The sequence below is a fragment of the Paenibacillus sp. FSL R10-2748 genome, assembly GCF_038005565.1.
Taxonomy (GTDB): Bacteria; Bacillota; Bacilli; order Paenibacillales; family Paenibacillaceae; genus Paenibacillus; species Paenibacillus polymyxa_B.
The window spans coordinates 519,043-576,713 of sequence record NZ_JBBOTK010000004.1 but is presented as its reverse complement, the minus strand read 5'-3'; the positions used below and the strand labels follow the sequence as shown (position 1 = coordinate 576,713).

At 47.5% G+C, this 57,671-nt stretch carries 52 protein-coding genes and 1 other RNA gene (2 of these 53 only partly in view); 4 read left to right on the top strand and 49 right to left on the bottom strand.

The annotated features are described in order from the left end of the window. The 5 genes from NSS66_RS15605 to NSS66_RS15585 all read right to left on the bottom strand — a co-directional run. Positions 1-246 carry the 5' end (the start) of a cysteine desulfurase family protein gene (locus NSS66_RS15605; RefSeq protein WP_028540469.1) on the bottom strand. 903 nt of this gene lie to the left of the window's left edge, so 246 of the gene's 1,149 nt are visible here — the first part of the coding sequence; the start codon lies at positions 244-246; its stop codon lies beyond the left edge, outside the window. 157 nt (positions 247-403) lie between these two features. Beyond that, positions 404-1,096: a lytic transglycosylase domain-containing protein gene (locus NSS66_RS15600; RefSeq protein ID WP_023989469.1), complete on the bottom strand. Its 693-nt coding sequence runs from the start codon at positions 1,094-1,096 to the stop codon at positions 404-406. A gap of 222 nt (positions 1,097-1,318) precedes the next feature. Beyond that, on the bottom strand, positions 1,319-1,711 hold the full coding sequence (locus NSS66_RS15595) for a hypothetical protein (protein ID WP_023989470.1): 393 nt from the start codon (positions 1,709-1,711) through the stop codon (positions 1,319-1,321). 44 nt (positions 1,712-1,755) lie between these two features. Next, positions 1,756-1,983: a DUF1540 domain-containing protein gene (locus NSS66_RS15590; RefSeq protein ID WP_013311120.1), complete on the bottom strand. Its 228-nt coding sequence runs from the start codon at positions 1,981-1,983 to the stop codon at positions 1,756-1,758. Between the two features lie 187 nt (positions 1,984-2,170). Then, a complete protein-coding gene (locus NSS66_RS15585) occupies positions 2,171-2,677 on the bottom strand; it encodes a YpuI family protein (protein ID WP_023989471.1) in 507 nt (168 codons plus the stop codon). 186 nt (positions 2,678-2,863) lie between these two features. Here NSS66_RS15585 and NSS66_RS15580 point away from each other — a divergent pair, with 186 nt between their 5' ends. Then, the gene (locus NSS66_RS15580) at positions 2,864-4,744 is read left to right on the top strand and encodes a S8 family peptidase (protein WP_209942897.1); all 1,881 of its coding nucleotides are present in this window, start codon (positions 2,864-2,866) and stop codon (positions 4,742-4,744) included. 57 nt (positions 4,745-4,801) lie between these two features. Here the strand turns inward: NSS66_RS15580 and NSS66_RS15575 are convergent, their stop codons facing one another. Continuing rightward, complete coding sequence (locus NSS66_RS15575) at positions 4,802-5,032, bottom strand: hypothetical protein (RefSeq protein WP_071558470.1); 231 nt, start codon at positions 5,030-5,032, stop codon at positions 4,802-4,804. An 88-nt stretch (positions 5,033-5,120) separates the two neighbouring features. Beyond that, positions 5,121-6,596, bottom strand: a complete 1,476-nt coding sequence (gene pdxR, locus NSS66_RS15570; protein ID WP_340959317.1) for a MocR-like pyridoxine biosynthesis transcription factor PdxR — start codon at positions 6,594-6,596, stop codon at positions 5,121-5,123. A gap of 116 nt (positions 6,597-6,712) precedes the next feature. Here pdxR and NSS66_RS15565 point away from each other — a divergent pair, with 116 nt between their 5' ends. Next, positions 6,713-7,930: an aminotransferase-like domain-containing protein gene (locus tag NSS66_RS15565; protein ID WP_023989474.1), complete on the top strand. Its 1,218-nt coding sequence runs from the start codon at positions 6,713-6,715 to the stop codon at positions 7,928-7,930. A gap of 419 nt (positions 7,931-8,349) precedes the next feature. Here the strand turns inward: NSS66_RS15565 and rnpB are convergent. From rnpB to NSS66_RS15395, 34 genes are all read right to left on the bottom strand, one after another. Then, an RNA gene (gene rnpB, locus NSS66_RS15560) (RNase P RNA component class A) lies at positions 8,350-8,748 on the bottom strand. 79 nt (positions 8,749-8,827) lie between these two features. Continuing rightward, positions 8,828-9,394 carry a flavin reductase family protein gene (locus NSS66_RS15555; protein WP_340959316.1) on the bottom strand — a complete coding sequence of 189 codons (567 nt, stop codon included), beginning with the start codon at positions 9,392-9,394 and terminating at the stop codon, positions 8,828-8,830. Between the two features lie 62 nt (positions 9,395-9,456). Next, complete coding sequence (locus tag NSS66_RS15550) at positions 9,457-10,572, bottom strand: Nif3-like dinuclear metal center hexameric protein (RefSeq protein WP_068942365.1); 1,116 nt, start codon at positions 10,570-10,572, stop codon at positions 9,457-9,459. Next, on the bottom strand, positions 10,548-11,309 hold the full coding sequence (locus NSS66_RS15545) for a tRNA (adenine(22)-N(1))-methyltransferase (protein ID WP_340959313.1): 762 nt from the start codon (positions 11,307-11,309) through the stop codon (positions 10,548-10,550). The genes NSS66_RS15550 and NSS66_RS15545 overlap by 25 nt, the downstream gene beginning before the upstream one ends. Next, entirely contained in the window at positions 11,306-12,145 is an 840-nt protein-coding gene (locus tag NSS66_RS15540) for a hypothetical protein (protein ID WP_023989477.1), read from the bottom strand. Before NSS66_RS15540 ends, NSS66_RS15545 begins: the two co-directional genes overlap by 4 nt. 87 nt (positions 12,146-12,232) lie before the next feature. Continuing rightward, positions 12,233-13,366 (bottom strand): RNA polymerase sigma factor RpoD, encoded by a 1,134-nt coding sequence (gene rpoD, locus NSS66_RS15535; protein WP_007431230.1) that lies wholly within the window; start codon positions 13,364-13,366, stop codon positions 12,233-12,235. A gap of 43 nt (positions 13,367-13,409) precedes the next feature. After that, on the bottom strand, positions 13,410-15,284 hold the full coding sequence (gene dnaG, locus NSS66_RS15530; RefSeq protein WP_025722118.1) for a DNA primase: 1,875 nt from the start codon (positions 15,282-15,284) through the stop codon (positions 13,410-13,412). Beyond that, the gene (locus NSS66_RS15525) at positions 15,277-15,753 is read right to left on the bottom strand and encodes a YaiI/YqxD family protein (RefSeq protein WP_013311130.1); all 477 of its coding nucleotides are present in this window, start codon (positions 15,751-15,753) and stop codon (positions 15,277-15,279) included. Before NSS66_RS15525 ends, dnaG begins: the two co-directional genes overlap by 8 nt. Positions 15,754-15,874: 121 nt before the next feature. Next, positions 15,875-17,950, bottom strand: coding sequence for a glycine--tRNA ligase subunit beta (gene glyS, locus NSS66_RS15520; protein WP_071558468.1), 2,076 nt, complete (start codon positions 17,948-17,950; stop codon positions 15,875-15,877). Next, positions 17,943-18,830 (bottom strand): glycine--tRNA ligase subunit alpha, encoded by an 888-nt coding sequence (gene glyQ, locus NSS66_RS15515; protein WP_023989480.1) that lies wholly within the window; start codon positions 18,828-18,830, stop codon positions 17,943-17,945. The genes glyS and glyQ overlap by 8 nt, the downstream gene beginning before the upstream one ends. Positions 18,831-18,948: 118 nt before the next feature. Next, on the bottom strand, positions 18,949-19,095 hold the full coding sequence (locus NSS66_RS15510; protein ID WP_155613687.1) for a hypothetical protein: 147 nt from the start codon (positions 19,093-19,095) through the stop codon (positions 18,949-18,951). Positions 19,096-19,233: 138 nt separating this feature from the next. Beyond that, positions 19,234-19,986, bottom strand: a complete 753-nt coding sequence (gene recO, locus NSS66_RS15505; RefSeq protein ID WP_023989481.1) for a DNA repair protein RecO — start codon at positions 19,984-19,986, stop codon at positions 19,234-19,236. 42 nt (positions 19,987-20,028) lie between these two features. Then, the gene (locus NSS66_RS15500) at positions 20,029-20,166 is read right to left on the bottom strand and encodes a YqzL family protein (RefSeq protein WP_013372137.1); all 138 of its coding nucleotides are present in this window, start codon (positions 20,164-20,166) and stop codon (positions 20,029-20,031) included. A gap of 447 nt (positions 20,167-20,613) precedes the next feature. After that, positions 20,614-21,516, bottom strand: a complete 903-nt coding sequence (gene era / locus NSS66_RS15495; RefSeq protein ID WP_013311134.1) for a GTPase Era — start codon at positions 21,514-21,516, stop codon at positions 20,614-20,616. A gap of 49 nt (positions 21,517-21,565) precedes the next feature. Then, positions 21,566-21,940, bottom strand: coding sequence for a diacylglycerol kinase family protein (locus NSS66_RS15490; protein WP_053325783.1), 375 nt, complete (start codon positions 21,938-21,940; stop codon positions 21,566-21,568). Further along, complete coding sequence (gene ybeY, locus NSS66_RS15485; RefSeq protein WP_023989485.1) at positions 21,940-22,437, bottom strand: rRNA maturation RNase YbeY; 498 nt, start codon at positions 22,435-22,437, stop codon at positions 21,940-21,942. Before ybeY ends, NSS66_RS15490 begins: the two co-directional genes overlap by 1 nt. Before the next feature lie 55 nt (positions 22,438-22,492). Next, on the bottom strand, positions 22,493-24,739 hold the full coding sequence (locus NSS66_RS15480; RefSeq protein ID WP_028540460.1) for an HD family phosphohydrolase: 2,247 nt from the start codon (positions 24,737-24,739) through the stop codon (positions 22,493-22,495). Positions 24,740-24,834: 95 nt separating this feature from the next. Continuing rightward, entirely contained in the window at positions 24,835-25,806 is a 972-nt protein-coding gene (locus NSS66_RS15475) for a PhoH family protein (RefSeq protein WP_068942375.1), read from the bottom strand. Positions 25,807-25,812: 6 nt separating this feature from the next. Continuing rightward, positions 25,813-27,006 (bottom strand): sporulation protein YqfD, encoded by a 1,194-nt coding sequence (yqfD, locus tag NSS66_RS15470; RefSeq protein WP_028540459.1) that lies wholly within the window; start codon positions 27,004-27,006, stop codon positions 25,813-25,815. Continuing rightward, positions 27,003-27,296, bottom strand: a complete 294-nt coding sequence (yqfC, locus tag NSS66_RS15465) for a sporulation protein YqfC (RefSeq protein ID WP_023989488.1) — start codon at positions 27,294-27,296, stop codon at positions 27,003-27,005. The genes yqfD and yqfC overlap by 4 nt, the downstream gene beginning before the upstream one ends. 380 nt (positions 27,297-27,676) lie before the next feature. Next, positions 27,677-29,086, bottom strand: coding sequence for an amino acid permease (locus tag NSS66_RS15460; protein ID WP_340959358.1), 1,410 nt, complete (start codon positions 29,084-29,086; stop codon positions 27,677-27,679). Positions 29,087-29,505: 419 nt separating this feature from the next. Further along, positions 29,506-30,084, bottom strand: a complete 579-nt coding sequence (locus NSS66_RS15455) for a hypothetical protein (protein ID WP_340959310.1) — start codon at positions 30,082-30,084, stop codon at positions 29,506-29,508. A gap of 44 nt (positions 30,085-30,128) precedes the next feature. Beyond that, entirely contained in the window at positions 30,129-31,136 is a 1,008-nt protein-coding gene (floA, locus tag NSS66_RS15450; protein WP_043922497.1) for a flotillin-like protein FloA, read from the bottom strand. A 37-nt stretch (positions 31,137-31,173) separates the two neighbouring features. Further along, on the bottom strand, positions 31,174-32,541 hold the full coding sequence (locus tag NSS66_RS15445) for an NfeD family protein (RefSeq protein ID WP_071558467.1): 1,368 nt from the start codon (positions 32,539-32,541) through the stop codon (positions 31,174-31,176). A gap of 279 nt (positions 32,542-32,820) precedes the next feature. Next, positions 32,821-33,264 (bottom strand): GatB/YqeY domain-containing protein, encoded by a 444-nt coding sequence (locus NSS66_RS15440; RefSeq protein WP_013311146.1) that lies wholly within the window; start codon positions 33,262-33,264, stop codon positions 32,821-32,823. A 16-nt stretch (positions 33,265-33,280) separates the two neighbouring features. Further along, the gene (gene rpsU / locus NSS66_RS15435) at positions 33,281-33,454 is read right to left on the bottom strand and encodes a 30S ribosomal protein S21 (RefSeq protein WP_005547957.1); all 174 of its coding nucleotides are present in this window, start codon (positions 33,452-33,454) and stop codon (positions 33,281-33,283) included. 171 nt (positions 33,455-33,625) lie between these two features. Next, the gene (locus NSS66_RS15430; RefSeq protein ID WP_025722131.1) at positions 33,626-33,985 is read right to left on the bottom strand and encodes a histidine triad nucleotide-binding protein; all 360 of its coding nucleotides are present in this window, start codon (positions 33,983-33,985) and stop codon (positions 33,626-33,628) included. Positions 33,986-34,147: 162 nt separating this feature from the next. After that, positions 34,148-35,491 (bottom strand): aminotransferase-like domain-containing protein, encoded by a 1,344-nt coding sequence (locus tag NSS66_RS15425; RefSeq protein WP_053325788.1) that lies wholly within the window; start codon positions 35,489-35,491, stop codon positions 34,148-34,150. A 328-nt stretch (positions 35,492-35,819) separates the two neighbouring features. After that, positions 35,820-36,230, bottom strand: a complete 411-nt coding sequence (locus tag NSS66_RS15420; protein WP_068942383.1) for a hypothetical protein — start codon at positions 36,228-36,230, stop codon at positions 35,820-35,822. A 262-nt stretch (positions 36,231-36,492) separates the two neighbouring features. Next, the gene (locus NSS66_RS15415; RefSeq protein ID WP_340959306.1) at positions 36,493-39,888 is read right to left on the bottom strand and encodes an SMC family ATPase; all 3,396 of its coding nucleotides are present in this window, start codon (positions 39,886-39,888) and stop codon (positions 36,493-36,495) included. Next, positions 39,885-41,069, bottom strand: a complete 1,185-nt coding sequence (locus tag NSS66_RS15410) for an exonuclease SbcCD subunit D (RefSeq protein WP_053325790.1) — start codon at positions 41,067-41,069, stop codon at positions 39,885-39,887. The genes NSS66_RS15415 and NSS66_RS15410 overlap by 4 nt, the downstream gene beginning before the upstream one ends. Before the next feature lie 28 nt (positions 41,070-41,097). Then, on the bottom strand, positions 41,098-45,117 hold the full coding sequence (gene addA / locus NSS66_RS15405) for a helicase-exonuclease AddAB subunit AddA (RefSeq protein ID WP_340959304.1): 4,020 nt from the start codon (positions 45,115-45,117) through the stop codon (positions 41,098-41,100). Next, positions 45,114-48,680 carry a helicase-exonuclease AddAB subunit AddB gene (addB, locus tag NSS66_RS15400; protein WP_340959302.1) on the bottom strand — a complete coding sequence of 1,189 codons (3,567 nt, stop codon included), beginning with the start codon at positions 48,678-48,680 and terminating at the stop codon, positions 45,114-45,116. Before addB ends, addA begins: the two co-directional genes overlap by 4 nt. Positions 48,681-48,917: 237 nt before the next feature. After that, positions 48,918-50,297: a class I SAM-dependent rRNA methyltransferase gene (locus NSS66_RS15395; RefSeq protein ID WP_028540449.1), complete on the bottom strand. Its 1,380-nt coding sequence runs from the start codon at positions 50,295-50,297 to the stop codon at positions 48,918-48,920. A 143-nt stretch (positions 50,298-50,440) separates the two neighbouring features. On the opposite strand from NSS66_RS15395, the gene NSS66_RS15390 reads away from it, so the two are divergent. Continuing rightward, complete coding sequence (locus NSS66_RS15390) at positions 50,441-51,463, top strand: Na/Pi symporter (RefSeq protein WP_160789763.1); 1,023 nt, start codon at positions 50,441-50,443, stop codon at positions 51,461-51,463. On the opposite strand, the gene NSS66_RS15385 is transcribed toward NSS66_RS15390, so the two are convergent. The 5 genes from NSS66_RS15385 to prmA all read right to left on the bottom strand — a co-directional run bounded on the left by NSS66_RS15385 (position 51,453) and on the right by prmA (position 55,950). Beyond that, a complete protein-coding gene (locus tag NSS66_RS15385; RefSeq protein WP_023989501.1) occupies positions 51,453-51,887 on the bottom strand; it encodes an NUDIX hydrolase in 435 nt (144 codons plus the stop codon). The two genes, NSS66_RS15390 and NSS66_RS15385, sit on opposite strands and share 11 nt — an antisense overlap. 104 nt (positions 51,888-51,991) lie before the next feature. Beyond that, a complete protein-coding gene (gene mtaB / locus NSS66_RS15380) occupies positions 51,992-53,335 on the bottom strand; it encodes a tRNA (N(6)-L-threonylcarbamoyladenosine(37)-C(2))-methylthiotransferase MtaB (protein ID WP_103049601.1) in 1,344 nt (447 codons plus the stop codon). A 1-nt stretch (position 53,336) separates the two neighbouring features. After that, complete coding sequence (locus tag NSS66_RS15375; protein ID WP_023989503.1) at positions 53,337-54,101, bottom strand: 16S rRNA (uracil(1498)-N(3))-methyltransferase; 765 nt, start codon at positions 54,099-54,101, stop codon at positions 53,337-53,339. A gap of 188 nt (positions 54,102-54,289) precedes the next feature. Next, positions 54,290-54,982 (bottom strand): site-2 protease family protein, encoded by a 693-nt coding sequence (locus NSS66_RS15370; protein ID WP_023989504.1) that lies wholly within the window; start codon positions 54,980-54,982, stop codon positions 54,290-54,292. A 2-nt stretch (positions 54,983-54,984) separates the two neighbouring features. Beyond that, positions 54,985-55,950, bottom strand: coding sequence for a 50S ribosomal protein L11 methyltransferase (prmA, locus tag NSS66_RS15365; RefSeq protein WP_023989505.1), 966 nt, complete (start codon positions 55,948-55,950; stop codon positions 54,985-54,987). Positions 55,951-56,145: 195 nt separating this feature from the next. Between prmA and NSS66_RS15360 the strand changes: the two genes are divergently transcribed. Then, positions 56,146-56,565 (top strand): hypothetical protein, encoded by a 420-nt coding sequence (locus NSS66_RS15360; RefSeq protein ID WP_023989506.1) that lies wholly within the window; start codon positions 56,146-56,148, stop codon positions 56,563-56,565. Between the two features lie 85 nt (positions 56,566-56,650). On the opposite strand, the gene NSS66_RS15355 is transcribed toward NSS66_RS15360, so the two are convergent. The 3 genes from NSS66_RS15355 to NSS66_RS15345 all read right to left on the bottom strand — a co-directional run. Continuing rightward, positions 56,651-56,836, bottom strand: coding sequence for a YfhD family protein (locus NSS66_RS15355; RefSeq protein WP_023989507.1), 186 nt, complete (start codon positions 56,834-56,836; stop codon positions 56,651-56,653). A 24-nt stretch (positions 56,837-56,860) separates the two neighbouring features. Next, positions 56,861-57,235, bottom strand: a complete 375-nt coding sequence (locus NSS66_RS15350) for a hypothetical protein (RefSeq protein WP_013311164.1) — start codon at positions 57,233-57,235, stop codon at positions 56,861-56,863. A 179-nt stretch (positions 57,236-57,414) separates the two neighbouring features. Continuing rightward, positions 57,415-57,671, bottom strand: the 3' end of a protein-coding gene (locus NSS66_RS15345) for an NAD(P)-dependent malic enzyme (protein WP_025723348.1). Its footprint extends 940 nt past the window's final position; 257 of the gene's 1,197 nt are visible here — the last part of the coding sequence; its start codon lies beyond the right edge, outside the window; it ends in the stop codon at positions 57,415-57,417.

Genomic DNA, 57,671 nt, shown 5'->3' with positions numbered 1-57,671 from the left:
CAAAGCTGCTCCCTTAATAGCAAGATTGTTGCTTTCCGTTGCTCCGGATGTGAAGACAATCTCTGATGGATACACTCCCAAAGCCGCAGCACATACTTCGCGCGAACGCTTAAGCAACTTATCCGCGTCCTCTCCATACCGATGCATTGAAGATGGATTCCCATAGTGGCGTCTCATGACCTCGGCAACTGTTGTAATCACCTCTTCAAAAGGTGGAGTTGTCGCGGCATAATCAAAATATTTCATTGCACTCCCCTTTTCCGCCCTATAACTACTGCAACAAAAAAGACCAAAACAGGGAAAGGCTGCTACATTATAGCGACACGCTTTCCCCATATTGATCCTGTCTGCGGACCTAATCTAATTGAAATTACGCACTTTTTTTCGTTATAAGCTATAGGGCTTAGATCGTATATTTTTCACGTGCATTTTGAATTTTGGTAATATATCTTTGCGTTTCCAGCGGAAGCTTGTCCAGTACAGCCATTAACTGTTCATCACTATTTACACCAAGCCGCTGCACCCGTCCGGGGCCTGCATTATATGCAGCCAGCGCCATATTTTCTTGTCCGTTAAACCGTTTAATCTGGTAAGACAAATAACGAACACCTGCATCAATATTTTGAACAGGATCATATGGGTCACTGACTCCCAGACCTTGAGCCGTAGCATCCATAAGCTGCATAAGCCCTTTGGCTCCGGCCGAAGAAGTGACCGACGGATTGAATGAAGATTCCGTATCAATAACTGCTTTAATCAACGCTACTGGAATGCCGTATTTCTGACTAGCCTCGTTAATCAAATCATCATATGCTGTAGGTGTTGTGGGTCCGTCTGTTGCTGTACTGGAAGGAGCGGGATACAGTGACGAAGCCGTTCCCCTGGAAGGTCCCAATTGAAGCCATAGTAAACCGTTTTCGTCTCTGGTAACATCACTTGAATTTTCTCGAGTCACAGCACCATCTGTTTCCAACTGACCTACTTGTTCCAGTAATCCGGAAAAAGCGTCCGTTGTACCCGTCTGGGTTGTAGCACTCATATTATTTAACAGCTGCATGTCTAACATGGACTTGGACACGCGCGGATCAATTTGCATGTGGTGTTCCCAACTTTCTATAGTTGTTGTATCCCAAATAGCTTGTCATTACTGCTATGATACAACTTTTTACTATGTACTTCCATACCTTTTAATGAAAAAAAGCTCCGTTTCTGTCGAAAAGACAGCGGAGCTTTATAGATCAGCTTTAATGTAATTATATCACTAAGATGATTTTTCTCGGATATACAAAAGAAAACTGAGCTTTTTCCTCCAGTAGGCTCAACGAACGAACGGGATAAAAGCAAAATAACTCAATGTTGCCAGCGCCCCAAGACCAATCGACCAAATGCCGGTCGTTTTGCTGCCATTCACATAAGCAAAAAAACCTAAAACTGCAGCAATAGGCCCCAGCACAATTGACCACATAAACAATGAGGCAATTCCTGCAGCCAGACCAATATAGCCAGAAATACGACCACTATTGTTTATAACCTGCTCTTCACCCTTGACCTCATGTCGAGTCACAACTGAGCCGGGAGCAACCTCTGCTGCATATTCTTCACGATCATTACGGCGCTTGGCAGATCGTTCATGAATGTGACGGGGGTAATCTACACGTTTGCGGCTAACATGCTCTTCATTCTGATGCTTGTCGTTTTCATGATCTTCCATAATAAACTGCACCTCCAAATGCGAAATGAATCGCGTAATAAAATTCACACGGACTTCGGCTTAAAAGTGTGGCAACAGGTTGCGGCTGACGTGGCAGCCTTATCACGTTCTTCTGAACTGAAGCTTTCTCCCGCATATTCTTCTTTAAATTTCTTTCCAGCATGACCATCAACTTCAATCATGATCAAATCTGCCTTGCACAAGTTGTTTTCTCCCCAATAATGGCAATTGGCTACGCTACACTTAACGATTGGCTTGGCCTCTTGGCTCATGATCATCACCTCGGATTCATTGTCCCCCCGCTACCCTGCACCTATGCGTTCATGGTATATGGCAGTTGGTGACATACGAAAAAAGCCGCTTCCTTCACCTCCTCCAAAATGGCAGGAAGCAAGTAGAAAACGGCTTGCTTGTCTTGTTTTAGTTTTTGATTAGAAATGATCTTCCCCGTTGAATGCTTTAGGCATGAGTACGTCGAGTCTGCATCCGGCGCTGAGTCAAATAGTCACTTTCATAATAAGTCAGATCATCACGCAATTCTTCAAAATTTTTCGTAATGTCCATGATCACTTCGCGAGCGGCTGGCACTGGCGTTTTACGGAAGCGGATAGCATCTTGTCCCGTATACGCATAGCGTCCATCCTCTGCGTAAGATTCATTTTTGGGATAAAAAAAGCTGTTCACGCAGTCATGGTAAACGTTATACAATGCCTTTTCCGCAAAATCGACGTCAAAATTGGCACGGCGTAAAGCCACACCCAGCTTTTCATAAGATACTTCGGAAAAAACAAGGACATGACGGAGATCCGACAAAAAGCCTTTGTAAAAAAGTACGGACTCCTCATTGCCATCTGTAGCCAGTTGCGGCAGAGCATGCTCATTGAGGAATGTTTCCACCCGTTTCACGGCAGTTTTCAGTCTCTCCTGCGCCGACTCACATAATTTTTGTACGTTGACTGCTGACATCAAGGCAGCTCCCCCTTATTTGTTGCTTGTTCATCAATTTGGTTACCCGAAAATAGTCCCTTCTAACCGAAAGAGCTGTAATTTTCAGTATTTATCCTACCACAAATGAGCATTGAAAGGTATAAAAACATGCCAACCTCCTCACGCTAAACCATAAATTTATGAATACTCAAGGAGGACGGTCCCATGTCTCGGCGAAAATGGTTAAAACCCCTGCTAGGAGCAGCTGCCGGGGTGCTTCTCATCACACTGATGCTGCCTTCCCGTGATCATCGCCCTACACCGCAACCCGAATATACGGCCAAGATGGTGCCACAGCAAGAGAAGCAGCTCAAAAAAGGAATGTTGGCTTTGGACCTGTCCGCTACGGATACCCTCACACGCATGGATGCAAGGCAGGATATTCAATACGTGATGCGGGAGCTTGATGGTAAAACTGCTGATCAGAAAAGACAGTTTACTCGCACGCTACAGCAATCGCACAGTCATCTTCATACGTTACTGTGGATTCACACACGCGACGGGAACACGAGCACCTACACGGGCAGCAAAGCACAAACTCGTCTGCTCAGTCATCCTCAAATCAACAGCAGCTTGGCTGCGGCTCGCCGTTCCGTCATGCAAAATAAATCCTACGAATCTGCTGCATTTCAGGCTGAAGGCGGTAAATATTTTGTCATGGCAGAACCATCGGCTGACGGAACATGCGGCGTTGCTGCCCTGGTCAGTCAGCAAGTATTGCGTGACGTGGAGAAGCATCAGCGGAAGAATTTACGTTTGATTCCCTATCCAAAAGAAGGCAGCTACAAAATCGAATCCGTACATCCCGACACATTGCACGATATTACTGTCAAGACGGGCCATGACAACGAAAATGCAAGCCATTATTTCGAAAACGAAATTGTCGTTCGCTTCCGTCACAATCCTGATTCACGACAGCTGCAGGAAATTGCAGCAGATTTACACTGTGCGCCAGGCCGCAAGCTTGGTTATACCTATGTATTTCATTCGGATAAGATGAACTTCAAGGAACTAAAGCAATATTTTTCAAGAAAGTGGAACCCGCTTTATACTGAGCCTCACTATATGTATCTAACCAATGAGAAAACACCTATCAAAGCGGACAGCTCTATCCCCAATGATTTGCTCTTTTCCCGCTATCAATGGAATCTGCCGGCTACTGAAACCAACCGGGGTTGGAAATTAAGCAAAGGCAGCAAGGACGTAATTGTCGCTGTCGTAGATACGGGAGTAGATTTGGATCACCCCGACCTAAAAGGTCAAATCCTTTCAGGTCATAACGTGGTAAATCCGTCTGAAAAGCCTTATGATGACGTCGGTCACGGAACGCACGTCGCTGGCATCATTTCTGCCCTCGTGAATAATGGTGAGGGGGTCGCTGGCATGACATGGTACAACAAAGTCATGCCGATTAAGGTACTTGACCAATCCGGCTCCGGTACGACTTACTCGGTTGCAGAAGGTATTATATGGGCAGCTGATCATGGGGCCAAGGTCATCAATTTGAGTCTGGGCAATTACGCACAAGCTGAATTTTTGCATGATGCGATCAAATACGCCTATGATAAAGATGTCGTATTAGTTGCAGCTACAGGTAATGACAATACGGAACGACCCGGCTATCCAGCAGCGTATCCTGAAGTATTTGCCGTTTCCGCTACAGATTCTTCTATGCACCGTGCATCCTTTTCTAACTATGGAGATTATGTAGACGTCATGGCTCCAGGTGCAAGTATTGCCAGTACGTACCCAGGGAACCAATATGCTGCACTGTCGGGTACTTCAATGGCCAGTCCCCATGTATCAGCGCTTGCTGCACTGATTCGATCCATTAACCCCGATCTGACCAACAAAGAGGTTATGGATTTAATGAGAAGCAGCGTAATTGACTTGGGCACACCCGGGCATGACAAATATTTCGGATATGGTCAAATTGACGTGTATAAAGCGTTGAAAGCAGCACAACGTCCATATGTTCCTTTGCAATTCTATCCACAGCATTTAAGTGACAAGTTAAAATCAATATTAAAGAAACTGGAAACGTAAGATTCCTTATTGGAAAAAAGCAGCCATGTTGCTCCATGGCTGCTTTTTTGGGCTTTATTAACGCTTGGAACTGCTTCGAACAGGACGCTTGCCATGGCTGCGAGTATGACAGCAAGGTTCTCCAGGGTCCTTTATACTCACCGGAAATACGTGATGAGGTACAGGTACAATGTGCGTCTGATTAACAATTTCAATCGGATGAACCACAGGCACGACTTGTGGGAAAAATTGATGATTTACAAATTGGATCGGCGGGCACACGATCGGGTCGTAGGGGCAATGACTCATAATGTGCAACTCCTTTCGGTGAATTAGTACAGCATATTAAGAAGGCGTGTGCTGTGCTTGGATGTTTACCCCCTAATACAAATATCCCTTATAAAATAGGCTTCCGTTCAACAATGACCGAATGATCAAGCAGTTCGCCCAACAAACGGCACAGTTTGTGAAGACCTGTTTTAAGTGTTTCCTTGTCCGCATACGAAAAAGAAATACGGATATGATTACTGTCCATACCACCTGCATAGCATACTGCACCAGGTAAAAAGGAAACTCCTTCTCGGTCAGCCAGCCGCTCCAATTCTGGAATATCAACATTAGGAGGAAGCTTAATCCACACATTTAAGCCGCCTTCGGGGGCATACCAGCTGACCTCTGGCGGAGCATAGCGCTGGAGCGTATGCAACGCGACTGTCAACCGATCCCGCATTTGTTCCCGCAACCTAACAAGATGCTGATCAAGTCGGTTCTTGATAAAGGGCAATAGCGCTTTTTGCGTTAATAGAGGGCTCCCCAAATCCGTAGTAGACTTGGCAGCCACCAAACGATCCATTACACTGCCAGTGGCCGCTACACAAGCTATACGGCAGCCGGGAGCAACGGTTTTGCTAAAGCTTTTGATATATATCACATGTCCGGACTGATCATGCGCCTTGATAGAGAGTGGCGGCTTTGTTTTATAGTATAGGTCGGAAAATGGATCATCCTCAACAATGAGGCAATGATAACTTTGAGCTAGATCCAGTAATTGTGTGCGTCTGGCCATCGTTAAAGTTACTCCGGTAGGATTATGAAAGGTGGGTATCGTGTAGATTAGTTTTGGGGGATGAGTGTCACAGAGACGTGTGAGGATATCAATCCGCATGCCCTGCTCATCCATCGGAATCATAATTACTTTGGCACCACGACTGGTAAACACATCAATGGCCCCCGTATATGTAGGAGCCTCCATGTAGACAACATCACCAGAACCAACAAAGGTACGTGCCACCAAGTCAATGCCCTGTTGGGCACCACTAGTCACGAGCAGCTGTTCTGCCACTGTGCATATACCGCGTTCGTTCAGGTGATCTGCAAACACTTCCCTCAGCGCTAAATCACCTTCAAAAGTCCCGTATGCTGCCATTGCATCGGGATTTCCAGAGGATAGACGTTGAGTATCAGCGATGATTTCGCGTGTAGGAAGAAGCTTCGGTTGAATTGCTGCTATATGAAAAGAATAAGGAAACTGTCTGCTATGGTTAAAGTTTCTCCATAACTGTGCGCGCGGCAAATAATCGATCAGCGACATTTGCCATGACAAGTCCTGTGCTCCCTCACGTTGAACAGCTACCGAAGGCTCCGCTACATAGCAACCTTTTCCCTGTGTACAGGTAACCAAATGAATAGACTCCAACTCAGCATACGCCTTGCTTACAGTTACGGGACTTACCGCAAGCAGACTGGACAAATGACGGACAGAGGGAAGCTTTGTGCCCTGAGGCAGCAATCCAGACTGGATGCGATCTGCTAATGTTTTGGCAATCTGTAAATATAATTTGACACTGCTATTGCGGCTGAGATCAATATGCATCGGAACCGTCCCCTCCAAAAATCAACTGTTACATTTAGACGTTTACTGTTATACTTCATTATCGATATAATACAACAAATTTCATAGTACAGTATAGAACACAGGAGATGATTGGATTGGAACACAAATTTTCGGGTATGGCTCGTACTCAGGGCTCGTCCATGGTAAGGGACATTTTAAAGCTGACACAGGGAACAGATGTGTTATCTCTGGCAGGCGGCCTTCCGGCCGATGCCTTTTTCCCCATCGAAGCTGTTGCTAAAGCCTATGAGCGGGTATTTCGTCTCGGCGGTACTACCGCTCTTCAATACGGCCTAACCGAGGGCTACATTCCTCTACGGGAACGTCTTGCAGCAATCATGTCATCCCAAGGCATCTCCGTCACCAGAGATAATATCATCATGACGACGGGCTCACAGCAGACCATTGATCTGGTTTCGCGTGTGTTGCTCGATCCGCAGGATACTGTATTGGTGGAGTCCCCTACTTATTTGGCAGCTCTTCAGGTATTTAATTCCTATGGTGCCAACATTGTAAGTGTAGATACAGACTCTAACGGTATGCGATTAGAAGATCTTGAAGCCAAGATCAAAAAACATCAGCCTAAATTCGTGTATGTCATCCCCACCTTCTCCAACCCGGCAGGAAGTGTTTGGAGTATGGAACGCAGAACGGGCGTTGTTGAACTATGCCGTAAATACGGCACTTTGATTTTTGAAGATGATCCTTACGGACGTCTTAAATTTGACGAAAACCTTAACTTTCCATCCCTTTTCTCAATTGATCAACAACTAGGTGGAGACGGTCATGTGATGTACACTTCTACATTCTCTAAAACCGTTGCTCCTGGTGTTCGCTCTGGTTGGCTGGTAGCTAATCAAGCAATTGTCGTTAAGGTCGCCAATGCCAAACAATCTGCCGATCTGCACTCCAGCAGTATTGATCAACGTGCTTTGAATGAGTTATTGGACTTTTTTGACTTGGACGGACATATTCGTACCGTGTCCGCCGAGTACTACACTCGTATGCTACGTCTCACATCGCTGATGAAAGAACGTCAATGGGAAGGAATCACCTGGAATGATGCACTTGGCGGTATGTTTATGTGGGTTACCCTACCCGAGGGCTTCCGTTCTGATCGGTTGCTGCAACTCGCAATTCAGGAAGGAGTCGCATTTGTTCCCGGACAAGTCTTCTATGCTGACCTAAGTGGCAGCAACCACATGCGGATCAACTTCACGCATACGGATCCTTCCCTGCTTCCTAAAGCGGTTGACCGATTGGATCGAGCACTGAAGATGTACACAGAGGAAAGTGTGGTAAAAAGCGTGTGATGATGGAGTTGGCAGGATATGTACGTAAGGCCGCTTCACGAATCATTTGATTTTACGATCGCTGTTACCCCCTGATTCGTTTGGAATTTGAATAGTATGGTGGAATCTGGGACAAAGGTGCAGGCCTCGCTTCTACAGATTCAAATGCGTTGCTACGCTAACTACGTGCCTCATCCTCGAACGGTTTTACGGTAGAGGAAGTAAAAATTAAAATGAAAGCCCCCAGTAATTATGCTGGGGGCTTCATTCTAAGAAGGCACTATTTCTGCGTAAATACGGTATGTTAAAAAGGGTCTGCCATGATTCCCGTTGGAATATGACACACCCTTTTTAATTCAATAAATACATTTGGATTAAAAGCTTTCATGCAAACAGGTCATTTACAAAAGTTAAATTTATGCATTTTAAGGTGTTGCAGTGGGGAAAGTTTTCCGTAAGCCGGGTTCTGTGCTATTCGTGGTACAGACGGGAACTACCCTCCCACTACAAGCGACAATCATCTATCTAGGCCGAACATTGCTATCCAGCTCCAGCGACCAACCTAGACACGCCTCGGGCTAAGGCTGCTTCGCGAAGAAGCTGTGTCCCATTAGGTCTTGCTCCAGATGGGGTTTACCAGGAACGAAGTCACCAGCGTTCCTCGGGGTCTCTTACACCTCGGTTCCATCCTTGCCTGTGCCGCAAACGGCCATCGGCGGTCCATTTCTGTGGCACTATCCTTCAACTCGCGCTGACTGGACGTTATCCAGCATCCTGCCCTATGGAGCCCGGACTTTCCTCTCGTGGCTCACGCCACCAGCGATTGTCTGTCAAACTTTCCGAACAACATTACATAGTATACAGGGAACGCGCGCATGATACAACCCTGAAAATATTGTAAAACGTATAGATCTCTGTTTACTTGCTCAAATAAAACGGATGCACCTTTCTCTGCAATGAATCTTCCGCCACATAATAAGCAGACCTTCCCACGTATAGCGGGATAGAAAGCTTACTAAAATCAGGAACGTCCTCATCTAGGAACAGTTCATCATCTCGGTAGGTCTGCTGTATTTCACCGACGATCCAATCATGATCTCCATAGGTATGAATATCCACGACTTTACACTCATAAGCAAGATAAGCCTCCAGCAATATAGGCACATTGACTGAAATTCCATCCTCATATGCAATGCCAAACTGCTGAAACTTATCTACATCTTTACCACTAAAGGTACCTACAGCCTGAATCCATTCCGATCTGTGTGCAGGCAGAAACTGAATACCAAAGCCTCTGCTTTTCTCGATCAGACCGTGAGAATATGTTTCCTTCCTCAGTGAAATGCCATACATGCCCGGTGATGATCCGATATAGGTATGCCAGCCTGAGGCCATTACATTATTTTCCCCCTCATAGCGGGAAGTAACAACAGCGACCATGCCTGGATAGGCATGAATTGCAGAATCAGCTATCAGCGTACGCATAGAACCTCTCCCTACGAAAAAAAATAATAGAGCATCTTCATTTTCTCATAGATGTTGAGATTTTACAAAAATTGAAAAGGCTCGGTTTCTACCTGAGATACATGTACTTCCGTTGAATAACGACCTTCTGCCAAGCGTTTGCGCATCCATTCTACGGTTTTAGGCTTCATAATCTTTTCAGCGTTATGTCCAGGGTCAATAATAGCAATCCCCGCCATAAGGGCATCCTGAGCCGTGTGATAGTCAATATCCCCCGTGACTAATACGTCAGCTCCCTTAAAGAGCGACTTGTTCACATAACGGCTACCAGAGCCCCCAAGCACGGCTGCCTTTTTGATCGTACGATCTAAGTCGCCCACCACACGTACATGCTCGACGTTGAGACCGTTTTTTACAACATCGACAAACTCCCGTAACGTGCAGGTTTCCTTGAGCTTGCCGACCCGCCCCAAACCAAAGCTACGGCCTTGCAAATCCATATGGTACAGGTCATAAGCCACCTCTTCATAAGGATGAGCCTTCAGCATCGCTTGAACAACTTTACTGCGTACACCCTGCGGTACAATGGTCTCAATACGAACCTCTTCACTACGTTCCATTTTACCCGGCTCACCCAAAAACGGCTGTGTGCCTTCACCCGGTACAAAAGTTCCGTAGCCGTCAATGTTAAAGCTGCAATGGCTGTAGTTGCCGATATGTCCAGCTCCCGCCCCTAATACGGCATCAAGTACCCGTTGATGATGTGTTTTGGGTACGAAAACAACAAGCTTGAATAATTGCTCGGTGTGAACATCCTCCAGCGTACCTTCACTTTGAATACCCAGAGCTTCCGCCATCCAGTCATTCATGCCGTCCTCAGCCGTATCCAGATTCGTATGACTGATGTAGACAGCAATATCATTCTTGATCAGCTTTTCATACAATCTGCCCGCAGGCTGATCCGTGTTCAATGCTTTAAGTGGGCGGAATATAATCGCATGATGTGCAATAATGAGATCAGCTTTTATGCGGATTGCCTCTTCGACAACCTCATCATTAACATCCAGGGCTACTAATATGTTTTTGATTTCCTTTTGCAGACTACCCAGCTGAAGCCCGATTCTATCGTCCGGAACTGCCAAGTATTTCGGAGCCAGCTGCTCCATGTAGCTAATCACTGTCTGTCCTTTGGCAAACATGCAAGTACCTCCTCTAGCTGTTCAATTTGCTTGCGCAATTGCTCCCGCTTATGCTGTGCGGATTCCTGATCTGATCGTGCCACTTGTGCCAGCACATCCTCAAGCTTGCGAATCTCCAATTTCCATTTATAAAAAAAGATTTCATTCGGTGCTTTGACCAATAGCGGTCCGAGTTGCATTAACAAATCCTGTGTCAGTACCAGCGAACTATCGGGAAGTTTCCATGGTTGATACAGCTCATCCAGTTTCAGTGGGCTTACCGAATCAGGTACGGCCGTCAGAATTTCATATATTTTTCCGTCTTCTTCCATAATATGTTCACTTGTTAGTACCCATTGATGTTCGATGAGCCAACGGCGTAAGATATCCTCGCCTACGTTAGGCTGTAGAACAAGCTGTTTCACTGAAACAAGCTTGTCTTTCCCTTGCTCTAAAATGGAAGCGATCAAGGCACCACCCATGCCGGCTATCGTAATAACATCAACCTCATTGGCCTTAATTACAGCCAAGCCATCTCCCTTTCTAACCGCAATGCGATCATTAAGACCTGCTTCGGCCACCTGCTTTTGAGCCGCACGTAACGGACCATCGTTAACCTCACCCGCCACGGCTTGCGGTACTCTGCCACTACGCACTGCAGCCACAGGGAGTAGTCCATGATCCGAGCCAATATCCGCAAGTCTGCTCCCGGCAGGAATTTGTTCCATAATATATTGTAATCGTTGAGAAAGTTTCATGACGTCACCCACGTAATCCATTTTTTTCGAGTCCAAAATAAAATTCCTACAACAAATGCCAACTTCAGTATGCTGTAAAATACCACATCACCCGCCGCTTGATGGCGCAGGATAATCATGTCTGCTTCAGCCATGAATGCTAGTGTCATGCCTATAGCGAAATAAATCAAAGCGAGACCCGGAAAGCGGCGATGTACCCACCAGCTTAGCCAGATCAACAATACTGCGTGCAAAATCCAAAATGCCTCAAGCATCACTAAAGTTGCTGTAGGCCAGTGGCGGCCTATAAGGACCGCGTACACTAAAAGCAGCCCAGCAAGACCACAGTAATGAAGTAAGCTGATCCGCAAAGTTAATCCCACAAGACACCATACCACACCGCATAGGCCTACGAGCAAAAGAAACCAAACCCTAGCTTCACCTTGATGGAGCTGAATGATCCACACACCCGAACCCAGCATAATCGCACTGCCTAAAGTGCTCAACATCGCACTCATACTCTTTTCGGAAGACCGCCAAAATGCGGCCACTCCATAGCAAATCGTAGTAACTGCACTTGCCGAGAATATTTGCATTGCCAACGGAAAAGCGGTAAAATAAAAACCGATCAAACAAATGCAGGAAATAATGACAAAACCAAGAAGCCAGGCGATCCCATGCCCGTGTCTAAGATATGTAAGCAGCCCGGTGTTGTTACGGTTCTGGCTCTGCGACGGATCTTCGTCCTCCCGATACAGGTTAGACAAAAAATCGCAATATTGCTCAGGGAGCAGCCGACTTCGCCGCCAATGCTCAATTTCATGTAACAGTATTGCCCGTTTTTTCTCCTGGTCCAAGCTTCTTCCCCTCCACCAAGGCTGCCATGAGATAAAAAAAGACCTCCTGCGCGCTTCAAGCCGCAGAAGGTCCGCAATGTTACGCTTCTATTCGAGGAAATCCTTCAGTCGCTTACTGCGGCTTGGATGGCGCAACTTACGCAGCGCTTTGGCCTCAATCTGACGAATACGTTCACGTGTAACACCGAACACTTTACCCACTTCTTCAAGGGTTCTGGTTCTTCCGTCGTCCAAACCAAAGCGGAGACGCAAAACATTCTCTTCCCGTTCGGTTAACGTATCCAGTACATCCTCGAGCTGTTCCTTCAGAAGTTCATAGGCAGCCGCATCTGCAGGCGCCAATGCTTCTTGATCCTCAATGAAATCCCCCAGATGTGAGTCATCCTCTTCACCAATTGGTGTTTCCAATGAAACAGGTTCTTGGGCAATTTTCATAATTTCCCGTACTTTTTCCACGCTCAGCTCCATCTCGGCAGCCACTTCCTCCGGCGTAGGTTCGCGCCCCAACTCTTGCAACAGTTGACGCGATACGCGAATCAGCTTGTTGATCGTTTCCACCATATGCACCGGAATACGGATTGTTCTCGCCTGATCGGCTATTGCGCGCGTAATGGCCTGACGAATCCACCAGGTTGCATACGTACTGAATTTAAAGCCTTTTTCGTAATCAAATTTTTCTACTGCCTTAATCAAACCCATATTACCTTCCTGAATCAGATCCAGGAAAAGCATTCCGCGACCAACATAACGTTTGGCAATACTTACAACCAGACGCAAGTTCGCTTCTGCCAACCGACGCTTAGCTTCTTCATCGCCGTTATTGATCCGTTTGGCAAGCTCCACCTCATCATCAGCAGAAAGCAACGGTACACGACCGATTTCCTTCAAGTACATCCGGACCGGGTCATTAATTTTAATACCGGGAGGCAGGCTCAGATCGTCATCGAAATTAAAATCATCCCCATCATTGTTTTCCGGGTCGTCATTTTGACGCAATCTGGTAACTTCTTCGTCGTTGTCATTCACAACTTCAATCCCCAAGTCACCCAGTTGCTCATAAAACTCATCCATTTGCTCGGGGTCCTGATCAAACGGCGACAGTTTTTCCATGATATCTTTGTAGTTCAGAGAAGAACTTTTTTTACCCAACTCAATCAGTTGATCTTTGACCTGATCCAGTGTTAGTTCCGTCTCCAGTTCAGTATGCTGATCATTCGCCATCTTTCGACTCCCTCCTCCCTAGAAACATCCGACCTCTGTGTGTTCATTGTCTCTCTAGGGCTATAATCTCACTTGCAATTTGTGCTGCGCGCAAAAAGTCACCCAAGCGCTCAGCGGCTCTCATTTCTTCCCTTTTCAAATCCAGTTGCTCCTGCAATGGAAATTTTCGCACCTGATGAATATAATCATCCAAAATGTGCGGTGCCCATACGCCTGGAGCATCCATCATCATGATCGAACTTACGTTCTTCTCCAGCCGGTCGTCTTGCAAAGATGAAATAAAACGGCTTGTATCTGGTAACTTCCCTTGCGCGTAATAGGCATATAGATAAGCAGCAATTGCTGCATGATCCTCAATATTAAAGGCGTCGCCCAGATGCTTTTCTACATACTCTGCAGCTTCTAAATCCTGCATCATCCAGTGAAGCAGCCTGCGCTCAGCCACATGGTAAGCCGGCAACAGATTAGGTGTGGAGACCTGCCCTTTTTTATGCCTACCATTATTCCACCCATTTTCGTTATTATCCCCAAAGTTCTGTTTTTTTTGCAGGGATTGACGGAGTAAATTGCATTCTTGCTTCAAGGTTTCAAAATCCACCTTAACTTCGGCTGATACTTCGCGCAGATACACTTCCCGCTCAGTCGGGGATGACAGAGGTGCAATGACATTTAATGCTTCGCGGGAATACGCGATTCTTCCTTCTTCCTCTTGCAGTATATGGTTTTTTTTCAGATATATAAGCTTAAATTTCACCGTTGAAACAGCACTTTCGATAATTTGACGCTGGAATCGTTCGCCGCCGTATTGCCGGATAAAATCATCCGGGTCCATACCGTCACTGACCAGCGCTACTTTCACGTGAAGTCCCGCATTTTCCAACAGCGGAAAATTTTTAAGCGCAGCAGCTTGTCCTGCCCGGTCACCATCATAACAAATAATGACCTCATCGCACAGTCCTTTTAACATCGTAGCATGGTGCTCCGTTAGAGCAGTGCCCATGGCGGCCACCCCATTTTGTACGCCCGCTTCCCATGCCGAGATGACATCACCGTAGCCTTCAAAAAGAACACTCTGGCGGAGCTTGCGAATTGAGGTTTTAGCATGATGAAGATTGTACAGCGTTCGGCTCTTGTTGAATAGCTTGGTCTCCGGTGAATTCAAATACTTCGGCTGTCCCTCACCAAGTATACGGCCTGCAAAGGCAATAACTTTTCCGTTGCGATTCCAAATGGGAAACATGATACGATCTCTGAACCGATCCACATATCCATCACCCTCATGCCGGGGAGAAATAAGCCCTCCCTTTTCCATCTCCACGGGATCAAAAGAACGCTTCTCCAGAAACTGAACGATCGTATCCCATCGGTTGGGTGCATAGCCAATTTGAAATTGATCAATGATCTTGTCACTGAATCCCCGTGAACGCAAGTACTCCATCGCTGGTTTGCCGTGCTCCGTATTTTTAAGCAAAAAATGGTACATCTTAGAAGTTAACTCATACGCTTGCAACAGCCTGTCCAACTCAGGATGCTGATGCGATGAATCACGTCCCTGCCATTCGCCGAGCGGGATATGACTTTCTTCTGCCATTGTCCTGACAGCTTCGGGAAAGGATAGTCCTTCGATTTCCATCATAAACTTGATGGCATTGCCTCCCGCGCCGCAGCCGTAGCAGTAAAAAATCTGACGATCCGGTGTCACGGTGAATGAAGGGGTTTTTTCGGAATGAAAAGGACAGAGGCCTTTCATATACTTCCCCTGCTTGGTCAAATGCACGTACTTGCTTACCGTATCTACAATATCATGATGTTGTAAAACCGACTCAATGATATCGTCCGGTATGTTACCTTGTCCGGCACTCATATTAACCACCTTCATCTCTTTAGCACGTAAATATAATTCGATACCGTTACTCATTCTCCTGCAAGCGAAGTAAAAGTTTTGTCAGTTTATGTTGAAAAACTTCACGATCCTCTAATGTAAACGGTTTAGGACCTTTTCCATAACGTCCTTTTTTCCGTTCTTTGGCAGAAGTATGACGTCGGTCAAGCATGAAATCTATCGAATCGTTTCGATACATAGCTCCGCGAAAAGACATCACTTCACAACCTTTTGCCAAGGCAAGTGCAGCAAGACCATAATCATTGGTGGTTACAATATCGCCGCGGCGGATATGATTGGCAATATAGAGATCGGCACTTTGGTCGCTTCGGTCTACTTTAACGATGCTTACGCCTTTGCTGCCCTGAATGAGATGATCATATGAAGATACCATAATAACCTCAATATGAAAACGGGAAGCTATCTCCGCAATTTCACTTTTAACAGGACAAGCGTCCCCGTCAACAACGATCCGCACATCCAGTAAAGTTCCGGTTCCCTCCATGAGCATCCCCCATCTCCATCCGCATTCGAGTAAAATACGGAACGGCTGCAAGATTACTCTTACACCGTTCCGTATATTTATACCCATTTTTTCAAGTTGTTCATACTACCACAACTGACGTTTAAACTACAAGCTTGGAAAAATCGGCAAAACGCTTCAGTTCTGAGTCAATAGCAGCCAGCAATGCCAAACGATTATTACGAACAGCATCATCCTCAGCCATAACCATAACGGAATCAAAGAATGCCGTCACCGCAGGGGTAATGGATGAAGCAAGCGCTAACGCCCGTGTCGCATCACCTTCCTGTAAAGCTACGCTATAAGATTCATAAGCGCTATACCATGCTTCGTAAAGCGTTTTTTCGCCTTGCTCCGTAAACTCACCCGTATTAACTGACTTATGAACTGCTTTAGCAGCCAGATTACCTACACGATTAAAGGACTCAACTGTTGCTTTGAATACCTCACCTGTTTGAACGGCAGTCATTAACGCAGTTCCGCGGTTAACAACGGAAGCAACGTCGTCATATCCAGCTGCAAGCACTGCATCCACAACGTCATAACGAAGTGTCTCAGACAATAGTTTCTTCACGCGTAATCCGAAAAACTCATGTAATTCTTTACGTATTTCATCCGCGGAACGTTTCATATTTCCAAGGTTGCCGTGCACATCGAGCGCGATATTGAACACATCAGACAACGTAGCCGAAAGCTTGCGATCCAACAATATCTGCACAATACCTGCTGCCTGGCGACGAAGCGCGTAAGGGTCCTGTGAACCTGTTGGAATAATACCGATGGAGAAGCAGCCTGTAATGGTATCTATCTTGTCTGCGATACTTACAATCGCTCCAGCATTCGTTGAAGGAACTGTTTCTCCTGCAAAACGCGGCTGGTAATGCTCAAACACCGCTCTTGCCACTTCTTCCTTCTCTCCAGCCTTACGAGCATAATCCTCACCCATCACACCTTGCAGTTCCGGGAACTCATATACCATTTGTGTTACCAGGTCAAATTTACAAATATCCGCTGCACGACTAACCGATTCCTGTGTATCTGGGGAAACGCGAAGCTTCTCTGCCAGAGCATCAGCAATACGGCGAATCCGGCGCACTTTGTCTCCAACCGTTCCCAGCTCTTCGTGGAAAACGATACTTTCCAATTTGGAGAGTGCATCCTTAATTTCCAGCTTCTGATCTTCTTCATAAAAGAATTTGGCATCAGACAGCCGCGCACGCAATACTTTTTCATTCCCTTTAGCAATGACTTCCAGCGATTGACTTCCTCCGTTACGTACCGTAACAAAGTATGGCAATAGCTCTCCTGTGTGATCCAGCACTGGGAAATAGCGTTGATGTTCGCGCATGGAAGTAATGAGTACATCCTTCGGAATGTTCAGGAACGCAGGATCAAAACCTCCGAACAGTACTGTTGGGGTTTCCACCAAATACAGCACTTCTTCCAGCAAATCATCCTTGACCGCAATCGTCCAATCTTTTTCGGCAGCCAGCGCTTCAATCTGCTTTACAATAAGCGATTGACGTTCCTCAATGTCCACAATGACATGCTGCTTGCGAAGCACTTCAACATAGTCAGCTGGACTTTCTACTACGGCATCCTGTCCCAGGAAACGATGCCCTCTTGTCACATTTCCTGACTGCACGCCGGCAATCTCCAAATTAACAATATCGCTACCAAACAAGGCAATCAACCAGCGGATCGGACGAACAAATTTAAAGTCATAACTTGCCCAGCGCATGAATTTAGGGAATGTCATGGCATGTAAAATGTGCAATAAACCTTCGGACAGTACATCCGCTGTTGGTACACCTATGCTGCTCTTAGTTGCGTAAATATATTCCACGCCTCCAAGCTCCTTGAACGTGAACTGTTCAGGATCAACACCTTGGCTGCGAGCAAAGCCTAGTGCAGCCTTGCTCCAGTTACCAGCCTCGTCGAGTGCGATTTTGCGGGAAGGACCTTTAACTTCTTCGTTAATATCTTCTTGCTTCTCCGCTACTTCCTTGACAAGTACCGCCAAACGGCGAGGTGTAGCATAAACCTCTACAGCACCATAAGCAATACGCGAACTGTCAAGCCACGCCGTCATACGCTGCTTCAACTGCTGAATTGCATTCGGGATAAAACGTGCAGGGACTTCTTCCAACCCGATCTCAAACAATAAATCCTTAGACATTTGCCGCACCTCCTTTCTTCAACAGCGGGAAGCCCAGCTTCTCGCGCTCCTCCAGATAGGTCGCAGCCACCTGACGCGCCAAATTACGCACTCGTATAATAAACCCAGTCCGTTCCGTCACACTGATCGCTCCGCGAGCGTCCAGCAAGTTGAACGCATGAGAACATTTCAGCACATAATCATAGGCTGGAAATACAAGATGCTGCGCCATCGCTTTATTTGCCTCTTCTTCGTACATATTAAAAAGAGTAAAGAGCATTTTGACGTCAGATACTTCGAACGTATACTTGGAATGCTCAAATTCAGGCTGGTGGAAGACATCACCGTACGTAATTCCATTGACCCACTCCAAATCGAACACATTCTCCTTGTCCTGGATGTAGGAAGCAAGACGCTCCATACCGTACGTGATTTCTACGGCAACCGGACTGGCATCAATACCGCCCACTTGCTGGAAATAGGTGAATTGGGTAATTTCCATACCGTCCAGCCATACTTCCCAACCTAAGCCCCACGCTCCCAGCGTTGGTGCTTCCCAGTTGTCTTCAACGAAACGAATATCATGCTCCAAAGGGTTAATGCCCAAACGGCTCAAACTCTCCAAATACAATTCCTGAATGTTATCCGGTGAAGGCTTCAAAACTACTTGAAACTGATGATGCTGATACAGGCGATTCGGGTTCTCACCATAACGTCCGTCTGACGGACGACGAGAAGGCTCAACATAAGCTACGTTCCACGGCTCAGGTCCGATCGAACGTAAATACGTCATCGGGTTCATCGTGCCTGCCCCTTTTTCCGTGTCATACGGCTGTACAATAATACAGTTGTGTTCAGCCCAAAATTGTTGCAGCGTTAAAATCATCTGCTGAAAATTCATTGGTACACGCTCCCTTTCCAATTCCCTCAAATGTTGGTGATTTCTTCTCATTAAGCTCGTATGTACAGGGCTATTTTATCCCAAAAGCCTTGCTAGAGACAGCAAAAAGCCCCCGCCTCTACGCCTGTACAGACGTAGGGACGAGAGCTGACTCCCGCGGTTCCACCCTACTTGATTGCGATCCTACATCACCAATCAGATCGTAATCCTCTTTTCCGTGTCCATTCAGACGCTCCCGAGTGCCTTGTTCACGAAGAATTCCCACTGGGCTTACACCGTCCCCAACTCGCTAATTACAGAGAATACATCCCGCTACTTTCTCGTTCAATGCATCTGCTCCCGAAGGAGATATATAGTAGGATATTACACGTTTTCAGCAATACAGTCAAGAGAATAGGGCGTTTCACATATCGTACTTGTCGAGCTGATCCAAGAAATTGCGGGATTTCAGCTTGACCTCCAACTGCATATCCATGAACTGACGCATGACATGTTTGATCTCCAGCTTTGTGGAGTCCTTTACGTCAATGTTGCCGAGCCGATTCAAATCCATTCTGGCGAACAAGCGCAGCAACTTCAATGTACGTGGAGTCACGCTCAATGCAGCTGGATCATAATGCTTGTAGCTCCGACACAAAACTCCGCCCAGCCTCGGACTGACAAACATATCTTCATCAGCACATTGTTGACCACTTGAAATACATGCATCAAGCTGAGGAGCATATCCGGCCGCCTGCAATATTTTAAATTCATAAATACTCATGACGATCAGCGGATCTTTGCCACTCTCCAGCGCCTCCAAACATGCTTTAAGCTGCTTAAACCAGAACGCGCCTGTTTCCTCATCCTGTAGCACCCGATCGAGTAATTCACAAGCATAAGAAGCGTAAGCAGCTTTAGTAATATCCTCGCGTAATGTATGGTGGGATTGGATGATTTCACCGGCATTCAACGTGCCTAAACCTGTGTTTCGAAAAAAAACGAATTCACCGTACGTAAACGGCTGCGTTAAAGCAGCGTGACGGCTTTTGGACTTTTTTGCACCTCTGACCAGCACGCCTGCTTTGCCTCCGCTTTCGGTGCAAAGCGTAATAATTTTGTTCCCCTCACCGTAATCCATGCTGCGGATGACGATTCCTTCCACCCTGTAAAGCATGCCTCTTCCCCCAAACATTCGCGAAGAAGCCAGTGGCTTGTACTATTCACGGGCTTCTTCATGCTCGTCCGACTCTCCCTCATCCGTGTCTTGCTCCCTTGTCACGGCGCTCTCCCGATATAACAGATACGCACCGACATCTCCAGTCATCGCAAAATACTTCCACGAAAAATCTCGCAATCGTATTCATCCTTTCTTCGGAAATGACGTTTGCATCTCAAAAATAGGATGATGCGAAGAGGGGAGAAGTATGCGATGAAATTAATGGATTACGTTGAAAAAGGCTACTGTATGTAGATTGGAATGCCGCTTCGCAAATGATTTGATCTTACGATCGCTTCTTCAGATTCAAATCCTTCGCTCCGCTACAATGTGCACACAGTTACAATAACTCTTTTAAAAGCACTCCTTATTTCATCACTGGAAGAAAGGGGTAAAAAGAGCAAGAGTTAAGCGCCGCATATGCGCGGCGCTTTGAATGACCAAAAAACTGTTACTTATCTCAGTCATAGAGATCGGTACGGCCTTTTTATGATGCTTACAACAACTATACATATTTATTTAATATCAATTTTTTTAGCCTCAATAAACCCTTGAACTAAAGTGACGTAGAATCAAGTTCTGTTTTTAAGCGTCGCGATGGAAGCCAAGGTCACGAAGGACGCGTTCCTGGTTGCGCCAGTCTTTTTTGACCTTAACCCAAAGTTCCAGGAAAATCTTGGAGCCTAGCAGGTTTTGGATATCCTGGCGGGCCTGTTTGCCCACTTCTTTGAGCATGGCTCCCTGTTTGCCGATAATGATCCCCTTCTGGGAGTCACGCTCTACAAAAATAACAGCCATAATATGCACTACCCCATTATCCTGCACTTTCATGTCTTCAATCATAACCGCAATAGAATGGGGTACTTCCTCACGTGTCATATGCAGAATTTTTTCCCGAACCAGTTCGGAGATGACAAACTGTTCTGGATGGTCGGTAATTTGATCATCCGGATAATATTGCGGACCTTCTGGCAAGTATTTTTGCACCTGCTCCAGCAGGGTGTTTACATTGTTGCCCATTTTGGCCGAGATCGGTATGATTTCTGCAAAGTCGTACAACTTGCGATACTGCTCAATCAGTGGCAACAACGCTTCCGGCTCAATGCGATCAATTTTATTCAGCACCAAGATAACTGGCGTTTTTACTTGTTTAAGCTGTTCCGCAATAAAACGGTCGCCACCGCCTAGACCCTCAGCAGCGTCAATAAGAAAAAGCACCGCTTCTACTTCACCCAACGTATTAAAAGCAGTCTGATTCATGTAATCGCCTAATTTTGACTGGCGCTTATGAATCCCCGGTGTATCCAAAAATACAATTTGTGTGTCCTCTGTAGTAAATACGCCGTGAATTTTGTTGCGTGTAGTTTGCGGCTTGTCCGACATAATGGCAATCTTCTGCCCAATGACATGGTTCATCAGTGTTGATTTTCCGACATTGGGTCTGCCAACAATTGCGACAAAGCCTGATTTAAAGTGTTTCTTAGCCATTTCATTTCCTCCAGCGCGATTAAGCACCTATTTTATTTTGGTTTTTCCATTAAAACAGCGAACTAATTAACGTTAACATAGGCCTATAAAACACAAATATACCAATAATTACAGCAAAAACCGCTGCCAGGAGCACGGCTCCGGCGGCGGTGTCTTTAGCCGCTTTGGCCAGCGGATGAATATCAGGTGAGATGAGATCCACCGCTGCTTCAACAGCGGTGTTGAACAGTTCGGCTACAATGACTATAGCGATAGCCACGCAGACGAATAACCAGTCGAGCCGGGAGATGTGCAGAGTTAAGCCTGCTACAATGACAAAGAGCGCCATGACCACATGTATCCGCATATTTACTTGCGTACGCAGAGCGTACATCACGCCTTCTGCCGCATAGCGAAAGGTCATTCTCCAAGGCTGACGTCTCATTACCTTGTCAACCCCGCTTGAGCCAGTACAGCTTCCTGTTTGCCCATCATTTCAGCTTCACTCACATCATCCTGATGATCATAGCCTAACAGATGCAGAAAGCCGTGAACAAACAAAAAACCGATTTCACGCTCAATCGAATGTCCGTATTCTTCGCTCTGAGCTTGCGCTGTCTGTACAGAGATTATAATATCCCCCAGAACATCCGGTACATCATTCATTGAAGTTTCTTCATTCGGTTCGTAAATAATTTCAAGCTCTTCATCCAGTGTCTCCTTCATAGCAAAAGACAACACGTCGGTGGGACGATCAATTCCCCGATAGTCCCTGTTCAACTCATGAATTTGCTCATCATTAACGAAGGTAAGGGCTACCTCACCGTCTGTGACTCCTTCCACTTTGCCTGCCTCCTCCAATAAGGTGTTCAGCAACGTAATCAAGGATTCGTTAATTACCATATCGTTTTGTTCATTATTCCAAGCTAATTGAAGGCCCATGCCAACCGCTCCTTTTAATTCTAGTGCTCTAACCGTGCTTCGTGCACAAGTTATATTAAGCTTTTCCGTTTTCAGACTTGGGCCTTTCCTCTGGATACTCAATACGGGAATGGAAAATCCCCATTACTGTTTCCTTGAGGGTTTGAGCCACGATATCAAGCTCCCGCATGGTCAGCTCACAGTCGTTAAATTGGTGATCATCAAGACGGCTCTTAATAATTTTCTCAATCATGGATTCTACCTGTTCCACCGTCGGCTTCCGTAAGGAACGAACTGCTGCCTCCACACTATCAGCAATTCCCACCACAGCAGACTCTTTAGACTGAGCCTTCGGTCCCGGATAACGGAAATCATCCTCCGTGAAGTCAGGCTCTACCCCTCGCTCTTCAGCCTCACGCAACGCCTTGTGATAAAAATAGTGCAAGAATGTCGTTCCGTGGTGCTGCTCGGCAATATCGCGAATTGGCTTGGGTAGCTTGTAATCCAATTGCATTTCCACCCCGTCACGAGCATGGGCGATAATGATGGATTTGCTCAGCTTGGGCTCTATTGTATCATGTGGATTTTCCAACCCATTTTGATTTTCAATGAAGTACGAAGGCCTCTTGGTTTTACCAATATCATGATAATACGAACCAACCCGGCACAACAAGCCGTTTGCTCCTATAGCCTCCGCTGCGGCCTCTGACAGATTGCCCACCATTACACTATGATGATACGTTCCCGGTGTCTCCGTAAGCAGCTTGCGGAGCAAGGGATGGTTGGGATTCGACAGCTCAACAAGCTTCAGTGCCGACAAGATACCAAAGGTAGACTCAAAAAATGGCATTAGCCCAATAACAAGTATTGCTGTTATCAGACCGCCTGCAAAAGCAAAAGCTACCCCATAGAGCGTCGTCGTTTGAGTCCAATTCCCTTGGTCAATCAGTGCCAGAGAAAAAACAGACAGGGCCCCGAACAGGCATACCATGATCGCCCCTTTGAACAGTGTTGAACGCTGGCTGGCTCGATGGGTAGAGAAAATCGCCGCCAGACAGACCACAAGAGCAAAAAACCCAAAATTAAAGTCAAAAATTTGTCCCTGACGGACATTCAAAATAACACTAGCCAATATACTGAATATAACGGCACATACGAAAGCCAGCGACATATCAAGCAACAGCGTTACGAGCATAGCTCCAAGCGCGATAGGCGCCAGATAGCCGAGATAGGAACGTTCACTGTTCTGCAGTATGGAAATTAACATCATTGCCCCCACTGTAATCACAAAGATTAATACTAGCATGAGCAACTGCGCATTATTATACTTGAAGTTTCGTGTTCGTGATTGGAATTGACGAATATACATAAACAGGCCCAACGCAAGCATCATAGACAGCATCAGTAGGCCAAATTGTGGCCAATAATTGATTTTATCCTTGAGCAATTCATTTTCATCAAGCAGTGTGTAGATTTCCTGGGTAATAATCTCACCCTTCTTGACGAGTACTTCACCCTGTTTAATGTAAACTGTCGGTGTATCTTCACGAGCCTGTACCTTGGCGTCCTTCGTAGCTGTATCATCATAAAACTTGTTGGCGGTAATCACAAGCCTTGCAAGTTCCTGAACAACCTCCCGTGAAGTGCGCTTGGTAAGCGAGCTTGTACTAACCCGCTCCGCTACCTTCGCTCGGGCTGTCTGGGCATCCGTAATTTGATCATTCATCAACCCTGTCACAATCTCACGGGCGACAGGCCGCATTTCAGCAATATCCTCAGATGTAAGGCGCGGAATTTTAATGAATGTCTCCTCTGGAATTCGGTACGTTTGCTCTTTCGTTTTTTCCAGCACTTCATCCAGCAACTTATCTGGGTAGGCATCCGCATTACGGCTGTTATTCACAAAATTTTGCACAAATTCCCGTGCACGTTGCGGAATCTCATCCTTATAAATCGAAATCTTATCTGCTCTGGAAACCTGATCATCCTGATTGAGCCGTTCAATTCGATCCAAAATACCAGTAATCAGGTTATCGTTGCGAACTGGCACAATGGTATACATGGGCTGCACACGTTCAGCTGATTCCTCTTGAGCCTTCAAAGTCGCCTTACTGTTAGGAAGCTGCATCGGGGCGACAATTTCCTTTTCACTCGGTTGATTTACCCGAATGTCATAACGCTCGGGAAGCAGCTTGGACGCAAAGCCTACATAAAAAAGAACCACCAAAAATAAAAACAGAAGATAGCGTGTCGCCACGCTATACTTCCATCCATTCATTCTATGCTGGAACGTTTTCCCTTTAGATAATTCCTTCGAGGTCATCTAAAACAATCCCTCTCCATCATCTTTTTCAAGGCAGCTACACTGCTCATTTTATACTTTTTCTGATCGTACACACCATACTCGTGATTGAATGGCTATCCTTGATTTTCGGCAATACGGTCATAAGCAACAATGATTTTTTGAACTAGGGAATGACGGACAACATCCTCTTCTGCAAACTGGACAAAGCCTATTTCTTCAATCCCTTGTAAAATTGCATTCGCTTCAATCAGACCGGATTTTTTGCCACGAGGCAAATCAATTTGCGTAACATCGCCGGTAATGACCATTTTGGAGCCGAAACCAAGTCGAGTCAAAAACATTTTCATTTGCTCGGGTGTGGTGTTTTGCGCTTCGTCCAAAATAATAAATGAATCATCCAGCGTACGTCCCCGCATATAAGCCAAAGGAGCAATTTCTATTAACCCGCGCTCCAGTGCCTTTGCAGTCTGCTCTGGGCCCATCACATCGTATAGGGCATCATACAATGGGCGTAAATACGGATCAACCTTTTCCTGCAAATCCCCTGGTAAAAAACCTAAATTCTCCCCTGCTTCGACCGCAGGACGAGTCAGTACAATGCGCTTGACTGAACCTTCCTTCAGGGCAGCTACAGCCAGCACTACAGCCAGATAGGTTTTACCCGTACCCGCCGGGCCAATTCCAAATACAATATCGCGTTTCTTAATCGTGGTTACATAGTGCTTTTGTCCAATCGTTTTGACGCGAATCGGTTTCCCCCGGAACGTCGTCGTAATTTCACCCTTGAACAAATCGAGCAGCTGATCAGCACGCAAATCTTTTGCCAATTCAATCGCATAATGGACGTCCCTTTCGGTCAGTATATACCCATTGCGAATTAACTGGAGTAATACGTCGAACAATTGTTCGAGCACTTCCACCTCGTGAGCATTACCAAAAACATTAACTTCTGCCTCACGAGATGCTATTTTTGCTGGAATAGCGGCTTCGATTAATTTTAAAAAGGAATCCTGCGGGCCAAATAACGCCTGTCCTTCTCCCGCATTGTTCAATGCAATTTGTATGCTGCGTTGTTGTTCTGCCAAATAGCCTCATTCTCCTTGGTTATGAACTAACGGAAGTTCTTCCGCAATATCCTGCTCCACTTCAAAAAGCACTTTCATATAAACTTTACCATTCTCTCTCTTCTCATGCAAAATTTTTTGGCTCATTATTTTCGTTCCTTTGCCGTATTTAGCTAAAATATCAGCTCGCGCGCCTTCTATTCCTGACATTTTCGCTTCTGCTTCCGTAAGCTTCTGCTCTTGTATCTTTGTCTCCCTCACACTTTCAGTCATCCAACCCATCGGAAGTTTGAAGGAACGCCAAGTTAACGGATCATGTTCAACTGTTGTTTTATGTGTAGAATAAGGTATTTTCCCATATCCCCACAATTGTATCGCACGATTGCCTAACACCAGATACAAGCGGTCGTGACTGTTACCTGTATACGTGCTGCTGCGTTGCACCGTAGGACTGCTAATTTCGTATTCATGCCATACAAGACCCTTAACCTCTCCTTTGGCTACGACCTGCTGCTGATTCTCCTCATCTCCAAGCGTTCCCGAGATGAGGATGGCTCCTTTTTTGACACGTGTATTTTTATGCACGACAGGACGACCCTGCTCGGCAAAAATCTCAGTGACTACCGCGTCTGCCTTACTGATGATATGACGTGGGCTGTAGAGCGGCGCAGGGGTAGGCTGTGAAGCTTCAACAACCTGAATCGTTACCAAAGTACCCTGCTTTTCCACACCGATCCAGGATGCCTCTGGAAGCTTCTGCATGAGCGCACGGGAAAGCTTGTCTTGACTGGAAAGACGAAAGCTCCATTGAAACGGATACAGCCCCTCCTGTCGGGCGGCTTTGAGAACGGAGTCCGTCGAGAGCTTATCATTCCCCTTCACTTCAATGTCCCAGATAAGCGAAGACATCAGCAGGAGACCTATCCAGAACAAAGCCAATCCAGCCATAAAAAATTTACGTTTGGCAAGCCGTATAACAGTAAAGGGAAGCCCTTGCCGCTTCAGAACATGCATTTTACAGCCTGTCCTTCTCAAAAGCGGGCGTAGGAGGAAGACGTGCGGCAGCAGAAGGTTCATTTCTGCATGTCTAGTACCCATCGGCCGCACGTTCCAAACAGGTATATGGTGATCGGTGAGTAAATTAATGAAAGCTTCCACACTTTCGCCCTTGACAGCAAGGGTAACCGTGCCACGCAGCATTGCTAAAGCAGGATGTTTCACGAGCCTTCCTCCGTTCCTTCCATTTGGATATCTGTTATATGTCCCTCCACACTTACCTGCTCTGGCAGAATAGACGTAATGACTAAATCATGGCCGGACACCCTCAGCCTGCCTTTCTCAAGTGCAAGTACGAGCTGATTCGGTGTGAAATCCACCACGCCCCGGTGATTCTCCACATAAAGCTGGCGGCTGCCGATGAGGGTTAACCGCGGCAGGTCAAATAGAATGTCCTGCGGAAGCTCCAGCGTCTCGCTGGCCCACTTTCGCAGTTTGCGGCTCATCCGGCTCATACGGCGAAATCTCCTTTCCTGTCATCAAAACATCTGTTATCCAACGGCTAATGTTGTTTTGATGACAGCACGCTGCTATTTTTTCATCTTCCGTTATTGCCATTCGGTACCCATAGATGTTTCATGGCAGCTACGCTGCTGGCTTTTCATCTTATATTCTTATTTATCAGTGAACGCCATTACACCAGCGCCACAGATATCTGTACTGTACATTTTATGATCCAGTCCCCGCATTTATGAGGCTAAACTTACAATTCGCAGCAGCTGCTATATTGCAGAGGAAAAAGATGTGTCCTTTCAGAATTTACAACAAAAAAGACAATCTCATTTTCATATCGAAAACAAGGTTGTCTTTTTTTGATTTTCATCAGATGACACAGTTATTTTTCGGTATCTCGATTCAAAAGAGAGTTTTTTCTAGAGTATAAGAAGTAAACAGCCATACCAATGACAAGCCAAATAATAAAGCGAATAAATGTCTGGCCATTCAGATTAAGAATGAGCACCCCACATGAAACGATAGCCAGGATCGGAATATACGGAACTCCAGGACATCGGAAGGCCCTTGGCAAATCAGGTTGTGTTTTTCTCATAACGATGACGGCGACCGAAATCAGAATAAATGCTGACAAGGTTCCAATGTTCACCAAACTTGCTAACTCATCTAGCGGGATCAGCCCACCCATTAATGCAGATAAAGTACCAAAAAACAACGTGTTAATGTAGGGCGTTTTATATTTAGAATGAACCTTGGATAATATTTTAGGGACTAAACCGTCACGTGACATGGCAAACATAATGCGAGTTTGACCATAGAGCATAACCAGCATGACCGTTTTCATCCCTAAGATGGCTCCTATATCTACAATACCTGCAATCCAGTTCTGGCCCGCAACCTGCAATACCAATGACACTGGGTGAGAGATACCTTCAAATTGCATAAACGGCACAATACCTGTCATAATCGCGCTAACAATAACATACAAAAACGTACAAATAACGAGTGAGAAAATAATGCCTCGCGGTAGATCACGAGCGGGATTTTTGGTTTCTTCAGCCGCTGATGAAACAGCATCAAAACCAATAAAAGCAAAAAACACAAGTGCTGCGGCTCCAAACACCCCACTGAACCCAAACGGCATAAATGGTGTCCAATTATCTGGCTTCACATATTTAAAAGCAACGATGATAAATAATAAAATAACAATAATCTTTACAATTACCATGAAGTTGTTTATCCGTTTTGATTCTTTTATCCCAAAATAAAGCAAGAACGTGATACCCATCAAAATTAAAAAAGCTGGGAGATTAAAATAAGTAGTTTGGTCTTTTAAAGTCCCCGGTGCGGCAGTGAATTCAAGCGGAATGTGAAGGCCAATTCCATTCAAAAATGATACAAAGTAACCCGACCAACCTGCAGAAACGGCGCTGGCTGCCAGCATGTATTCCAAAATTAAATCCCATCCAATAATAAAGGCCAATAGCTCCCCCATCGTAGCATATGTAAAAGTGTAAACAGAACCGGATACTGGAACGGTGGATGCAAACTCCGCATAAGCCAATGCCGCGAATAAACAGGCGAGTCCCGCAATCACAAAAGAAAGTACCAAGCCTGGACCAGCCGTAACTGCTCCCGTACCTGTCAATACAAAAATCCCCGTTCCGATAATGGCTCCAATCCCAAGCATCGTTAAATCAAACGCACCCAGTTCCCTTTTGAGTGCTTTTTCCCCCCGCGTAGCGGCGATCAACTGATCAATGCTCTTCTTTCTGAACAAGCTATTTCCCATCCATCCCATCCTCCTAAAAATTAATTTTCCATTTTTATAATCTTGTTTTATCACCTCGATATAAATCAAATTTTAGCTAAATTTGGAGTAAATTTCATAAGTGTCTATCATTGAGAACATTATATATAAAAAAGAAAAAATGAAAACTGCTTTCGGAAAGCTCCATTCATATTGTTACATTTGATCATTTTTCACGAATATATTTTCATAAATGAGACTCTAAATTAGACAAAATGCCACCATTTTAGATGACAACAAATGTGAGAAACCTAGGGCGTACAAGGGATTATCACATTCGTTGTCAGGTAATTAGAGCATTTGTCGTTAATTCATTTTTTATTCTGAGCATGCTTATGTATTCCTAAAGCTCACAAAAAAGGATCCGCCACAGCCAAAGCTGTGACGGATCCACTATCATTTTAACGTCTTCCTCCACCCATATAGCGCTTGGAACGCGGAGGACCCAATATTTCTGCCCAAATCACACCTCTGCGCAGATCAGCCGTATCCACCGTATTACGATCTTGCGAAGCTATCTCTGGCGCATCTGTAATTTCCCCCGACTCCCTCGCGTTGGATATACGATCGAGACGGGCTAAAACCAACCTGCGTTCTTCTTCCATAGCACGGATCCGATCCTCTAGAGTCGAACCGTTATCTAATGAATCCCGGTCCATCCGTCCTTCTGTTTCCGACCGATCGCCCACTTCTTCTATACGACGAGCTTCCATAACCGCCCGTCGTTCATTAGGAAATTGACGTTGCAACTCTCCAGCAGCATCCTGCTGGCGCTGCTCTTGCCCATGTTCTGTTGTGAAGGGTCTGGATGACGTCGAGGACCCGCGGGAACCATGATCACCACCAAAGGTGGGCATACCTTTTCGCGGCGGTGATTTCCGCCCTGTACCTTGGATGCTTTTCCCCAAAAAGGACACCAAAGCAAAGCCAATCACGATCAGGATATACAAATGCTCAAAGATCCAGCTGATAAAGTTCATTACTCACCACCTAGCTGCCGTAATTCATCGGCTATGTCCCGTTATTAATCCCGGTTCTTGTTATCATTCCCCGAGTTCTCATTAGGTTTGCCTAAGGAGCCACGCATTTGCGTATCCGCCTCAATATTTTTCAAATTCATATAGTCCATGACGCCAAGTTTCCCGCCACGCAGTGCTTCAGCCATTGCCAGCGGCACTTCGGATTCGGATTCCACCACACGTGCTCTCATTTCTACGACACGTGCCTTCATTTCCTGCTCCTGCGCTACAGCCATCGCACGCCGCTCTTCTGCTTTTGCCTGCGCAATACGTTTGTCGGCTTCCGCCTGCTCTGTTTGCAGAAAAGCACCGATGTTTTTACCTACATCAACGTCCGCAATATCAATGGACAGGATTTCAAATGCTGTCCCGGCATCCAAACCTTTGGACAATACAGTTCTCGAAATTGAATCCGGATTCTCCAGCACGTCCTTATGCGAATTACTGGAACCTACGGTTGTAACGATACCTTCACCGACCCGTGCAATAATCGTTTCTTCTCCGGCACCCCCGACGAGTCGATCAATGTTGGCACGCACGGTAACACGAGCTTTAACCTTCACTTCGATACCATCCTTGGCGACCGCTGCAACAGTAGGTGTCTCAATAACACGCGGATTAACGCTCATTTGGACCGCTTGCAGAACATCCCGTCCCGCAAGGTCAATCGCTGCCGCACGTTCAAATTCAAGCGGAATGTTAGCACGCTGGGCAGCAATCAACGCATTGATCACTCGGTCTACATTCCCTCCTGCGAGAAAATGGCTTTCCAGCTGGTTAATGTTCAATCCCAGACCCGCCTTGGTTGCCTTAATGAGCGGATTGACAATTCGGCTTGGCGTGACGCGCCGTAACCGCATAGCTACCAGCGTAATGATGCCAATACGCACACCCGAAGCCAATGCTGAAATCCACAGCATCACCGGGAAGAAACTGAAAAATACGCTCAATACAATAATCACTACAACGGCAATCAGCAAAACGCTGACAATACCCGATTCGAACACTCGCATCATCCTCCATTAATCTAATTCTTTGTTATTTACTTGTTTAGACGCTAGTGTCAGCCTTGACCACAATTCGCCCACCTTCTACTTTGGATACTATAATCGGCATATCTGTAGCAATAAACTCGCCGTTCGTTACAACATCGACTCGCTCATCAGCGATCAGCACCGTTCCGGCTGGACGAAGTGGTGTCAGACTGACACCCCGTTGACCTAATAGCATTTCCCGGTTCACAACTGAAGAAAAGCCTTGTTCAGCCGTTAAACTTTCTTTAAGTATAAAACGGTTCCATATCCCTCGGTCCTTGAATACAACTGCGATAATCGCCACAACAGCAACCGCAGCTGCAAAGGCAATGCCCAAAGATATAAACGCATGCTGCATGTTGTATGCTGCCCGAACAACTCCGGCGACAAGGCTGACTGAACCCAAAATGCCCAAAATACCAAAGCTTGGGATGAACATTTCAAGTATAAGCAGAGCCAGACCGATAATAAACAACAGCCACGTCTCCGAACCTGCAAAACCAGCGATATAATTGCCGAAAAAATACAAACCAAATCCGAGTATGCCCAAAATTCCCGGTACACCAAAACCGGGTACGAGCAGCTCAATAACGACACCCGCGATACCGATAAATAAAAGCAACGTCTGCACAATTGGGTTAGTCAATATCTCGGCTGCTTTTTCAGCCCATGTTCGCTCCACATGAATTACATCATCCGTGCTGTAGCCCATCCACTGGATAACTTCTTGTTCGGAAGACGCGATGTGATCCGCATAACCCAACTTCAGCGCTTCCTCACTGGTTAAAGAAATGATCTGACCATTTTCCTTATTAAAGTTCATCTCTGGAATAGATACGGTCGTTTTGGAGTCAACCATACCTCTGGCAATATCTGGATTACGTCCACCAGCTTCTGCGGCAGATGCCATGCTACTCTTCCACCAAGCTACCGTTTTTGGATCTGTGATAGCCTGCCCCCTACCGTCTACTAACGCTGCTGCTCCGATAATACTCCCCGGTTTCATAACAATCTTGTTTGCGCTCAACGCAATATAGCTACCCGCTGAGGCCGCTTCGCCCCTTATATAGGCTACGGTCGGAATCGGACTGTCTTTAATCAGTTTGCCCAGCTTCTCTGCTGTATCTACCCGTCCACCGGGAGTGTTAATATCCAGTAAAATCAGACCTGCTTTGGAATCTGCTGCTTCTGCAAATCCACGTTCCATAAATTTGCCCAGACCTTGCTCAATTTCCTGATCAACTGGTATAACAAACACAGCTCCACCTTTAGTTTGGGCCGCCGCTGATTCGGAATGAACTAAGGGTAACAGCAAAACGGATACCATAATCCACAACGTTAAAAAGATCAATTTGCGACTGGAGTGGTGATGTTCTCTATGCATTTCTCTCCCCCTTTCGATCTTTCTATGTTACAGCATACCAAACTTTGTTAGACAAACTATACAGTTTTCAGGATTTAATGTGAAATTATTGGGTATATTGCTAATCCTGACGGCTGTCAGATACTTTACGCACCCAACGGACATCACGTTTCACACAATTAATAATAGCGCTTACATAAAAGAATCTTCTCATCATTACATTCTATGGTAGGCATCGCATATATAGAAATAACACCCTCTGTAAACAGAGGGTGTTGTGTTTTCCTGTTTGTCGCAGGTTTATTGCAGAAATTGCTGAACCGCTTGGTTCACGAGCTTACCGTCAGCGCGGCCTTTTACCTTAGGCATCAAGGCCGTCATTACTTTCCCCATCTCGGCTTTCGAAGAAGCACCGGTTTCCTGGATGGTCTGCTGTACAATAACTTTAATTTCTTCCTCAGAAAGTTGTTCGGGAAGGTACTGAGCGATGATCTCTATTTCTGCTTTAGTGCTTGTCGCAAGTTCATCACGACCGGCTTTTTCAAATTCATGGAGGGCATCTTTTCGCTGTTTGATCTCACGACTCAGAATATCAAGCACTTCGTTGTCGTCCAAATCCCGTTTCAAATCTATTTCAAGATTTTTAATCGTAGAACGAACCATTCGAATGGTGGAGAGTTTGAACTTGTCCTTACTCTTCATTGCTTGCTTCATATCTTCGTTCAATCGTTCGCTCAAATTCATGATTGCTTAGATCCTCCTAGAACTTTCTCTTACGAGCAGCCTCGGACTTTTTCTTGCGCTTTACGCTTGGCTTTTCATAATGCTTGCGTTTCTTCACCTCAGCCAATACGCCATCCTTAGCAATGGAGCGTTTAAAGCGACGAAGTGCAGCATCAATTGTCTCGTTTTTGCGAACTTTAGTTTCAGACACCAGTTTTCCCTCCCTCCGACCAGACCGTCCAAGAGCAATAACACGGTTCATCAAATTTTATTATAGGTGAAACGGAAACCAGGTGTCAACCTATAAGAAAAAATGAATACATAAAGGGCCTTTTTTCTCCATTCACATCCGTATTACTGAAAAGACAAGCTCGGTCATTTTTTAAGAATGTGAGTCCGAAATACCTGTCAAGGCACCCAATTTGGCGCCGCCCAGTAAGTGATAATGCAGATGCCCCACCGCTTGTCCACTATCTGGGCCACAGTTGTTAATCAACCGATAGCCAGACTCGGCAATTCCTAACTTTTTCGCAACCTCAACCGCAACACGATGAATCTCCGCGATAAGAGGAAGATCCTCCTCTGTCACAGCGTTCATCGAAGGAATATATTTTTTTGGAATAATGAGCACGTGTACTGGCGCCGCAGGCTGGATGTCATGAAATGCGAGCACATTGTCGGTTTCCAACACCTTCTTGCTGGGGATGGTTCCATCCACAATTTTCAAAAACAGATCGTCCATTCAAAACCCTCCTTTGGCAGTGAGCCGATCATAAGCAAATAGACAAAAACAGCCCTTGCTCTCGGCATTCAAAGTTATGTATTTCCCACACTGAATAGAAACATATACAGCCATGTTTGGTTATACTTATGTTTCTTTATGTATCATAACGGAAAAAGGGTCTTAATACCAGTTTCCCTTACTAACTTCCTCTATAATAGCTTTCACCCCTGCATCAATTTGATCCAACTGTGCGCGCGAAATACTTATGCGCAAAAATTTCTCTTGTTCCCTATAGCCTGATAAATAAAAGCCTTTGCCAGCTACAACCTGGATGTTCCTCGCGGAAAGACACTGTACCAAGCGTTCCAAATTCACCGTCCGAGGCAGTTTAAACTGCATATAAACTCCTGAAGTTACAGCTGAAGTCTGAACGTATCCGGCCTGATTGTATCGTTCCACAGCCTTGTTAAGAGCACGAACGCGCTCCGAATACAGTTTATATATCGTGTGCTTGTGGCGTTCATACATTCCATTTTTAATATAAATATCAAGCGCCGCCTGAGACAAAATAGATGTGTCGACATATCTTTTATAAGTGTTAAACGTCTTCAATAGGACTTCTGGCAATACCGCAACTCCTAATCGCAAGCCGGGGAAAATGATTTTCGAGAAGCTTTTCAAATAAATAACATGGTGCGTCTGGTCGTATGCATAAATGGGATCAAAAAGATGATCGGCCCCCAAATCTGCCATATAGTCATCTTCTACGATGTACACATCATATTTGGCGGCTAAGGCAGCTATCGCTTTTCGCTCCTCTGTGTTGTAAGAGACTCCTAATGGATTATGATATCTTGACATGGTATAAAAAAACTTGATGCTCTCGTTCTTAAATTGATTCTCCAATTCGTGAAAATCCATACCTTCCGCTGTCCGGACGATGGTACTGACGGGAATGTTCTCTTCCTCCAGAAAACGCAAATATATATCGTAACTTGGCTGCTCGACCAAAACCTTTTCTTTGCCATTGGGAAACGGCATTTTAGCGAGTATCTCCAATGCCTGCTGAACACCCGAAGTAACGATAATCCGATCCATTTTTGCAAACACCTGAGTATCAGCCAAATGGGAAACCAACGTATGACGCAGTGTTTCCAGCCCTTGCGAATCGCCATAAGTGAACAGATGATATTTGTAGGTGTCAATAGCCTGATTCAAACAATGTTGGAAATCCAGATAAGGGAATACATTCAAATCCGGGGAGGCCGAAGCAAAATCAACGGAGTCTTGAATATGGCTATGGTGTAAATCGCCCGAATTTTCCACTACATAGTATCCACTTTGCGGTATGGAATAGATGGCGTGTTTCTTTTCAAGTTCAGCATATGCCCGCAGAATCGTGCTTTTGCTGCACCTGTATAATTCAGAAGCCTCACGGACCGACGGCAACTTGTAACCTGATTTATATTGTCCCTCGCGAATTTTAAGTTCTATATCCAATAAAATTGAAACGTATTTTTTCACAATATCCTCCCACCTGCTCTTTACATACTCATTACATGCTCATTTCATTACATGCTTATTCCGTCTTATGTTTCTTTACACGCTAGATGTTACCATGGTTTATGAATAAACAGGATACCTCATTTCATTGAACTGTACTAATACAGTTTCAATCATTGGATCATATTCGGGATGTTTTACGTGAAAAAGAGGCTGTTTCTTCATAATGGAAGAAGCAGCCTTGCATGGTGATAATGTATGGATGCGCCTTAAAGTCACTTGTACTGCACAAGAACTGTAGGCGGGAGAGAGCAGGAATTCACTATGTCTGACGACTAAGAAAATAGGATTAGTAATAAGGCAGCAAGCTAATTGCTGTCAACGCTGCAAGTGGCAGAATCAAACGATTAAAGCGACGGCGTCCGTATGGGAACCCATATGCATAAGCGGGTGCTGGATACGGGTACGGGTACGGGTACGGATACGGAGGATAAGACGCATAGCCACCATAAGCACGGGAGCCGCAGCCACAATTATTAGGCGGATATGGGAGATTAACATTGACATTCTCCATCTCGTCTCCACCCATAGGAACGGCTAAGTATATCTTTTCATCATCCACATGCTCTACAATGCCGTCATACATTGTCCCGTCCTTCACCCATACGCATACATAACGATGCATATGCTTTTGACATAGTGTTTTAGCATCCGTCTGTTCCGGTGCTGTAACTTTTTCGGTTGTCATGCTTTTTTCCATGGTTGTTTCCTCCTAGGCTCTTGCATGTATACCGTATGTTATTCAAAAACGGGCTATTTGCTACATCAAATTGGGCGAATTCCGGCTTGCAAAAAAAAAGAAGCACCCCGGGAGCTCTTGGCAGAGCCCCTCTGAACGGACGTATGATGGGAAGATTTCTTCCGCAGCATACGTCCGCCGGGGTGCTGTATGATTAACTTGTCGGCTTGGCTGTATTATAACAATAGTTTGAAACTGTATCTGTGACCTGTATCACATTGCTTCAAAAAGTTTCCATAACCACACGTGAGCCGCCTCCAGCCTGCTCTGCTGGCAGAACAACTAGCTTGCGCGGAAGACGGGCCCGTAGTTCAGGCACATGACTAATCACACCAACAGACAATTGATCGTGGTGCAGCTTTTCCAGTGAGGTGATCACTGTGTCAAGCAACTCAGGGTCCAACGTTCCAAAGCCTTCATCCAGAAAGAAAAATTGCAGAGGGTATTGGCCCCGCAATTGAATTTGAGCCGACAGCGCAAGCGCAAGCGACAAGGAGGTCAGGAACGTTTCGCCACCGGACAAGGTCGATACCGGACGTTTGACCCCACCGTTGGCATCGTCACTAATGACAAATCCACCGCTGGAATCTACCTCTAGCGCGTAACGCTGCTTGGTCAGAAAACGCAGGCGGCGTGAAGCCGACTGACTGACCTGCATGAGCTGCTCCTCGGCAATATATTCAACAAAGGCATTGCCGCGAAAAACAGACTGGAGCTTGGACATTTTTTCCGCTTCGCTACGCAAATGTATACGATTGGACTCCAGCTTCATCCAGCGGACGTGCCGATGCTGCAAGTCCTCTAAATCACGCTCAGCCTTGGCGCGATTCTGAAGCGCCTCTTCGTCGCGTGCACGGCAATCACGTAGCTGTGCAGTGGCCGTTTCCCACTGTTCCTCTGTTACCGTTGCTCCATTCAGCTGCTCTTTGACATGTTTTAAGCGGGAAGACAGCTCTTTTTCCCGTTCTCGATGCAAACTCACTTCACGCTCATAGCGTGTGGCTTCTTCCGGTCCCAGGCAGCATACCATGACCTCTGCTTCCGTAGCGAAGGAGGATGCTTCCAGACGGCTGCCCCAACGGGACTCTGCCATCTGCCGTCTTTCTTCTGCCGAGTCGGAGGCCTGCCGGGCAATCAGTGAAGCATGAACGGCTTGCTGCTTGCGTTCTTCCGCTTCGGTACGGCGGCGTGCCGCGGCTTCAGCTCCGTTTTTCAGTCCCAACAGTCGCGAGGTCGCTTCTTCCAGCAATGAAGCCGCTTGGCCATCTCCAACCCACTTTCGGAGCTGTGCTAGCTTTTCACGAAGCGAATCATCTTTGCTTTGGAGCCCTGTACGGCGGGCAATAATGATTTTGTCCTCCTCGATGATACTCTGCTGTATCTGTTGAACACGCGCCGCCTTTCCTTCGAGGAAGGTCACACTCGTCTCCAGCCGGGACCGCAGCTCTTCCGCACGCCCGTCGCGCTCCTGCATGGCGCGGTAACGCTCTGCAGCTTCGCTCGGAGCGACATCCATTAGCTGCGCCGCCCATTCAGCGCGCAGCCCCTCGCTGCGCGTGGTGCATGCCTCGCGCTTGCTGCGTGCCTGCGTCAGCGCTGCAGCTGCTGCCTCCTGCTCGGCGGCAGCACGGATACGCCGCTGCTGTCCGGCGGCGTCTGCCTCGCGCAGCGCTTGTGCCTCGGCAGGCAGCATATGCGCACGTGCGGCTAGCTCTGCCGCAGCACGCTCCAGCGCCGTGCAGCGCTCCGCCCAAGCGGCGGCACCGCGCGGCTCTGCTGGTGCTGCCGCAGGCGTGAAAGGCTCGCCTGTGGCGGCAGCGCCGCTGTCTGCGGTGGCGGGCTGGGCCAGCAAGCTGCGCTGCTCGTGCAACTGCTGGCGCAGTGTGAGGCGCAGCTCCTGCAAACCAAGCCGCAGGCGGTGCAGCTCATCTGGCGCAGCGGCATCCGCGCTATGCGCCGCGACGACGGCAGGCGCGGGGTGATGCAACGAGCCGCACACTGCGCACGGCTCGCCTTCGCGCAACTCGGCAGCGAGATGCTGAGCAAGACGGCCCAGCATCTCGGCACGGAGCTCGTGGCGCAGTTGCTCTTCCTCGGAGGCCAGTGACGACATATCGACGGTGATCTCTGCCTCCAACGTCAGCAATGCCTCAATGCCATCAGCTGCCTGTGCAGCAAGGGCAGAACGCCGTGCCTCTGTCTCCTGTGTCTCCTGGTCCGTCAGCTGTAAACGTTCGTCAGCTTGCGCAAGCCGATTCTCCTGAGCGGTGTACTCCAGTTCAGCTTCACGCAATTGCTCATTCGCGACTTCCAGCTGTTGCAGCCGTTGCACAGCCTCTTGCAGCATACGCCGCTCATCTGCCCGCACTTCATTTTGCTTTAGCTCCTGTTGAAGCTCTTGCTGTCGCTTCAAGCCTCGCGTCTGTAGCTCTTGTTCCTTTGCGAGTCCTTCTGCATGTTCAGCAAGGGTTTGTTCGCTTTGCACAAGCTCGGCCGCCAGACGTTCCCGTTCGGTCCGCAACGCTTCCGTATCACGCTCCAGTTGAAGCGCCTGCTCTAGTTGGTCGATCCGAAGCAATAGCTTCGGTTCTTCGGCACTGAGTGCTTGCCGGGCCTGCTCATCTGCTTGCGCAGACACAAGCGCAGCCTCCTGCGCGGTAGCGGCCAGGACTTCCATTTCTTCGGCAGTCTTTTGCCGTTTTTCCGCTTCAGCAATGGCTTCCTTCCAATCCGTCAGCGCAGGCAGCAATGCCTCGGCTGCAGTTGCTTGTCGAAGCTTGCGCTCCAGCAAAGCAATGCCCGGCTCCTGTGCTGCCAACTGCTCCAGCTCGTTCGATCTTTGGCTGAGCTCGATGACCAGCTCACGGGTTTTGTTTAGCGCCTCCGATTCACGTGAGACACGCTCTAGCTCGCGACGCGAAGCTTCTGCATTGGCAATCGCCTCTTTGAGACGCAACTCTACATGTTCAAGCGCTTCAGCACTCGCATCCCCCAGCCCTTGCTGCTCCGCCTCTAACGCTTTCAGTGCGCTATCGTTATCTTTCACACGACGGCTTAGCTTCTGTGCAAGTTGATCTCCGTACTTCTCCAGATGGAATAAACGCTGTAGCATCTGTCTACGTTCACTGCCTTTTAAGGACAAGAATTCCGCAAACTTTCCCTGCGGCAATACAACAGCTCGTGTAAAATCGTCCATTTTCAGGCCGATATACTCCTCTACACAGCGCGTCACATCCTGCACCTTATCGGCAAGCACTTCCTCGCCATCCTCTGTTAACGCAATAAAACGGCTAAGCGTATTATTAACCGATACGCCTCCAGCACGTTTGAAACGTCGTTCTACACGGTAACGACGAGGCCCTTGAGCTGACATTAATTCAAACGTAAATGCAACAGACAACGTATCCTCAGCATGATTCATAATGCCTTGTGTACCATTCACTGCCCGCTCCACTTTACCGTACATAGCCAACGTAATGGCATCCAGCAGCGTTGATTTTCCACTACCCGTTGGGCCAAAAATTCCAAACAGTCCAGTTTCGGTCAAATCGTCAAAGCGAATTTCCTGTGACTCCCGGTAGCTTTGCAACCCCGCCAGTTTTAGAAGGATTGGTTTCATGCGTCATCCTCCTCAGCGTGCTCTCTTGCATCATCCTGTTCCACCAGTTCCAGAAACAACTGCACTAATCCGTCATCTGGCTGTGCTCCACCTGTCTGCCGCTGATAGAATGCCCGGAACAACTCATGCACTGGCAGTTCTGATCGTTGGTGCTCCAGCTGTGCGGCAGCCATTTCTGGATACATTGGGCGAATATGAATGATGCCTTCACGGCTTTTGCGCAGCCGCTGAATATCTCCCATCGACATCGCTTCATCCAGCGTAATTTCCAGATCAATAAAGGCATCGGCATCCAGTCCTTCGTCCAGCCAGCGATATACTTCCTCCAGACCTCCCCGTGCACGCCACCTCACTAATGGGCGTCCACTGGTAATATACAGTTCCTCGACCTGAGCAGGCTTGCCAGCAACCACGTCAATTAACGTAACCGATTTGGCTTGTCCGGCTTCGGAAAAGCTATAAGCCAGCGGCGAGCCACTGTAACGCATCAGCCCGTCTCCCTTCACATATTGGGGACGATGCAAATGTCCTAGAGCCGTATACTGTGCCCCAATGCTCAAAGCAGACGGATCTACGGTATACGCCCCCCCGACCTGAATCGGACGTTCCGAGTCCGATTCCAGCCCGCCGAGCACATAAATATGGCTCATCGACAAATTAACGGTGTCAGGCCGAAATGCTGTACCCAGCTGTGACATCAGCAAGCCCACACGGCGGCTGTATGCCTCGCGCAATACTGTTTCATCTCCGTCTTCAGACAATAGCTCGTTCAGACGAGACTCGGAGGGATATGGCAAGGCTGCAATGCATGCCATTTCACCCGTTCGCGGTGTATGAACGCGTACCGCTTCCCCATGGGGCAGTCCCAGCAATGTAATTCCGCGCCCGCTCACCAGCGGTGTGACCGAGGATACCCTTTCCGGCTGATCATGATTGCCCGCAATGACGACTAGTGGTCTTCCTCCAGCCGTAAGACGGGCAGACGTTTCATAAAACAATTGCTCGGCTGCGGCCGATGGATTGACTGAGTCGTATACGTCTCCAGCCATCATAATCAAATCGGCCTGCTGATCGTCAGCCATTTTCGCCAATTCTTCCAAAAACGCCTCCTGCTCCTTTAAACGGCTGCGTCCTTCCAACGTGCGGCCCAAATGCCAATCACCTGTATGCAAAATCCGCATGCTATTCCTCCTCTCCCTATCTATATAACTACAGCCGTACACTCTCTCCAGCTTCTAAAAAATACAGCCACTTCTCAGCAACCTTTTTGCCTGTAATCTCTTCGATCACACGGGCATACAGCTCCAATTGAAATCGATATTGGTCTGTTAAATGGGACAGTGTACGATATTCAGATATCCGATCTGTTTTATAATCTACCAGTACGAGTCCTTCAGGAGTTTCAAATAGACAGTCAATAATCCCGTTCATCAGCACCTTATCGCCGTCCTGTCTACCTTCCGAATCTGTTTCTTGTCCTGGTGACATCGATGGTAAGCTGTGGTTCCAGTATTCGGTTGCCCGCATGGTATAAGTAAACGGAAGCTCTCTTTGAACATGGGATGCTCCCAGCATTCTGCTACCCAGCTCACTAGTGAAAAAGCGTAATATTTTATCCGTATCTAGCGCCTCTGCATGAACATCCAGTAACATACGCTGATTGAGCAAACGAGCCTTGGTTTCCTCAATAACTTCGGCGCTCATCCCCCCATCTAGTGGCAAATGCAGCATCAACGTATGATAGACTGTTCCTCGTTCCGTTGGAGTCAGACGCTGATTCCCCATAAACTTAGGTCTGCGCAAGTGTAATTGACTTCCCCCAGTGTGAGAATCCTCCCGATCCTCCGGTAACTCTGCTAGTAGGGAGGTAGATAGATTCAGCCAATCGTCCGAACCCATCTCCTGCATTTCCAGCCATCTTTTCATCTCAGTAACCGATGTATTGGCTGCCGTCTTGCCAGCCCGTTCATACGGATAAATCCAGGAAAGAGCAGCTTCAATATCCGTTTCACTCTCTTCGTTCAAGTCGATTAGCTCCGCATTTCTCAGTGCTTCTGTCTTCTTTTGGCGCTCTTCTCCCGACACCTCTTCCTCATGATCTGAGTTCACACGAGAGCCGGAAAGTGTTTCCGAGGCCACGATTTTAAATAACCAGTCTGTTCCCAGCATATGTTCCAGCCTGTGATAGTACCCATCCTGATCACCTGCGGCTTCCCTCAACAAAGTAGCAGAAGGATGCCGAATCAAAGCGGGACCTACCCAGTCCAGATAGCTGCGGCCTGCCGCCAGCATATAGTCTGGTAAGACAATTTCCGTATGTTCTTTGGCACGTGCCCAACCCGCTGCGCGCGAAGCGAGATCCTTCACGGTTCCGGTCATAATCAGCTTTTCGCGCGGACGTGTAAGCGCCACGTATAACACCCGCATTTCCTCAGCCAATAGCTCCAGCTGTGAGCGTCGGCGGATCGCTAAATTAGGCAGCGTAGGGTAGCTGACACGATTTTGTTCCTCCACATATTTAGGACCAAAGCCCAACTCCTTGTGCATAAGAAACGGCGCATTGAGATCCTGTTGATTGAACATTTTTGCTGTCCCGGCAATAAACACGATAGGGAATTCAAGTCCTTTACTTTTATGAATGGTCATAATGCGAACAGCCTGATCGGGTTCAGTCCCTCCGCTAATTGATCCTAAATCACCGCCTCGCTCCCGTAGACGGGAAATGAAGGTCAGAAATCGGAACAATCCTCGGTTGGACGTAGAAGTCTCATACTGTCTCGCTCGGTCATATAGCGCCCGCAAATTGCTTTGACGCTGTGAGCCGCCAGGCAGTCCACCGACCCAATCCAGATATCCTGTTTCCTCCAGCACATTCCAAATCAATGCACTTAAGCTACCTTGTCTGGCTTCCTGCCGCCAGGCTTCCAAATTACGCAAAAATGAACGTAGTCGGGCAGACAACGTATTCCCGTCATTTCTATTACCAAAGTCAGATGAAGATAAAGAGTCCTCTGGGAAAATATCCAACTCCATGATCTCAGCTGAAATCCCTTTTTCGCTTTCTTCCAGTGGGTCAGCCTCAGCCGCCGCCAGCAATGCGCCATAAAACAATCCATCCGGCTTCTCCAACCGAATTTGTGCCAGTTCATCTTCGGTCAAGCCGACAATCGGCGAACGAAGCACTGATGCAAGCGGGATATCCTGCTGCGGATTATCAATAATGTGCAGCAGAGACAACATTACCTCAACTTCCGTTGCTTTAAAAAAGCCTGTCGTCTGCTCCCCGGAGGCCGGAATGCCCTCAAGCCGCAGTTCCTCCACAATTAGGGGGGCCCACACGCTTGCGGAACGAAGCAAAATGACGATATCACCGTAGACTGCCGGACGCATCGCTTTTAATCCTCTGTCGTAAATCAACAGTGGTTGTCCAGTGTCTCCGGTCAGTTCTTTAATCCGTTGCGCGATCGCACGAGCCTCTAACTGTGCCGTTTCTAACTCCACAAGCTCAGCCAGCTCACTTTCCTGTAAAGCAGATTCGTCCCCCGTTTCGGACAGCTCCGAAGCCTCAGAAAGACCATGTCCACCCTTATCAACTAACAGCAGCTCAGGTGCGTATACAGATGCGGCGTCTTGATCCGACTGGTCGGGATAGGATGCGCCGTGTACCAGCCATGCTCGTTCATCGTACTCAATTTCCGCCACATCCACACTCATAATCTGGCGGAACACCAAATTGACCGCATCGACAACTTCCTCCCGACTGCGGAAATTACGCGCCAGATCAATTAATAAGCCATCTTCCTGCTCCTGCATGCCGTACCGTTGATACTTATTCAAAAACAGACCCGGCTCCGCCAGCCGAAACCGATAAATACTCTGTTTCACGTCGCCCACCATAAAACGGTTACCCGGTTCCTCCCGTGATACCAGCCTGACGATATCTTCCTGTACGGTATTCGTATCCTGATACTCATCCAGCAGCACCTCGTCAAATTGCGCCTTATATTCGAGCGCAGCGTCGGAAGGTAGTAGCTTGTACGGAGTAGAATCGGGATGTCGTAATATTTTCAGACAATAATGTTCCAAATCCCCGAAGTCCACCAACCCTTTTGACTGCTTGTGTTGTAGAAATCGTTCCCCGAATACAATCACGGTTTCTACCAATTCGTCCATCAGCGGAGCCGCGGCGTGCAGCTCCTCCCAATAGGCTTCTGCTCTCCTGCCAAACAGGGAAGCCTTCATATCTGTAATCATTTTTTTGGCTGCTTCACGCAGCGTTTTAACCCGTTCCTGCAATGCAGGCTCGGTCTGATCTTTTTTGACGGGCTTGAGCTTACCGAAGGAAGCTGTCTGAAAATGATCATATAGAGATGCCCACGGCTGTGTCTCCAGCTCCTGTAACAATCCCTTCACCATCGCCGCATCCTCTTGCAGCGTCACGGCATAAGGTGCAGGACCGCCGGGCTGCATAGCTGTTTCATGCGCCTGTTCCAGCAAGCTCGCTGCTCCACGCAATGAAAGTGCAGCATCCGCCAAAATACTGCGAACCCAGGGAGTCTCTCCCAAAGCGGCTACATCCTGTACACGAAATGCTGCCGCTGTCTCCCGCAGCCAATGTTCTGGCCACGGATGACTTTGAGAAAAATCATACAGCCGCTGAACAAGCACGTACATTGCATCATCGGTGCGTTCTCCACTAAACCAGTCGACCAGTCTGCGGAATGTACTGCCTTCATCATGAGCCTCATATTTCTCCTCAAACAGTTCTTCTAGAAGCTCCTGACGCAGCAATTCTGTCTCATGCTCATTCATAATCCGAAAACCGGGATCAAGGGGAATGGCCTGATAATGCCTGCGGATGACCTCCATACAAAATGAGTGAAGCGTCGTAATCGAGGCCCGATTCAGCAACGATAGCTGGCGGCGTACATGCTCACTTTCCGGTTCCTGCTCCAGTACACGTTCCAACGCTTCGCGTATCCGTTGACGCATTTCGGCGGCGGCTGCCTTCGTAAAGGTCGCTACCAGTAACCGATCCACACTGAAGCCGAGCTGGGGATCGACGATTTTACGAATAATACGCTCTACGAGCACCGCTGTTTTACCAGACCCTGCCGCTGCCGCGACCAGCATGTTATTACCAGATTCCGAAATTGCACGCCACTGGTCATCACTCCACATACTGCCTTCCGGCTTCGGCATGCCTTTAGTGTTTGACGTGCCTATCATTGGTCCATTCCTCCTTTCCCTTCCTGTGTATGACCCAGCAGATTCCAGATCTGATCCTTACCGGGTTTACCCCATTGATTGTAGCCACTACCGTCCAGACTGTCGTCAAATTGACAAACAGGCTTAAAAGAACAGAAGGTACAAGCCGTCTCTTGCTGGATACGATAAGGTTCAATGGCCACATCGCCCTCTGTCATCCGTGTGCCAATCGTCCGGATATTATGACGTACCGAAGCTAGCAGGCTGTCCCACTGTTCCGGCGAAGCAACCGAAGCACTGCTATAAAAACTGCCGTCTGCTTTCACCGCAACAGGTAAAATAGAGGAATATCCCTTGTCCAATGCTGTATCCATTTGCCCAACTACATCCCGATCCGCGAGCAATAATCCCTTCATCTTAAAACGTTTTAAAAGCTCCTGACGGGCCTGTTCTGCGCTAAGACCGTTAGGCGACTGCAACATCGGATTGTGGACGTGAAAATACAGTGTACCCGCTGGATAAGCTGTCTCGCCCAACCATTCCTCCGCCGCATTCAGCAGCACATCCAGGTAGGTGAGCATCTGCAAGGACAGGCCATAGTACACTTCATGCAGCTTGAGATCCTTTTGGCTAGATTTGTAATCGATGACACGCAAAAGTAACCCCTTTTCTCCCTCTGCCACATCTACACGGTCAATCCGTCCGACAATTTCCATTACAACGCCGTTATCTAACCGGAAGCTTAACGGAGGAAGCTGCTGACCCGGCCCAAAGTCTAACTCCAGCCCAATCGGCTCAAAGCTACCTCTTCGCGCATGTTCACCTAAAATCAACGAGGCACGGCTCACGATGTCTTTCAATTTACGCAAAATGTAGCCATACCGCTTGGAGCTCATTAAAATCTCGCCTTGCAGACGAGGAGCCAAACGCTCCACTGTACTTTCCGCCTCTTGGCGGCATTCCTCCGTGCTGAGACTGCCCCAGCTGACATTGCGTTTACGCAAATTGATCGCCATCTCTCCAAGCGCTGCATGAAATAATTGTCCGATATCCGGGGCCTTCAGGCGATACATTTGACGTTCCTTCAAACGAAGACCGTGAGAGGCAAAGTGCGAAAATGGACATGCCACAAAACGTTCCATACGAGATACGCTGGTACGCAGCTTGCTGCCGTACAGACGGCGGCTCGTTTCCTTCTGCATTTCGGCATGGTTCTCGTAAAAAAGTGAGGTCAACAGCTGACGCAGCTTGTCCTTCTCACGCCCTTGCTGGCTTGCGTACCAGTTATATACCTCCCACCAAGGGGATAAAATGTCACCGCCACGCCGCCAATGCCGTAATTGCGCAATGAGCTGCGGTAAAGCCTCGGACGGATGAGAAGCATACTCCCATTGCGTCGTCCAAGCATCCCCAGGCAAAGGGTATCCAGCCAGTGGACGCTCGTCCAGACTAGGAAACAGGTGCCGCACATGTCGTACTAACTCAGACGGCAGCAACGACTTCCCTTCTTCATCAGTCACTGCATAGCTCATCCACAGGCTTTTACCGGCTGAAGTAAGGGCCGTATAAGCGAGAAAACGTTCGTCCAACAGACGTCTTGTCATATCCGGCGCCAGCTCTACGCCTCGTTCGTTTAATGCCGTACGCTCCTGCTCATTCAGCACACCGTCCTCATGGAACACAGCCGGCATCACACCTTCGTTCATACCTAGTACAAAGGCATGTTGAATACCGGACACACGTGTACGGTCCGTGTTTCCGACTAGAACCTGATCCAGAGCTGGCGGAACAAGTCCCATACGGAACTCAGCCAATCCCGTTTCCAGCACACCCGCAAACAAAGAGGTATCCAGCCTCTCATCACCCATCATTTCGACAATTTGATCCAGTAGTTCAAGCACCGCATCCCATACTTGACGATGCTCCTTCGCCTGCTCAGGTTTTCCTGCTTCCTCTGCCTGATGAATGAAGGCGTCCAGCTTGTGGCCGATTTCTGCATCCTCCAGTAACAGATATACCGCTTCACACTTCTCAAGTGCAGTTCGTGCCTTGCCGACACGTTTCTCAAACGCACGTAAAGGCGTCACGATCACATCCCGGCACAGTTCCATCAAATCCAACGTTTCATCCCGTTGACGGCTCCGTTCCTGCTCCTCCAGCTCCAGTGACAAGCTGGGCACAGCCTGCCACGGGCGACCGTCTGTCCAACGGCTGCCTTGTATTCCGCAGGCTAGTACATAGTTTTCCAAACGGTCCATCTCCTCACGGCTCACCCGACCATCCAGCGGCAGGAGAAGGTCTGTTTTGACCGCACGGAATACATCCTCATATCGCCAACGACGCTGCACGATATCCAGCGAAGCCCGAATCAATTCCACTAAGGGATGATGCAAAACACTTCTCCGCTGATCCAGAAATACTGGAACCTCATATTGTTTGAATATCGGTTCCACCCATGGCTCATAATCTTCAATATGACGTACAAACAGGGCCATCTCCCGATAACGAGCGCCCTCATCTCGGGCCAGACGACGCATTTCGCGTACAGCCCCTTCCAGCTCTGCACGGCGATTAGCCGCAGTGTACAGTTTTATGCCTTCCGGCTGTTCTTCTGTCCACTGCTCTCGTAGCTGCTGCAGCCGCATCCATTGTTCCTGATTCCGTAACCCTGTACGATGTTCAAAGTTAGCCTCCAAATACGCCAACGCCGGACGCTCCTTAAATCTCGGCAGCGGATCAGGGCGCAGTAATTGTGTCTGCGTCTCTATCATCAGCTCGTCTGCCATTCCTTTGAGCTTTACATACGTAGCCGCTGAGGGATGAAACAAATCCAGCTCATGCGGAAGCTGTCCGCTCTCGTAGCTGCGGTTGCAAGTCAGCGCCACCGTCAACGAAGAAGCGTGCAGCATAAGCTGCTCCACCACCTTGTATTCATGTGGTGTAAACCTGCGGTAGCCATCCATCCAAATATCTGCCCCACGCACAAGGGAAGACTCAGCAATCTGTTCTGCCAGCATGCGCAGCGTATCTTCACCGTCAATATATTTAAGCGTCAGCTCTCGTTCAAAATCCTCATAGATTAGACTGATATCTTTGAGCTTGCCGCGCAAAATCGGAGTTGACTCTCCAGCAGCGTTCATTCGCTCCAGTTGCTCCGGTACAGACCGAGTATCATTTCCATACTGCTTTAGCTCCGTAAACAATGTATTCAACCGATCCACAAAGCCGAGCTGGTCTCCCGAATCCTTAAACAAACTCAGTTCATCCTTGCGACGACGAATAATTTTATATAAAAGCATCTTCTTGCCTTCTTCCGTTACAGGCACCAGTGCTGAACCCCCGGTTTCCTGCATAACTAAATAGGCAAGACGATGAAATCCCATCACTTGGGCGCGCACCGACCCCTGAATACCGTTTCCGGCTTCTGTAAGTAACGCATGCTCAGAAGCAAATGACGATTGCTCCGGTACAAGTAACAGCATAGGCTTACCTAGCGGCTCCTCGCGTAACATAGACGTCATTTCATTGCGGATTAACGTACTTTTACCACTCCCAGAGCGGCCAATCAACAAGCGAACCGACATGATGCGGCCTCCTTTCCAACGAACAACATTCTATTAAACAGTATAGCATATCAGGCAAGGGAGAAAAGAACGTACGTTTGCCATGTTGTAGCAATTCTTCCTCCCTCTAAAAAAACAAATCAGTCCCGCAGATTGGCTTGGTGCATGCCTTCTCTACAGGACTGATTTATATCTAAACGAGTCTATTTTACCTATTTAATCACCAAAAAGGCGATTGACTTTGACCTTGTATGAAACCTACAGCTGTGTCCGGCTGCGCACCTCAAAGATGGCGAATTTCAAGTAATGGCCTTCCTCCACACCCAAAATTTGAGGATGGTCTTTACCAGCCGCTCTCCAGTCTACCAGACGAAGGATTTTGCCGGCATCTGCCGCCGCTTCCTTAATGGTATCTAAAAACAACTCTGGCCGCATATGGAACGAGCAGCTCGCAGTCACCAGATAGCCGCCCTCATTGACCAGCTTCATCCCGTGCAGGTTGATATCTTTATATCCACGTGTAGCTCCTTTGACAGCGTTCTTCGTTTTGGCAAAGGCTGGCGGATCAAGAATGACCACGTCAAAGGTGCGTCCGCCACCTGCTGTCAGCGGCTTGGATGTATCTCCTTTGCCCCCGGCTCGTGCATTGCGTTCCTCTACACCTTTCACTTGATTGCGCAAATATTGAAAAGCATCGTCGACGACAAACTCGACGCGTTCCTCAAAACCGTTCAGCTTGACATTATCCCGCGCACTTTCAATCGCATGCTCAGAAATATCAAGACAAGTTACTTTTTTAGCACCATGTTTACATGCATTGAGCGTAAAGCTTCCCGTGTGCGAAAAACATTCCAATACGGTTGCGCCATCCCAGAATGGGAATTCAACAACCTTACCACTTTTATTCACTGGCTTCATGACCGTTGTGCCCGCATCCCCTGAGTCTGCAGCTACTTCTTGTAGCGTAATTCCACTACGTGCTCCCCAACCTGTCATCAACGGTGCTATGGCCGCACGATTTTCACGCTGGTCAAAGAAATAACCCGTCTTCTGGCCCTCTACAATATCAACCTTGATTTGCAGGCCATTTTCCGTCACTACCACATGACGCGGACAATCACCGTACAAAGGACCCTTCGTTTGTTCCAATCCTTCCAGCTCACGGATGGATACATCACTTCGCTCATATATACCAACAGGACCCACTACTTCAACGAGCGCATCCCTGATTTCTTCCCTGCGCCGATCCATGCCAAGCGTTAACAACTGCACGACTAACACATCACCAAATCGATCTACAATCAGTCCAGGCAAAAAATCAGCCTCGCCGTACACCAACCGATAAGCGTTTCCCCCGGTCACAAAACGTTCGCGGTGCTCCAGACATTTGCGAAAGCGTTGGGCAAAAAAGTTTTGATCCATTGCTTCCAGCGGCTCGTAGGACATCACACGCACTGTAATTTGTGAAGCTGGATTATAGTAACCTGTCGCCAAATAACGCCCCTGATGGTTAACGATACTGACCAAATCGCCTGCCTCTGGGTCCCCTTCGATCTTGGCTATTTCGTTTTTAAACACCCAAGGGTGTGCGTGCTCCAGCCTTTTTTTACGGCTGCGTTCTAATATTACTGAAGGCAAAATCCTTCACTCCCATTCTTGGATTACTCAAAGTCCTTAATATCGTTCCGTAAAAAAGAGCTCAGCCATGCTTGTCATGGCTGTCCCCGACAGATCATAGGCTGTTACATAAGTATTTTCACCTAGAAAAGGGGGCTATGCCCGTGTTTATACATGTTATACTCCCACTGTGCGGCGGGCTGTTTATTTTTTTGGGCGGGATGAAGCTGATGGAAGCAGCCCTCCGGCATTTGGCCGGTCCCTTCCTCACCCGCTGGCTGAACCGCGCCACAGTTTCACCTTGGCGGGGCATGCTGTTCAGCTCAGGCATTACGGCCCTGCTGCAAAGCAGCACCGCCGTAACGGTGCTGACGATCGGACTGGTCAACGCCGGGCTGTTGACCTACGGCCGCACGCTCGGCATCATTCTCGGCACCAATATCGGCACCTGCCTGACCACTGAGCTGATGGGGCTCCAGCTTGGCATGCTGGCTGTTCCGCTGCTCTGCGGCTCACTGCTATGCTGGAGCACTGCCGTCCTGTGGGGTGAAGCTGTCCCCAGTCGCCAGTATGCGTCCGCTGGAGCTTCACCCGGCTCCAATGGGCTTAGCCGTCCGCAGGCTGTACAATATATCAGCCTCGTCTTTGCTGGATTTTCGCTGATTCTGGCAGGTATCCGCGTAATGCAAACAGTCGGCCCCTGGATTGAGCAGGCCGGACTATTCCGCTGGTTTCTTGATCACGCTGCGGCCAACATGTGGTGGGCCTTCGCTGCTGGAGCCTGTCTGACCGCGCTGGTTCACAGTAGCGCAGCCGTCATTGGCATGGCGATTAGCCTTGCCGCTGCGGGAGCCTTGCCAGCCGATGTGGGGATCGCCATCGTCATCGGCTCCAATGTAGGCACCTGCGTAACCGCCCTCATTGCCGCTGTTGGCGGCAGCGTGTCCGGCAAATTTGTAGCCTGGTCCCACGTGCTGCTGAACGTAGGCGGAGCCTTGCTCTTTATGCCGTTGATCCCTGGTCTGGAGATGGCCGCTGCCTGGATATCTACCGAGCCCGGAGCCAAAGTAGCCCATGCCCAAACTCTGTTTAACGTTATTAGCTCTCTGCTGGTCTTGCCTCTCTGCTATCTACCTGTGTGGACGCGTTTAGAGGATCGTATATCTCCCGACAGAATCAAACGTTAATTCCTAGCATGGACAGCGCCTTGCTTAAGATGACATCATTATTGTCATATCCACCCTGGCGCTGGAGACGCCATGCTTCCTCAGGCGTATGCCACGCAACTCCTTTAATTTCTTCGATCTGTGCCTGTAAATCCCCATCCAGTGCCTCTACGAGATAATAGTGTACTTCTTTATCTACTTCCCCAAATTCTGGATGATGATACGTATAAGCAATCATATCTACATGCTGGATAATCCGCCCGTTCAACCCTGTTTCCTCGCGAATTTCACGTAAAGCCGTCTGTTCGATTGTTTCTCCCAACTCCATCTTCCCTTTAGCCAAGGATACCTTGCCATATCGGTCAGTAATGAGCTGAATTTCAAGTTGCTCCCCCTGTTTGCGAAACACAACGCCGCCTGCGGAAATTTCCTTTTTTGCTGCCATCCTGTAATCTCCCTTCCTTGCGCAACAAGGATTCCGTCCTCTCTGTAAGGAAAGGCGAAATCCTTGTTTGCCATCTCTATTGCCTGTTCAGGCTTTTTTTGTTCTTACAGAGCTGTTTGCAGCCCATTCTCTAGTACGCGAACCAATTGGCCTTCACTTTCATTAATGCCCGCCTTCGTCAGCTTCACGCGGCATACCTTGCCAACCAGATCCTCAGTACCTTCAAACGCCAGTTGAATATAATTGTCACTATATCCATGGAGTATGCCGCTATCTTCGGTCCCTTTCGGTGCAACTTCCGGAATGACCTCCAGCACCTGACCTACAAACTTCTCAGCATACGCCAATTGCATTTGCTCTGACAGTTGTATCAGCTCATGCACTCGTGCATTTTTCACGTCTTCGTCCACCTGATCCTCCATACGCGCCGCAGGAGTTCCACTGCGCTTGGAGTATGGGAACACGTGCATTTCCGAAAAACCGATTTTTTTCATCAGCTCATAGCCATTGCGGAACATTTCATCCGTCTCCCCAGGGAAGCCGACAATCACATCCGTTGTAATCGCTACATCCGGCATTGCTTTGCGAATCATAAGCATTTTGTTATAAAACTCTTCTGTGGTGTACTTGCGACGCATCCGTTTCAACACGGTGTCGTCCCCCGCCTGAAGCGGTATGTGAAAATGACGAACCAGCTTGGTGGAACGATTCAGTACATCAAGCATTTTTTCATCAATCTGGCTGGCTTCAATCGAACTGATACGGATACGCTCTAGCCCTTCCACCTTCTCCAGATCCCACAGCAGATCAGATAGGTCGTAATTATCCATGTCGTCACCATAACCGCCAGTGTGGATACCTGTGAGTACAATTTCCTTGTAGCCTGCGTGCACCAGTTGACGCGCCTGTGCAATAATACTCGCAGCATCACGACTACGGGATAGACCCCGCGACCACGGAATGATGCAGAAGGTACAGAAGTTATTGCACCCATCCTGAATTTTCAAAAAGGCCCGAGTATGATTAGCAAAATCAGGCACATCCATTTCCTCAAATACACGCGTTTTCATAATATTGCGCACGGCGTTCACCGGTTGACGCGTCCCTTGAATTTCCTGCACGAACGGAATGATTTTGTCTCGATCCTGAGTCCCGATAACGAGATCAACGCCAGGAATATCCATAATTTCGGCAGGAGAAGTTTGGGCGTAACAGCCCGTCACTGCCACAATGGCATCTGGATTCCGGCGAATCGCGCGGCGAATGATCTGACGACTCTTTTTATCACCGGTATTCGTAACGGTACATGTATTGATAAGATAGACATCAGCAGTCTGCTCATCAAAGTCCACCTGTTCATAACCTTCATTTTTAAACAGCTGCCAGATCGCTTCTGTATCATAAAAGTTTACCTTACAGCCCAATGTGTAAAATGCCACTGACGGCATATTAAACCCCTCCCATTTCTCCTGTCTCATATAAAATGCATGCCAATGCAGCCATTCCTGCGGTCTCCGCACGCAAAATACGTCTTCCCAGTCCTGTAGACTGTGCCCCGGCCTGCTCGGCCTCCAGGCTTTCCGCTTCAGTAAAGCCGCCTTCCGGGCCTACCACCAGCAGAACACGCGGCATGTCCGTCGACGCCCATTGTCCTGCCAAAGGCTGGATTACATCCCGTAGCTGTTTACCCTGCTCTTTTTCATAACAATAACATATCAAATCATACCCAGCAAAAGAAGCCAGAAGTTCTTTCCACGTCATGGGCGCGCTAATTTCTGGAATCCGGTTACGGTGGCTTTGTTCAGCCGCTTCCTTCACAATCTTGCGCCAACGCTCCAGTCGCTTGCCTTCTTTTTTGGCATCATACTGCACGACCGTACGCTCGGACAAAAACGGTACAAACCCGGTTGCTCCGATTTCTGTACATTTTTGCATCACCGTCTCCATCTTGTCTCCTTTAGGAAGACTCTGAGCGATAGTGACCTGCACATGCGGTTCAGAGGTCATCTTCAGCGGCTCAATAATCGTCGCCGTAACATGATCCTGCTCAATCGTATCCAATGCAGCCAGCGCTTCCCTAGATATCCCGTCACTAACTATAATTTTGTCACCACTACGGCCCCGCATGACTTTAGCGATATGTCGCGCGTCCTCACCCGCAACAATCACGTGATCTTCTAGAAATTGCTCTGCCGGAATAAAATAACGCTGCATTCTCTCTCACACCTATTCCTGGATTTTGCAAAATCCTCATTCTAAAAATAACTGTTATCCACTAACGTTCCGTACAAAATCCGAATAAATCACCAAGCAACATCATATCATCTTTTGCGCCTGTATGACCAGTCTGTTCCCTCTTCCATTCAGGTTATACCTACCTATTCTCGTAAAAAAAGGAGCCCTTAGGCTCCAAACAATCCAGTGATATAAAAAGAGAACTGCAAAAACTGTATATAAATCATCTGGGCCAGCGTGTAAAGAGGTTCAATCGTTACAGCTCGAACCTGCGGAATGACCAGGATAAGCAGAAAAATAAAGATCGACCACTGTTCAAATTGCTGAAGTTTACGGCGTACAGGAGTGGGGGCCACATCTTCCACAATCCGGTATCCATCCAGTGGAGGCAGTGGGATCAAATTAAAGATAAACAAAAATAGATTTAAATTGATCAGAGCATTGATAAACAAATAGATTGCTTGAGCCACCCGTTGGTTCTCCATCCCCGGCAATACTTGAAAATGAAGGAGCACGGCATAGATCAAAGTAGTAACAAATGCAAGCAACAGATTGCTGAGCGGACCCGCAGCCGATACGATAATGCCCATGAGGCGCGGACGGCTAAAATTGTCACGATTAACCGGAACTGGCTTGGCCCAGCCAAAGCCTCCGATCAACAGCAGCAGCGTACCCAGCAGGTCAATATGCACTGCCGGATTTAAAGTCACGCGCCCAAGTAGCTTGGCCGTAGGGTCACCAAATTTATTGGCATAATACGCATGTGCAAACTCATGAACCGTGAACGATATGATCACAGCCAGTAAATAAAAGGGAAGAACATTTAAATTTACACGAAAAATATTTTGTAGAAAATCCATACTTACCTCTTTCTCGCCACAAACGCCAGCCAATCTTCATCCCGGCTTATTTCGGCAATCTCAAAGCCAGCTGCTTTCAAAGCAGTTTCGACAACCTCTTCTTTGTTCTTCCAAATCCCTGAAGCAATATAAATACCACCTGGTTCCAGGGCTTTATATACATCATCAATGAACAGCAGAATAATCTCTGCCAATATATTAGCTACCACTAGCTTGACCGGTAACTGGATACCCAGCGTTGGATCGCTTGCATTAAGCACAGATAGCAAATCACTTTCTTTAATGGTGATGCGTTCCTCCAGTCCGTTCAAACGCGTATTTTCCCGCGCACTGGATACTGCCACCGGGTCCAAATCCAAGGCAAGTACATGCTTCGCTCCCAGCTTTACAGCTCCAATGGCCAAAATACCGGAACCCGTGCCGACATCAATAACTTCTTCTCCACCCTTAATCACAGACTCCAGCGTTCTCAGACAAAGGGATGTCGTAGGATGCGTTCCGGTCCCAAAGGCCATACCAGGGTCCAACTCAATGATTTTTTCCTCTTCACTCGCAGGCTCATAGTCTTCCCAAGTGGGTTTAATCGTCAGACGGTCCGACACACGCAAAGGCTTGAAATATTGCTTCCAAGCATTTGCCCAGTCATCCTCATCAACTGTTTTCAGCTCATACTGAACCTCACCAGGATCAATATCGAAAGTTCTCAATTCTTCGACGCGCGGCTCAATCTGCGAACGAATACGATCCATATCCACTTCTTCGGCAAAATAGCCTTTGATGATCGCTTGTCCTTCAGGTATATCGTTCAAAGGCCGATCATACCACTGTCCATAGGACGTATCCCGCGGCTTGTTGAGCGAACCGGATTCTTCAATGGAAACCCCTCCTGCACCTGCTTCGTGCAGAAAATTCGAAATCATTTCGATGGCTTCTTCGGTTGTATGTATTGTAATTTCATTCCACAACATGGTTTTCATTTCCTCCTCATTTCACATGCATACATTACATTGTACTATATACATGCACAGGAGTTCAAAAAAGCTAATATTATCGAAGTTCAAAATATTTTTTGTAGAGCTTGTATATGTTGTCCACTCTTTTAGTCCAAGCACCCTTAACTCTAGTACATACAATACAATATACTAGAAAAGGAGTGATTTAGTATGGCAAAGACGGTGTTAGATTATAATGCCAGTGTTATTACACCTATCACTAATGGTATAAATCTTCCTGTTCCGATTTCTCCAGCCGGACTTGGAATTGCTACGACGTCTGTATTTATTGATCCTGCTATTTCTGGAGCTGTCAACAACCGAGTAGAGTTAAAAGCCTCGATTGGACTACGTTTTGTCGGTGCCGGCAACATTAGAGTGCTTGTACGGATTTGGAGAGCCGGCAAGGAAATTTATTACGGACTGGAATCCAATGTCTTCGATAACAATATTATTCTTAATGTCGAAACGGTAGACGTTGCGCCTCTGGGCGTACAAAACTACCAACTGATTATTGAAAATCAAACGCCTGCGACTACTGCTTTCGTCGCCGGTCCTCTTGTTTTTAGTGCAACAGCATACAGCGGATAATGAATAGAAAAAGGAAAGAACACAAATAAGACGGGCTATCCCACAAATTATCCTTATTAATGGAGATAACCCGTCTTATTAAATTCTACTCATTGTCGATTATGATACGCTGCTGACGACGGTCAGCTACTTCGCTACGCCGGATCGCTTCTAGATCCTCAGCATCTGCCTGATCTGCCGAGAACTCTACATCTTCATTTTTAGCAGATTGCATGCGTTTGATTTTCTCCGTTTTGGTCAGCACTTTATCAAACCGTTTGTTTTTGGACATCGGTCACTACTCCTTCCAAACTTTTCACAGCATTCCACCCGCTTGTTCCACGATGGACATCGCCTGATGATGAATGGATTCATCCACCACAGCAGTCAACAAAATATCACGGCCCGTCGGTCCGCCCTGTCCTCCATCACTCATGCCACTGGCGGACGGATCAGCTGCAGCCAGTATTGCTGGAGTTGCATCTGTAAAGTCCACGCCCTGTGTCAGTGAGGACAAGCTGCTAATCTGTCCTGAAAATACAGGCAATCCGGCGTTGCCAGTAGACTGCCGCGGATACCGGCTAAATCGGTCTATCGACACATCGGCTACCCGGAGAGCTTCCAGTTTTCTAGCGGCTCCCTGTGCTTCCTCAGGACTTTTGAAATACGCCAAAATATTTTTTTCGCCCATCTCAAAATCTCCCTGTGTAGTATTGAGCGCAACTGCTCTTCAAGAGCATAGAGCGTTACGCTTTGTTATATCCTGCTCATTGGCACGATTTTATATTCCCTACGAAGGCTAGACGGATCAGGCGGTATCGAGAACAGCAGGCCAAGACTGTGAACCATAGTTTGTGAAGAATATAACTTTTACGGGTGTAAAGTAGCAGCCGGAGCTTCACCTGACTTGGCCACTCCTGTCTCCCATGCAGCACGAATGACAGCATCCCGTACCTTTTGAACCACCTTCGGATTAAAAACATTCGGTATGATATAAGTTTCACTTAGCTCCTCAGGACAGATCGCATCAGCGATGGCAAGTCCGGCAGCTAGTTTCATTTCCTCATTAATCGTCGTAGCATGGCAATCTAGAGCACCCCGGAAAATTCCCGGGAAGCATAGCACAT

Excerpts from the sequence above, each read along its gene's own strand:
- NSS66_RS15600 (WP_023989469.1), bottom strand. The coding sequence starts at position 1,096 with ATGCAAATTGATCCGCGCGTGTCCAAGTCCATGTTAGACATGCAGCTG.
- NSS66_RS15595 (WP_023989470.1), bottom strand. The coding sequence starts at position 1,711 with ATGGAAGATCATGAAAACGACAAGCATCAGAATGAAGAGCATGTTAGC.
- NSS66_RS15590 (WP_013311120.1), bottom strand. The coding sequence starts at position 1,983 with ATGAGCCAAGAGGCCAAGCCAATCGTTAAGTGTAGCGTAGCCAATTGC.
- NSS66_RS15585 (WP_023989471.1), bottom strand. The coding sequence starts at position 2,677 with ATGTCAGCAGTCAACGTACAAAAATTATGTGAGTCGGCGCAGGAGAGA.
- NSS66_RS15580 (WP_209942897.1), top strand. The coding sequence starts at position 2,864 with ATGTCTCGGCGAAAATGGTTAAAACCCCTGCTAGGAGCAGCTGCCGGG.
- NSS66_RS15575 (WP_071558470.1), bottom strand. The coding sequence starts at position 5,032 with ATGAGTCATTGCCCCTACGACCCGATCGTGTGCCCGCCGATCCAATTT.
- pdxR (WP_340959317.1), bottom strand. The coding sequence starts at position 6,596 with ATGCATATTGATCTCAGCCGCAATAGCAGTGTCAAATTATATTTACAG.
- NSS66_RS15555 (WP_340959316.1), bottom strand. The coding sequence starts at position 9,394 with ATGCGTACGCTGATAGCTGATTCTGCAATTCATGCCTATCCAGGCATG.
- NSS66_RS15550 (WP_068942365.1), bottom strand. The coding sequence starts at position 10,572 with ATGTTTGCCAAAGGACAGACAGTGATTAGCTACATGGAGCAGCTGGCT.
- NSS66_RS15545 (WP_340959313.1), bottom strand. The coding sequence starts at position 11,309 with ATGAAACTTTCTCAACGATTACAATATATTATGGAACAAATTCCTGCC.
- rpoD (WP_007431230.1), bottom strand. The coding sequence starts at position 13,366 with ATGGCGAATGATCAGCATACTGAACTGGAGACGGAACTAACACTGGAT.
- dnaG (WP_025722118.1), bottom strand. The coding sequence starts at position 15,284 with ATGAGTAACGGTATCGAATTATATTTACGTGCTAAAGAGATGAAGGTG.
- NSS66_RS15525 (WP_013311130.1), bottom strand. The coding sequence starts at position 15,753 with ATGGAGGGAACCGGAACTTTACTGGATGTGCGGATCGTTGTTGACGGG.
- glyS (WP_071558468.1), bottom strand. The coding sequence starts at position 17,950 with ATGTCTAAGGATTTATTGTTTGAGATCGGGTTGGAAGAAGTCCCTGCA.
- glyQ (WP_023989480.1), bottom strand. The coding sequence starts at position 18,830 with ATGAATTTTCAGCAGATGATTTTAACGCTGCAACAATTTTGGGCTGAA.
- recO (WP_023989481.1), bottom strand. The coding sequence starts at position 19,986 with ATGCTTTACAGGGTGGAAGGAATCGTCATCCGCAGCATGGATTACGGT.
- era (WP_013311134.1), bottom strand. The coding sequence starts at position 21,516 with ATGGCTAAGAAACACTTTAAATCAGGCTTTGTCGCAATTGTTGGCAGA.
- NSS66_RS15490 (WP_053325783.1), bottom strand. The coding sequence starts at position 21,940 with ATGAGACGTCAGCCTTGGAGAATGACCTTTCGCTATGCGGCAGAAGGC.
- ybeY (WP_023989485.1), bottom strand. The coding sequence starts at position 22,437 with ATGGGCCTTCAATTAGCTTGGAATAATGAACAAAACGATATGGTAATT.
- NSS66_RS15480 (WP_028540460.1), bottom strand. The coding sequence starts at position 24,739 with ATGACCTCGAAGGAATTATCTAAAGGGAAAACGTTCCAGCATAGAATG.
- yqfC (WP_023989488.1), bottom strand. The coding sequence starts at position 27,296 with ATGAGCCGGATGAGCCGCAAACTGCGAAAGTGGGCCAGCGAGACGCTG.
- NSS66_RS15460 (WP_340959358.1), bottom strand. The coding sequence starts at position 29,086 with ATGGGAAATAGCTTGTTCAGAAAGAAGAGCATTGATCAGTTGATCGCC.
- NSS66_RS15455 (WP_340959310.1), bottom strand. The coding sequence starts at position 30,084 with ATGAACTTTATCAGCTGGATCTTTGAGCATTTGTATATCCTGATCGTG.
- floA (WP_043922497.1), bottom strand. The coding sequence starts at position 31,136 with ATGCGAGTGTTCGAATCGGGTATTGTCAGCGTTTTGCTGATTGCCGTT.
- NSS66_RS15445 (WP_071558467.1), bottom strand. The coding sequence starts at position 32,541 with ATGCATAGAGAACATCACCACTCCAGTCGCAAATTGATCTTTTTAACG.
- NSS66_RS15440 (WP_013311146.1), bottom strand. The coding sequence starts at position 33,264 with ATGAATTTGAGCGAACGATTGAACGAAGATATGAAGCAAGCAATGAAG.
- NSS66_RS15430 (WP_025722131.1), bottom strand. The coding sequence starts at position 33,985 with ATGGACGATCTGTTTTTGAAAATTGTGGATGGAACCATCCCCAGCAAG.
- NSS66_RS15420 (WP_068942383.1), bottom strand. The coding sequence starts at position 36,230 with ATGGAAAAAAGCATGACAACCGAAAAAGTTACAGCACCGGAACAGACG.
- NSS66_RS15415 (WP_340959306.1), bottom strand. The coding sequence starts at position 39,888 with ATGAAACCAATCCTTCTAAAACTGGCGGGGTTGCAAAGCTACCGGGAG.
- NSS66_RS15410 (WP_053325790.1), bottom strand. The coding sequence starts at position 41,069 with ATGCGGATTTTGCATACAGGTGATTGGCATTTGGGCCGCACGTTGGAA.
- addA (WP_340959304.1), bottom strand. The coding sequence starts at position 45,117 with ATGATAGGCACGTCAAACACTAAAGGCATGCCGAAGCCGGAAGGCAGT.
- addB (WP_340959302.1), bottom strand. The coding sequence starts at position 48,680 with ATGTCGGTTCGCTTGTTGATTGGCCGCTCTGGGAGTGGTAAAAGTACG.
- NSS66_RS15385 (WP_023989501.1), bottom strand. The coding sequence starts at position 51,887 with ATGGCAGCAAAAAAGGAAATTTCCGCAGGCGGCGTTGTGTTTCGCAAA.
- mtaB (WP_103049601.1), bottom strand. The coding sequence starts at position 53,335 with ATGCCGTCAGTGGCATTTTACACATTGGGCTGTAAGGTAAACTTTTAT.
- NSS66_RS15375 (WP_023989503.1), bottom strand. The coding sequence starts at position 54,101 with ATGCAGCGTTATTTTATTCCGGCAGAGCAATTTCTAGAAGATCACGTG.
- NSS66_RS15370 (WP_023989504.1), bottom strand. The coding sequence starts at position 54,982 with ATGGATTTTCTACAAAATATTTTTCGTGTAAATTTAAATGTTCTTCCC.
- prmA (WP_023989505.1), bottom strand. The coding sequence starts at position 55,950 with ATGTTGTGGAATGAAATTACAATACATACAACCGAAGAAGCCATCGAA.
- NSS66_RS15360 (WP_023989506.1), top strand. The coding sequence starts at position 56,146 with ATGGCAAAGACGGTGTTAGATTATAATGCCAGTGTTATTACACCTATC.
- NSS66_RS15355 (WP_023989507.1), bottom strand. The coding sequence starts at position 56,836 with ATGTCCAAAAACAAACGGTTTGATAAAGTGCTGACCAAAACGGAGAAA.
- NSS66_RS15350 (WP_013311164.1), bottom strand. The coding sequence starts at position 57,235 with ATGGGCGAAAAAAATATTTTGGCGTATTTCAAAAGTCCTGAGGAAGCA.